The following is a 57,671-nucleotide window of genomic DNA, read 5'->3' as shown; positions in this document are numbered from 1 at the left end:
GGCGACCTCGTGCGCACCGCGCTGGAGCACGAGGGCGTCGAGGCCGTCCTGCCGCCCCGCACCGACCGGGACACCGGCTACTGCGTCGCCCTCGTCGACTCCGGTGCCGAACGCACCTTCGTCACGGCCCCGGGCGCCGAGGGCGCGCTCAGCGACGAGGACGTCCGGCGCACGGCGGCGCGGCTGCGGCCCGGCGACACCGTCCAGATGTCCGGCTACTCGCTGGCCTACCCGGAGGCCGCCGACCGGCTGACGGACCTGGTGGCGCTGCTGCCGGACGAGGTGACGCTGTGCTTCGACCCGGGTCCGCTCGTCGCCGACATCCCCGAGGACCGGCTGCGTACCGTCCTCGACCGGGTGGACTGGCTCAGCTGCAACCGCCGCGAGGCGGGCCTGCTGACGGGCCTGGACGACGGGGCGGCCGCGGCCCGCGCCCTGGCGGACCGGCTGCGCCCCGGCGCGGGCGTGCTCGTGCGGGGCGACGCGGACGGCTGCTGGCTGGTGGACGGCGACGGGCCGGCCGTACGGGTGCCCGGCCGGCCCGTGACGGCCGTCGACAGCAACGGCGCGGGCGACGCGCACGTCGGCGCCTTCCTGTCCCTGCTGGGCCACGGCGCCACCCCGGCGGAGGCGGCGCGCGGCGCCAACGTCGCGGCGTCCGTCGCGGTCACCGAGCCCGGCCCGGCGACCGGCCCGACGACGGCCGAACTCCTCGCCGTGCTGGGCCCGGACGACCCGCTGACGGCGCTGCTGGAGCGGCCCGGAACCGTCTGAGGCGCCCGGCGGCCCGCCCGGGAGGCTCCCCGGCGGGCCGTCCGGACGGACTCGGGGCGGGGCTCAGACCGCCTCGGCCACGACGACCGACGACAGGGACGGTGTCGGCACGACGTGGTCGAGGCGGAAGCCGGAGCGGGCCAGCAGGTCCCGGAACTCCCCGGCGGTCCGCTCGCGGCCCCGGACGAGCATCAGCATGATGATGTCCACCGCGAACGCGGGGTGCGCACTGCCGTCCTCCGGCAGCACCGCGTCGACGACGAGCAGCCGCGTGCCCGGCTCCACGGCCGCACGCAGCACCCCGAGGATGCGCACACAGTCCTCGTCCGGCCAGTCGTGCAGGACGTTCTTGAGCAGATAGACGTCCCCGCCCCGGGGCACGGCCGTGAAGAAGTCGCCGTCCTCGGCCCGCCAACGGCCCGTCAGCGCCTCGTCGTCCAGCAGATGCCCGGCGACCGTCCCCGGCCGGTCGAAGAGCACACCGGTCAGCCCGGGGAAGCGGACGAGCACCTCGCGCAGCAGCCCGCCCCGGCCGCCGCCGACGTCCACGACCGTGCCGCTCGCGGGAAACGGACAGCTCTCGGCGATGTCCGCGTTCGACGTGCCGGGCCGGGAGGTCATCGCCGCGTCGAACAGACCGCTCTTGACCGGAGCGTCGGCCAGGTAGTCGAAGAAGGGCACGCCGAACGCGGCGTCGAAGCCGGGTTCGCCGCTGCGCAGCGTCCCGGGCAGGGCGGCGGCCGACCGGTGGAACATCTCGTCGGTGAACATCAGCACCGGCGCCCGCTGGGAGCCGGGCACATCGGACCGCAGCGCGGCACCGCTCTCCGTCAGCCCGAAGACGCTCTCCCCGCGCTGTTCGTCGTCGCTCTCGTGGGATACGGGGGATGCGGGGGATACGCGGGATTCAGGGGATGCGGGCGGTGCGGGGAATTCACGGAAGAGGCCGCGGGCGGCCAGCAGCCGCAGGACCCGGCGCAGGGGCTCGACCCTGGTGCCGGAGCGCGCGGCGAGTTCCCCGGCGGTGAGCGGGCCGTCGGCCAGGAGGTCCGGTATGCCGTGCAGCACCACGGCACGCAGCACCGAGGCATGGATGTGGCCGTACATCAGGTCGTACAGCGGCGACGGGAAGCGGGGTGCGGCACGGTCGTCCTGCCGGGCGTCCGGGGCGGTGGCCATGGGGTCACTCCTGTCGTCACGGGGTGCGGGACGACGGCCATTCTCTGCCGCCGTCGCAGGTCGCGCGCGGTTTCCCGGGATTCGCCGGGCGGCAGGCGGGCCCCGCGGGGAAACCGGACGCGGTGTGCTGGTTCCGTCCGGCCGGATCGGGGAACCGGTGCACGGACCGGCGGGCGCGAACCGACGCGAAGGAGGCGGGCAGCATGGCGAACGGAGGCTCCCGGGGGCGGAGGTCCGGCCGGGCACGGTCCGGCGGCACCGCACTGGCCGGGCCGCTCCGGGACGTGGCGGGGGACGCGGGCCACACCGGACATCCGCCGCGCATGGGCTTCTTCACCGACACCTCGGTCTGCATCGGCTGCAAGGCGTGCGAGGTGGCCTGCAAGGAGTGGAACGCGGTCCCCGGCACCGGCCTCGGCCTGACCGGGATGAGCTACGACAACACCGGGGGCCTGGGCGCGGACACCTGGCGCCATGTGGCCTTCGTCGAGCAGCGCAAACCGCTCGGCGGCCAGGAGACCGGCGCCGGGCACGACGGCACGGACGTCTTCGAGGCGGCACGGCGGCTCGGCACCGACGCGGCGTCACCCGGCCCGGGTGCCACGGCTCCCACGGCAGCGGCAGCCCCGCCGGCCGCGCCCGCCGGGGAGCCCCCGCCCGCCCCGGACGGCCGGACGGAGCTGCGCTGGCTGATGTCGTCCGACGTGTGCAAGCACTGCACGCACGCCGCCTGTCTGGACGTGTGCCCCACGGGTTCGCTCTTCCGCACCGAGTTCGGCACCGTCGTCGTCCAGGAGGACGTGTGCAACGGCTGCGGGTACTGCGTGCCGGCCTGCCCGTACGGCGTCATCGACCAGCGCGCGGGCGACGGCCGCGCCTGGAAGTGCACCCTGTGCTACGACCGGCTGGGCGCGGGCATGGAACCGGCCTGCGCCAAGGCGTGCCCCACCGACTCCATCCAGTTCGGCCCGGTGGACGAGCTGCGCGAGCGCGCACGGCAGCGGGTGGCCCGGCTGCACGCCGCCGGGGTCACCGAGGCCCGGCTGTACGGCGCGGACGAGGACGACGGGGTCGGCGGGGACGGTGCGTTCTTCCTGCTGCTGGACGAGCCGGAGGTGTACGGGCTGCCGCCGGATCCCGTCGTCACCACCCGCGATCTGCCGAACATGTGGCGGCACGCGGCGGCCGGGGCGCTGACCCTGGTGGCCCTGGCCGCCGCCGGCTTCGCGGGGGCCCGGAGGTCCCGGCCGTGAGCGGGCCGGGAGACGCGGGCCGCGGGGGCGGGACGGACGGAACGGACGGGACGGACGGAGCAGGCGGGGCGCGCGCCGGGCGGCGCCGTGGTGCGCGGGGTGAGCAGCCCGTCGTGCCGCGGGCCGAGTTCCGGGAGTTCTCGTCCTACTACGGCAGGCCGGTGCTCAAGCGGCCGACGTGGCAGGCCACCGACATCGCGGGCTATCTGTGGCTGGGCGGCCTGGCCGGCGCCTCCTCGCTGGCCGGTGCCGGGGCGCACGCGACGGGGCGGCGGCAGACGGCCCGGGTGCTCAAGTCGGGCGCGGCGGGTGCGATCTCGCTCTCGCTGGCGGCGCTCGTGCACGACCTGGGCCGGCCCGCGCGCTTCCTCAACATGCTGCGCGTCGTCAAACCGACCTCGCCGATGAACCTCGGCTCGTGGCTGCTGGCCGGCTACGCGCCGCTCACCTTCGCCGCCGCCGCGAGCGAGCTGTCCGGCAGGCTGGCCCGGGCGGGCGCCGCCGCCACCGCCTCGGCCGCCGTGCTGGGCCCGGCCGTCACCACGTACACGGCCGTCCTCCTCGCGGACACGGCCGTGCCGTCCTGGCACGAGGGCTACCGCGAACTCCCCTTCGTCTTCGCCGGGTCGGCGGCGACGGCCGCCGCCGGCCTGGGTCTGCTGGCCGCTCCCTGCGCCGTGTCCGGTCCGATGCGGCGGCTGGCCGGGGCGGGCGCGGCGCTGGAGGCGGTGGCGCTGCGGCGGATGAAGCGGCGCATGGGGCTGGTGGCCGAGCCGTACGAGCGGGGCAGCGCCGGCAGGCTGATGCGCACGGCGCAGACGCTCGGCCTCGGCGGCGCCGCGCTGGCCCTCACCGCCGGACGGCGCAGCCGGGCGGCCGCCGCCGTCTCGGGGGTGGCGCTGCTGACCGGTTCGGCGCTGCTGCGCTTCGGCGTCTTCCACGCGGGTGTCGCCTCCGCGGAGGATCCCCGGTACACGGTGCTGCCGCAGCGGGAACGGATGGCGGCCCGCGGTGACGGGACGAGCGGGCGGAGCCCGGCGGCCGGTCCCGGCGGGGCGGGCGGCCCGGGCGGCGGAACCGGCCGCCGGGGCGCAGACTGAGACGGCGCGACGGACGAGGACGAGCAGGGCGGGAAGACCGAGCGGGACGGGCAGGACCGAGCAGGCCGAGCACACGACGGAGCCGAGCACACCGACGGAGCCGAGGAAGGAGCGTGCCATGGGCGTACGGACGTGGATCACCTCGTGGCCCGTCTACCGGCAGCTGACGGGCGAGGATCCGCTGGGCCGGGGCGCGGCGGCGAAGAGCCCGCACAGCGACCGGCTCACGGCCCGGGTGGACACGGCGGACGAGGTCGTCAAGTCCGTCTGTCCGTACTGCGCCGTCGGCTGCGGCCAGAACGTGTACGTCCAGGACGGCCGGGTGACGCAGATCGAGGGCGACCCGGACTCCCCCGTCTCCCGCGGCCGGCTGTGCCCGAAGGGCTCGGCGAGCCTCCAGTTGACGACCGGGCCGGCCCGTGAGCAGCAGGTGCTGTACCGGCGCCCGTACGGCACCGAGTGGGAGCGGCTGGACCTCGACACGGCCATGGACATGATCGCGGACCGGACCGTCGCGGCACGCCGGTCCGGCTGGCAGTGGGAGGTGGACGGGGTCCGGACGCGGCGGACCCTGGGCGTCGCGAGCCTGGGCGGTGCCACCCTCGACAACGAGGAGAACTACCTCATCAAGAAGCTGTTCACCGCGTTGGGAGCGGTGCAGGTGGAGAACCAGGCCCGCGTTTGACACTCCTCCACGGTTCCCGGTCTGGGAACCTCGTTCGGCCGCGGCGGCGCCACCACGTTCCAGCAGGATCTCCAGCACTCCGACTGCATCGTGATCCAGGGCTCGAACATGGCCGAGTGCCACCCGGTGGGCTTCCAGTGGGTGATGGAGGCCAAGGCGCGCGGCGCCACGATCGTGCACGTCGACCCGCGGTTCACCCGGACCAGCGCGCTCGCCGACGTCCACGTCCCGCTCCGCGCGGGCAGCGACATCGCGTTCCTGGGCGGCCTCATCAACCATGTCCTGCGCACCGGCGCGTACTTCAGGGACTACGTCGTCGCCTACACCAACGCGCCGGTGATCCTGTGCGAGGACTTCCGGGACACCGAGGACCTCGACGGTGTCTTCTCCGGCCTGGACGCCGCCGAGGGCACCTACGACAAGAGCAGCTGGCAGTACGCGGGCATGGACGTGCAGGCGGCGTCCGGCGAGCGCGACCAGCAGTACCACCGGCGGGTGTCCGAGGCCGCGGGCGGTGAGACGCACGGCTCGGGCGGCCCGGCGCTCGGCGGCAAGGAGCCCGAACTGGACGAGACGCTGACGCATCCGCGCTGCGTCTTCCAGGTGCTCAAACGCCACTACGCGCGCTACACACCGGAGAGGGTCGAGGAGATCTGCGGGGTGCCGAAGGAGCTGTTCCAGCAGGTGTGCGAGCTGGTGACGGCGCACTCCGGGCGGGAGCGTACGACGGCGTTCGCGTACGCCGTCGGCTGGACGCAGCACACGGTGGGCGTCCAGTACATCCGGGCGGCTTCCGTGCTCCAGAGCCTGCTGGGCAACATCGGCCGACCCGGCGGCGGCATCCTCGCGCTGCGCGGCCACGCCTCCATCCAGGGCTCCACGGACATCCCCACGCTGTTCAACCTGCTGCCCGGCTACATCCCGATGCCGCACGCACACAAACAGCAGGACCTGGACGCGTTCGTCCGCGGCGAGGCCCCCGAGCGCGGCTACTGGGGCAACATGCGCTCCTATGTGGTGAGCCTGCTCAAGGCGTACTGGGGCGAGGCCGCGACGCTCGGCAACGACTTCTGCTTCGACCATCTGCCGCGGCTGACCGGCTCGCACAGCACCTACGAGACGGTGCGCGCCCAGCTGGACGGGGTGTGCCGGGGCTACTTCCTGCTGGGCGAGAACCCGGCGGTCGGCTCGGCGAACGCGAAGATGCAGCGGCTGGGCATGGCGGCGCTGGACTGGCTCGTCGTCCGCGACTTCTCCCTCATCGAGTCCGCCACCTGGTGGCGGGACGGCCCGGAGATCGAGAGCGGGGAGCTGCGCACCGAGGACATCGGCACCGAGGTCTTCTTCCTCCCGGCCGCCGCGCACACCGAGAAGGACGGCAGCTTCACCAACACCCAGCGCATGCTCCAGTGGCACCACCAGGCGGTGGATCCGCCCGGCGACGCCCGCAGCGACCTGTGGTTCACCTACCACCTGGGGCTGCGCATCAGGGCACGGCTGGCCGGCTCGACGGACCCGATGGACCGGCCCGTCACCGACCTGACCTGGGACTACCCGACGCACGGCCGGTACGCGGAGCCGTCCGCCGAGGCGGTGCTCGCCGAGATCAACGGCACCGACGCCACGGGCGCGCCGCTCTCCTCCTACGAGCAGCTCGCCGACGACGGCTCCACCTCCTGCGGCTGCTGGATCTACTGCGGCGTCCGCGCGGACGGCGTCAACCAGGCCGCGCGGCGGCGGCCCGGCCAGGAGCAGAGCTGGGTGGCGCCGGAGTGGGGCTGGGCCTGGCCCGCCAACCGCCGGGTCCTGTACAACCGTGCCTCGGCCGATCCGGAGGGCCGCCCCTGGAGCGCACGCAAGGCCCTGGTGTGGTGGGACGCGGACAGCGGCCGCTGGACGGGCCACGACGTGCCGGACTTCGCGGCCGGCAAGGCGCCCGGTCACCGTCCGCCGCGGGACGCCACCGGCCCGGACGCGCTCTCCGGCACGGACGCCTTCATCATGCAGGCGGACGGCAGAGCCTGGCTGTACGCGCCGGCGGGGCTGACCGACGGGCCGCTGCCCACCCACTACGAGCCGCAGGAGTCCCCGTTCACCAACCCGCTGCACGGGCGTCAACGCAACCCGGTGCGCCATCTCCTGCCGCCCCACCCGGACGACCGCTACCACCCCAGCGGCACCGAACCGGGCGCGGGCGTCTTCCCGTACGTGGCCACCACCTACCGGCTGACGGAGCACCACACGGCGGGCGGCATGTCGCGCTGGCAGCCGTATCTCGCGGAGCTGCAACCGGAGTTCTTCTGCGAGGTCTCCCCCGAGCTGGCCGCCGAGCGGAACCTGCGGCACACCGGCTGGGCGACGATCGTCGCCGCCCGCGGGGTGATCGAGGCGCGGGTGCTGATCACCGACCGCATGGCGCCGCTCACCGTGCAGGGCCGGGTGCTGCACCAGGTGGGGCTGCCGTACCACTGGGGCCCGAACGGCTACAGCGTCGGCGACGCCGCCAACGAGCTGACCCATCTGGTGCTGGACCCGAACACCCATATCCAGGAGGCCAAGGCGATCACCTGCGACATCGTGCCGGGCCGGCGGCCGCGCGGCCCGGCGGCGGTGGAGCTGGTGCGCTCCTACCGGCGCCGGGCCGGTATCGACGCGGGGACGGGCCGGGAGGTGTGAGCCGTCCCCGGGCCGCTCACCGGACGAGGACGGCGGCCTCCTGACGGGGGATCAGCTCGCCGATCACCGGCGCGCCCGGCACCTCGCCGGCCACGAGCAGCCCGCCGGAGGTCTGGGCGTCCGCGAGCAGCAGCCGGGTCTCCTCGTCCGCCGTGCCGAACCGCGTGTACGGCGCGACCCACTCCAGGTTGCGCCGGGTGCCGCCGCTGACGAAGCCCTTGGCCACGGCGTCCCGTGCGCCCTCCAGGTACGGCACGGCCGCCGCGTCGACGACGGCGGTCACCCCCGAGGCCCGGGCGAGCTTGTACAGGTGTCCGAGCAGCCCGAAGCCCGTCACATCGGTGGCGCAGCGGGCCCCGGCGGCGACGGCCGCCTCGGCGGCCTCCCGGTTGAGCCGCGTCATGGCCTCGACGGCGTGCGGAAAGCGCTCACCGGTCGCCTTGTGCCGGTTGTTCAGCACACCGGTGCCCAGCGGCTTGGTCAGCGACAGCGGTGTGCCGGGGGTGCCGGCGTCGTTGCGCAGCAGCGCCGCCGGGTCGACGACGCCGGTGACCGCCATGCCGTACTTGGGTTCCGGGTCGTCGACGCTGTGCCCGCCGCCCACGTGGCAGCCGGCCTCCGCCGCGGTGTCCAGGCCGCCGCGCAGCACCTCCCGGGCGTACGCGAACGGCAGCACCTCCCGGGGCCAGGCCAGCAGATTGACGGCGACGACCGGCCGGCCGCCCATCGCGTACACGTCGGAGAGGGCGTTGGCGGCGGCGATCCGCCCCCAGTCGTAGGGGTCGTCGACGACGGGTGTGAAGAAGTCCGCCGTGGCGACCACCGCCGTACGCGCCGTCGTGCCCGGGCCTGCGCCCAGGTCGACGACGGCGGCGTCGTCCCCCGTGCCGAGGCCGACCAGCAGCCCGTCGGCGGACGGTGTCCCGTCGCCCAACCCCCGTAGCACGTCCTCCAGTTCACCGGGCGGGATCTTGCAGGCGCAGCCCCCGCCGTGTCCGTAGCGGGTGAGCCGGACTCCGGATGCGCGGCGTGCCGGATGCTCGTCCATGGTCCTCCTTGGTTTGATGAGTGGCCGCCCGGGTAACCGGTGCCGCAGCCGGGCGTCACGCCCGGAGGCGAGGAGGCGTGTGGGTGCCTGGTGGCCCTCCCGGTCTTCAAAACCGAGGTGTCCGACGCTCTCGGACAGGCGGGTTCGATTCCCGTCCGCCTCCGCCGACTTCCCCCCGCCGGGTCCGTGCCCGGGCCGTTTCCGGCCGCGCCGCCTGTCAGTAGTCGCCGGAGGCGTCGGCGCCGCCGTCGGCCAACGCCGTGTCCCGGGCCTCCTGCTTGTCGGCGCGCACCCGCTGGAGGTGCAGATGGCGGGAGAAGCGGATCAGCGGGCGGATGAGGAGCTGGACGCTGCCGAGCAGGAAGCACCAGGTGCCGGGCGTCGCCCACGCGGTGGAGAAGAACAGGACGCTGCCGACGATGAACCACACGGCGATCAGCACGTCGTTGAGGATGCTCGCGGCCTCGTACCGCCGGCGGACCACCAGTTCCTCGTGGTGGATGCGGATGACCAGCGACCTGGGTTCCCTCTGCTCGTCCATGGCGCCACCGTAGGCACGGTGCCGCTGCCGGGCGGCGCAGGCGCACAGCCGGTGCGGCCGTGCCGCGCGGGGCCGGGCTCAGTCCGCGCTCCCCGGGCAGCGGCGCAGGGCCGGGTCGAGCCGGACGGTGCGGCCGGTGCGGTCGAGGTGTTCGAGGAGCGGCACGGTGACCCGGCGGGTGGTGCCGAGCGCCTGCCGGGCCTGGCTCGCGGTGAACGGCTGGGGCAGCCGGGCGAGGAGCGCGGCGGCGGCCTCGTCGGCGCCGGGCAGCAGCACGATGCCGTCCGCCACCTTCAGCAGCGCGCCGGCCGCCTCGGCGGCGGCGAGCGCCGACCGGTCCAGGCCGAGGGCGCGCAGCCGGCCGGCGTCGGGCGCGCGGTAGGGCGCCGCGGCCAGCTCGCGGCGGACGGCGTCGACGGCGGTGCGCAGCCGGTCGGGCAGGGCGGGGCGGCCGACGGTGCCGTAGAGGCGGCCGTCCCGGTTCTCCAGGCGGGGGCCCGGCGCGCGGGCGAGCGCGTCGACGAGGGCGCGGTCGGGCAGGTCGAGGGCGTGCCGGGCGGCGCCGGTGGGCAGCCCCGGGTCCAACGGGTGTGCGGTGGCGTGCTGTTCGACGGCCTCGACGAGCCGGGCACGCAGCCGCCGCCAGTGGCCGGGGTCGGCGAGCCACTCACCGGCGACGGGCGGCGCGGGCGGCGCGGCACCCATGGCGACGAGTTCGGCGCGGTGCACCAGCAGGCGGCGGCGCAGCTCGTCCGCGCCGTCGGGGACGCCGGTGAGGCCCGTCAGCTCCCGGGCCCGGGCCGCGGCCGCGCCGCGGCGGCGCAGCGGGGGCGGCCGGACGTCGAGGACGGTGACGCCGACCGGGTCGCGGTAGCGGCCCGGGTCGCGCAGGACGGCCCGGTCGCCGATGCGCAGCGGGAGCGCGCGGGCCAGTCGGAGCCGCGCGGTGTCGCCGCCGAGGGGACGCACCCGGGCGGGCACGGCGGCCGAGCCGGTGTGCAGGACGAGTTCGCGGGGCAGCGCGCGGGACGGCTCACGGGACGGCTCCCGGGCGGACTTGTGCGCTCGGGCCTCGGGCGGGCGGCCGGGCGGCCCGTCGTCCGGCGGGGCGTCGGCGCCGCGCAGCCGGACGTCGAGCGTGTCGGTCAGCAGCCAGCGGTCCGGGGTGAGGAGCGCGTCGCCGCGCCGGGCCGTACCGGCGGCCGGGCCGTGCAGATTGACCGCGACGCGGGCGAGCCCGCCGACCTCCCGGCGCTCCTCGTTCAGCGACTGCAACTGCCTCACCCGCACCGGGGCCTCACCCCGGGTGAGCAGCAGCCGGTCGCCGGTGCGCAGCGTGCCGCCGGCGAGGGTGCCGGTGACGACGGTGCCGTGCCCGCGCACCGTGAACGACCGGTCCACCCACAGCCGGACGTCGGCCGCCGGGTCGGGCGCCGGCAGGGCGGCGACCAGCCGGGCGAGGGCGGCGCGCAGCGCCCCGGTGCCGGTGCCGGCCGTCGCGCTGACCGTCACGCTCGGCACCTCGCCCAGCGAGGAGCGGCGCAGGTGCGCCAGGGCCTCGTCCCGGGTGGCGCGCAGGGTGTGCGGCGCGGCGAGGTCGCTGCGGGTGACGGCGAGGAGGCCGTGCCGCACGCCGAGCGCGTCGAGCACGGCGAGGTGCTCCGACGACTGCGCCTGCCAGCCCTGGTCGGCGGCGACGACGAACAGCACGCCGGGCACGGGCCCGACCCCGGCGAGCATGTTGTGCACGAACCGCTCGTGGCCGGGTACGTCGACGAAGGCCACCGGCGGCTGCTCGGGGGCGAGCCGTGTCCAGCCGAAGCCCAGATCGAGGGTGAGGCCGCGGCGCCGCTCCTCGGCCCAGCGGTCCGGCTCCATCCCGGTCAACGCCCGTACCAGCGTGGACTTTCCGTGGTCGACGTGGCCCGCCGTGGCCAGGACGTGCACGCCGTCACCTCCCCGCCGCCGCGCGTACGGCACGCAGCAGCGTCTCGTCGTCGGCGTCCGGCACCGCGCGCAGGTCGAGCAGACAGCGGCCGGCCTCCAGCCGCCCCATGACGGGGGGCTCCCCGGTGCGCAGCGCTCGCGCGAGACCGGCCGGCAGGGCCAGCGCCGCGCTGGGCAGGACGACGCCGGGAGCGCCGCCCCCGCCGACGGTGGCCTCGCTGTCGACGGCCGCCGCGTCGACGCCGTCGGCGCGCAGCCGCCCGGCCAGCCGCCCGGCGCGCTCGCGCAGCGCCGCCGGGTCCCGGTGCAGGGCCGTGTGCGTGGGCGTCGACGGGCCGCGGACGGTGGCCTCCAGCGCGGCGAGCGTCAGCTTGTCGACGCGCAGGGCGCGGGCGAGCGGATGCCGGGCCAGCCGCCGCACCGTCGTCTCCTCGCCGAGGAGCAGCCCGCACTGCGGCCCGCCGAGCAGCTTGTCGCCGCTGGCTGTCACCACGGCGGCGCCCGCCCGCAGCCATCCGGCCGCGTCCGGCTCGGCGGGCAGTGCCGGGTCGGGGGCGAGCAGCCCGGAGCCGATGTCGGCGACGACGGGCACGCCGAGCGCCGCGAGCTGCGCCACGGAGGCGGAGCGGGTGAAGCCCTCGACGCGGAAGTTGGACGGATGGACCTTGAGGACGAAGCCGGTGTCCGGGCCGACGGCCGCGGCGTAGTCCTCGGCCGTGGTCCGGTTGGTGGTGCCGACCTCGCGCAGCCGCGCGCCGGTGGACTCCAGCAGGTCGGGCAGCCGGAACCCGTCGCCGATCTCCACCATCTCGCCGCGGCTGATCACGATCTCCTTGCCCGCCGCGAGGGCCGTGGCGGCCAGCACGAGGGCGGCGGCGCCGTTGTTCACCACGTGCGCCGCCTGCGCCTGCGGCACCCGCTCCAGCAGCGCCGCCAGAGCCGAGGCGCCCCGCCGGGCCCGGCCACCGGTCGCCAGGTCCAGTTCGACGTCGGTGCAGCCGCCGGCCTCCCGCACGGCGTCGCGCGCGGCGGCCGACAGGGGCGCCCGGCCGAGGTTGGTGTGCAGCAGGACGCCGGTGGCGTTCAGCACGGGACGCAGCTGTGCGGCCGTGCGCGGCAGCGCGGCCACCGCGGCGTCGGCGACGTCCGCCGCGGCGATCTCCCCTGCCCTGGCCCGCTGTTGGGCCTGCGCGACCGCCTGTTTGACCAGCCGGGGCCCCAGTCGGCGTGCCCCCTCGACCAGGCGCGGGTCGCGCAGCAGCACGTCCGTCCCGGCGATCTCCCGCCGGGGGTCCGGCGCCTGCGCGCGGTCGCCGGGGTGTGGGCGCGTCGGTGTGCCGTGGTGTTCCAAGTCCTGCCCTCCTGACGGCTGTCCCCCCGCGTGGACGCGCGACTGCGGAGCCGCGGTGGCCGAAGTCCCCGCGTACCCCGGTGCGGCCCCCGCACACGGCCGCACCGGCCATCACAGGTGGTGCATGACGAGCGCGCACACCGCGGTGACCAGCCCGCCGAGCAGGACGGCGACGGCGAGGCACATCCGGCGCCGCAACTCGGCGCAGGCGGCGTCCGCTTCGGCACGCGCCCGGGCCGCGGCCTCCGCGGCGCCGCGCTCGGCCTGCCGGGCGAGCAGCACCCGCTCGGTGACGTACAGGCGGACGACGCGCTCGCGCTGCCGCGGCGTGAGCCAGGGCATCTGCGCGGCGAAGGAGTCGGCGTCGGCGCGTGCACCGGCCGGGACGGGGCCGGACGGCCGCACCCCCGCCGGTGCGCGGTTCCCGGCCGGGTCGCGCAGCCCGGTCGTGCTGTGCGGCTCACTCGTCATCCCGGCCCCCCAGCGGCGGTGCGACGCCCTTGCCCTCCTCGACGACGTCGCGGCGGCCGACGTTCTCCGCGGCCTCCACATCGGTGATCAGGGGGTGGTGCAGATCGAACGCGGGGGACTCGGAGCGCACCCGCGGCATGGTGCAGAAGTTGTGCCGCGGCGGCGGGCACGAGGTCGCCCACTCCAGGGAACGGCCGTAGCCCCAGGGGTCGTCGGTGCCGACGGGCGCGGCGTGCTTCGCCGTCCGCCACACGTTGTACAGGAACGGCAGGGTGGACAGGCCCAGCAGGAAGGCGCCGATCGAGGAGAGGGTGTTGAGGGCGGTGAAGCCGTCGGCCGCCAGATAGTCCGCGTAGCGGCGCGGCATGCCCTCGGCGCCGAGCCAGTGCTGGACGAGGAAGGTGGTGTGGAAGCCGGTGAAGAGCGTCCAGAAGTGGATCTTGCCGAGGCGTTCGTCGAGCAATCGGCCCGTCATCTTCGGCCACCAGAAGTAGAACCCCGCGAAGGTCGCGAACACGATGGTGCCGAACAGGACGTAGTGGAAGTGCGCGACGACGAAGTAGGAGTCGTGCACATGGAAGTCGAGCGGCGGCGAGGCGAGCAGGACGCCGGTGAGGCCGCCGAAGAGGAAGGTGACGAGGAAGCCCACCGACCACAGCATCGGCGTCTCGAAGGAGAGGGAGCCGTTCCACATCGTCCCGATCCAGTTGAAGAACTTCACCCCGGTCGGCACGGCGATGAGGAAGGACATGAAGGAGAAGAACGGCAGGAGCACCGCCCCGGTGGCGAACATGTGGTGCGCCCAGACCGTCACCGACAGCCCCGTGATGGCGATGGTGGCGCCGATCAGCCCGACGTAGCCGAAGATCGGGGTGCGGGAGAAGACCGGGATGATCTCGGTGACGACGCCGAAGAACGGCAGCGCCACGATGTAGACCTCGGGGTGGCCGAAGAACCAGAACAGGTGCTGCCACAGCAGCGGACCGCCGTTGGCCGCGTCGAAGATGTGCGAGCCGAAGATCCGGTCCGAGGCCAGGGCCAGCAGCGCGCCCGCCAGCACCGGGAAGGCCATCAGCACCAGGACCGAGGTGAGCAGGATGTTCCAGGTGAAGATCGGCACCCGGAACATCGTCATGCCGGGCGCCCGCATGCACACGATCGTCGCGATGAAGTTGACCGCGCCCAGGATGGTGCCGAACCCGGACAGGGCGAGGCCCATCACCCACAGGTTGCCGCCGGTGCCGGGGGTGCGTTCGGCTCCGCTGAGCGGCGCGTAGGCGGTCCAGCCGAAGTCGGCGGAGCCGCCGGGTGTCAGCAGGCCGCCGAGGACGATCAGCCCGCCGAAGAGGAAGAGCCAGTAGGAGAGCATGTTCAGCCGGGGGAAGGCCACATCGGGCGCCCCGATCTGGAGGGGCATGACCGCGTTCGCGAAGCCGGCGAAGGTGGGGGTGGCGAACAGCAGCAGCATGATGGTGCCGTGCAGGGTGAACGCCTGGTTGTACTGCTCCGGGGAGAGGATCTGGAGGCCGGGCCTGGCCAGTTCGGCACGCAGGCCCATGGCCATGAGGCCGCCGACGAGGAAGAAGCCGAACGACGTCACCAGGTACAGGTGACCGATCTTCTTGTGGTCCGTCGTCGTCAGCCAGTTCACGACGGCACGGCCGTGGCCCCGGCTCTGCTGCGGAACGGGAGATGCGGGCTCGGTGCCCGCCTGGGTCGTCGCCATTGCGGTCCTTCGGTGTGCTCGCGGTGCCCGGCGCCGTCGGGGACGCCGGGCGAAGGTCGGCAGGCCGTCGGCCGTCCCACGGGTGCCGCACGGCGGAGGTCCCATCGTGCTGAGCGGCGCCGGAGGGGGCATCCAGGACGCGCGGTGCGCAGGAGTGAACCGGCCGCCGCCCGCGTACGCCCGCCCGGCCCGGGGCACCCGCACACGAGGCCGCCCCGGGTGGCCGGTGTGCCGGAGCGAGCGGGGGCGGACTTCCGGTGCGGGGGGCCGGGCGATGGCGCACACTGAGGGCGCAGACCTTCATGGCCGTGGAGGTGACGCGGTGGAGAGCGACCGAGGCCGAGCAGGCAGTCGCCGCAGTGTGCCGGGCGTACCCGGCGTGCTGAGGCGGCTGCGTCGCGTGGCCGGCGGCCGCTGGAGCGCGCGGGGCCGGGCCCGCCACCGGCTCGAATGGCTGAACGAGGCGGGCAATCGCATCGGGGCGACGCTGGATCTGCGGGCCACCGCCCAGGAGTACGCGGACTACGCCGTGCCCGGCCTCTCCGACCTCGCCGCCGTCGATCTGCTGGAGTCCGTCCTGCGCGGCGAGGAGGGCGAGCGGCGCAGCGGCGGGGAGCTGCCGGAGCTGCGTGCGATGGCCGCGGCCGGCAGCGCGCGGCATCCGATGGTGCAGCCGACCCCGGCCGGGCGGCTCTCGCACGTGCCCACGATGGCGATGCGCTGCCTGCGCGAGCGCGAGCCCATCGTCGTGCGCCGGATCCGGCCCGGCCAGTTCCGGGAGATCGCGCCGACGCCGGAGGCCGCCGAGAAGCTGCGCCGCGCGGGAGCACACAGCTATCTGGTCGTGCCGCTGGTGGCGCGGGGGGTGCTGCTGGGGGTCAGCGACTTCATGCGGGTCGGCAGCTCACCCGCCTTCACCCGGACGGATCTGGCGCTCGCCGTCGAGCTGGCCACGAAGGCGGCGATCTCCATCGACAACGCGCGGCTGTACGGCCGGGAGCGCGACCGTGTGGTGTCGCTCCAGCGCAGCCTGCTGCCGCGCGGTATGCCGCCGACGCCCGGGCTGGAGACGACGACCTGCTACGTCGCCGCGTACGAGGCGGCGGGCGTCGGCGGGGACTGGTTCGATGTGATCCCGCTGCCGGGCGGCCGTACGGCGGTGCTGGTCGGTGACGTCATGGCGCACGGGCTGAGCGCGGCGGCGGCGACGGGGCGGCTGCGGGCCGTCGCCCGCTCGCTGCTGGCGCTGGACATCGCACCGGAGCGGGTACTGGCCCGCCTCGACCTGGCCGCCCGCGATCTGGAGGAGGACCAGGTCGCGAGCTGTGTGTGCGCCGTGCACGACCCGGCGGAGCACAGCTGGACGCTGAGCCGGGCGGGGCTGCCGGCGCCGCTGATGCTGCACGGCGACGGGACGGCCGCCTATCTGGATGTGCCGGCGGGCGCCCCGCTGGGCTCCGGGGTGCTGCCCTACGACGCGGTGCGGGTGGCGGCCGAACCGGAGAGCCGGCTGATCCTGTTCACCGACGGCCTGGTGAAGACCCGGTCGGACTCCTGGGACGCGCAGCTGGAGCGGCTGCGCGAGGCGGTGGCGCGGCTGGCGCCGGAGGGGCCGGACGCGGACGCGGTCAACGAGGTCAGCCCGGCGCCCGTCCCCCGGCTGGACGAGACGGCGCTGCTCGTCTCGGCCGCGGCCCCGGCGGGCGAGGGGCCGGATGTGCAGGTGTGGTCGCTGCCCGCGGACGGCACGGCCCCGGGTATCGCGCGCCGACTGGTGCGCGAGCAGTTGGAGGCGTGGGAGCTGCCGGATCTGGCGGACGCGACGGAGCTGGTCACCAGCGAGCTGGTCGGCAACGCGCTGCGCCACGGCGGCGGGCCCGGGCAGCTGCGGCTGCTGCGGCACGACCGGCTGGTGACGGAGGTGACCGACAGCGGCCCCGACCTGCCGCAGGTGCAGCGCACGAGCGACGAGGACGAGGGCGGCCGGGGCCTCCAGGTCGTCAACATGCTGTGCCGCAGCTGGGGTTCGTGCAAGACACCCGACGGGAAGCTGGTGTGGGCCGAGCAGGATCTGCCCGGCGTCCACGCGGGCAGCTCGCCCGCCACCGAGTGGAGCGCCCCGCCGGACTGAGCGGCGGCCGCCGGGCGCCGGCCCGGCCCGGCGGTGCGTCCGTCGGGCCCGTGCGGCGGTGTGCCGTCGTCGGGTCCCGCCGGTGGTGTGCCGCCCGTCAGGCCCGCTGCGGCGCGGGGGCACGGACGAGCGGTGCCGACGGGTCGGCGCACAGGGCGGCGAGCCGGTCCTCGACGGCGGTGACGACGCGGCGGGCGGTCGCCGTGTCGCAGTAGGCGCGGGCGTGCACCAGCTCCCCGGTGATGCCGGCCGGGCCGCCGTCCGGTGCGCGCTCCTCGCGCAGCTGGAGCAGCAGATCGATGTCGGTGTGGGTGACCGGCAGCGTGCGGGTGCGGGCGGTGAGGCCGCCCGGCCAGGTGTCCGTCCCGGCGGCCCCGGTGCGCAGATAGGAGACCGCGGCGGTGAACAGCGAGCGCCCCTCGCGTGCGCTGTGCCGGGCCAGTTCCTCCAGCACCTCCTCGTAGGGGTGTTCCTGGTGCGCGTGCGCCTGGAGGAGCACCTCCCTGACCCGGTCGACGAGTTGGCCGCCGCTCGGGTCGCCCGCGGTGTCGGTGCGGACCACGACGGGCTGGACGACACAGCCGACGAGGCCGTCCATGTCCTCCTCGTCCCGTCCGCTCAGCGCGACGACGACGGGGATGTCAGGGCCGGCGCCGAGACCGGTGAGGGCGGCCGCGAACGCCGTGTGCAGCAGCATGTAGGGGCTGGCGGCACAGCGGCCGGCGGCCTCCTCCAGCAGCCGGTGCGCGTGCGGGCCGACGGTGAACGGCACGCTCCCGGCCGCACCCGGCGCGGCGTCGGGCTCGGGCCGGGCGCCGGGCAGCTCCAATCTGCCGGGCACACCGTCCAGTTGCGCCCGCCAGTAGCGCGCCTGCCGGGCGGCGGGACTGTCCGGAAGGCCCGGGTCGCCCAGGCGCCGCCGCTGCTCCAGCACATGGTCGGCGTACTGCGGCGCGGGGCGCTCCCAGTGGGGCGGGTGCCCGGCACGGCGGGCCGCGTAGGCGTGCCGCAGATCGGCGCGGAGCGGCGCCATGGAGGCGCCGTCGGCGGCCACATGGTGCAGGACGAGCAGCAGGACGTGGCGGTCCGGCGCCGCGGTCAGCAGCCGTGCGCGCAGCGGAAGCTGGGTCAACAGGTCGAAGGGCGCGGCGAGTTCGGCGGCCAGGGCGTCTGCGAGTCCGTCGTCCTCGACCTGTACGGCCCGGAAGTCCGGCGGCTGGGCGCCCGGCGGCAGGATGTGCTGTTCGGGGCCTTCGTCGCCGTACGGGAGGAGGGTGCGCAGCGACTCATGACGGTCGGCCAGATCGCCGACGGCCGCGCGCAGCGCCACCGGGTCGGGCTCGCCTTCGAGGTCGAGGGCGAGCGCCGTGAGGTAGGCGGGACGGTGTCCGCCCAGGTAGGTCGCGGTCCACATGGACTGCTGCGCCGGGGACAGCGGCAGCCGTGCGGGGCGCTCGGGCGCGGTCGGTGCGGTCGGTGCGGGTACGGGCCCCGGCGGGATTGCGCCGCCGGCGTTCGCTTCCGCCGCCGGCCCGTGCCCAAGTGCCGGATCCGCGGCGGGAGTTGCGGCGGGGCCGGGATGGGGGAGGCGCTGGTCGAGGGCGGTGACGGTGGGGGCCTCGAAGATGTCGCGTACCGAGACGGGGACGCGCAACGCGGTGCGCAGCCGGCCCGCCAGGCGGATGGCGGTCAGGGAGGTGCCGCCGAGCGCGAAGAAGTCGTCGTCGACGCCGACGGACGGCAGCCCCAGCGCGGCGGCGCAGGCGGCGGCCAGCACCTGCCGGCGCGGGGTGCGCGCCGTGCCGTGGCCGGACGGTCCGGGGGCGGCCGGTGCGGGCAGCGCCGCGCGGTCGACCTTGCCGTTGGCGTCGAGCGGAAGCGCGTCGACCGGGACCAGCGCGGCGGGCACCAGGTGCCGCGGAAGGCGGGCGCGCAGCCGGCCGCGCAGCCGCTCGGTGTCGACGGTGCCGTCGGCCGTGGTCACATAGCCGACCAGGGTGCGGCCGGCCGCGCCCTCGCCGTGCACGGTCACCCAGGCGCCGGTCACCCCGGGCGTGCGGCGCAGCGCGGCCTCGACCTCGCCGGGCTCGATGCGGTGCCCGGCGACCTTGATCTGACGGTCGGCGCGGCCCAGGAAGTGCAGCCGCCCGTCCGGGCCCCAGCGCCCCAGGTCACCGGTGCGGTACATGCGCTCGCCCGGGGCGCCGAACGGGTCGGCGACGAAGCGTTCGGCGGTGCGGGCCGCCGTGTCGTAGCCCTCGGCAAGCCCCTCCCCCGCCAGATGGATCTCCCCGGGCACGCCCGCGGGGACGGGCCGCAGCGCGCCGTCGAGCAGGACGACGCGGGTGCCGGCCACGGGCCCGCCGAGGGGCACCGCCCCGTCGTCGGGCGCGTCCTCGGGGATCTCGTGGCGCAGCGAGAACGTGGTGTTCTCGACGGGCCCGTACAGATTGGCGATCGGCAGCCGCGGGGCGTGCGCGCGGACCCGGGCGACGGCGGCGGGCGAGACGACGTCGCCGCCCGCGCCCAGCCTGCGCAGGCCACGGAGCGCGGCGGGCCGCTGCTCGGCGAGGACGTCGAACAGGCCCGCCGTCAGGAAGGCGGCGGTGACGCGGCCCTCGCGCAGGACCCGCGCGTAGTCGTCCACGTCGAGGCGGCCGGCCGGTGCGATCACCATCCGGCGGCCGGTCAGCAGCGGCATCCACAGTTCGTAGACGACGGCGTCCCACGCGTGCGGCGAGTGGAACAGGACCCGTTCGTGGTCCTCGTCCCGCCAGACGGGGTCGTGCGCACGCGCCAGCACGGCACGGTGCGAGAGCCGTACGCCCTTGGGTTCGCCGGTGGAGCCGGAGGTGAACACCACACAGGCGGCCAGTTCGGCGGGCAGGTCGAGGCGGAGGTCGGAGGTGTCCTCGGCGGATTCGGTGGTGCCCGGCGCCCCCGGTGCCCTCCCGACGGCGGTGTCCGGGGCTTCCGGGGCTTCCGGGGCTTCCGGGGCCGCCTGCCGGAGCGCGGCGGCGTCCAGGACGAGCCGGGCGCCGGTCAGTTCGCACAGCCGCTGCCTGCGTGCGGCGGGGAAGCCCGGGTGCAGCGGTACGCAGAGCGCGCCGAGCTTCGCCAGGGCGAGGAACGCGAGCGGGACCTCGGGCGAGCGGTCGAGCGCGACGGCGACCGGTGTCCCGGTCCGCACCCCGCGCCGGGCCAGCGCCCGGGCCAGCCGGTTGGCGCGGGCGTTGAGCGCGCCGTAGGTGACGGTGGTGCCCGCGTGGTGGAGCGCCGGGCGCGCGGGGTGTGCGGCGGCCCTGGACTCGAAGACGCGGGCCAGATCGGTGGCGGGCGGCAGGGGCGCGCCGTGGCCCCGGTGCAGCAGTTCGGCGCGGCGCGCGGCGGGCAACAGCCGTGCCTGCGCGGTGAGTTCGACGGCTCCGGGCCCGTCGGCGAGCGCGGCGCAGGCCGTGCGGAAGCCGTCCCACAGGTCGTCGGCCGTGCCGAACCAGGCCAGTGCGCCGGGGTCCACGCTCAGCCGGCAGTCGATCCGGCCGCCGCGGGGCAGCACGACCAGCGTCAGCGGATAGTGCGTGCCGTCGTGCACGCTGGTGCCCGCCACCCGGACGCCGGCGGCCGGCTCGGTCAACAGGCCCTCTTCGAGCGGGTAGTTCTCGAAGACGAGGGACGAGTCGAACAGGCCGCTCGCACCGGACGCCTCCTCGATGGCGGTGAGCCCGAGGTGCTGGTGGTCGAGAAGCTCGGCGCGGCGGGCGTGCACCCGGGCCGCCAGCGCGCGCAGCGGCTCCCCGGCGCGGGCACGCACCCGGACGGGGACGGTGTTGAGCAGCAGGCCCACGATCCGTTCGGCGTCGTCGAGCCCGGCGGGCCGCTGCGCGACGGTTGAGCCGAAGACGACGTCGTCCCGGCCGGTCAGATGTCCCAGCAGCAGCGCCCAGGCCGTCTCCACCAGGGAGTTGAGGGTGACGCCCCACTGTGCCGCGCGGCGGGTGAGCCCGGCGGTCAGCTCGTCCGGCAGCGTGAAGGTGTGCAGCGCGGCGCCGCCGTGCCCGTCCGGGCGGCCGGCCGCGCCGACCGTGGTGGGCTCGGCACCCGCCAGTTCGGCGCGCCAGGCCGCGCGGGCGGCGGCGGTGTCCCGGCCGGCCAGCCAGCGCGCGTACGGCGTGTAGGGGGCGGCCGGCTCCGGCGCACGGCCGTCGTAGAGGGCGAACAGCTCGCTCAGCACGAGCGCCACCGACCAGCCGTCCAGCAGGAGATGGTGGTGGGTGAACACCAGCCGCCAGCCGTGCTCGTCGGTGCGCAGCAGCGCGAAGCGCAGCAGCGGCGGCTGCTCCGGGTCGATACGGCGGCGCTCCGCCAGCTCCTCGTCGCGCAGCCGGGCATCCCGCGCCGCGTCCGTGAGGCCGGTCAGATCGACGGTGCGCCAGGGCAGCCGTACGCGGGCCGGGACGGCGTACAGCGGGCCGCCCGCGCCGTCGGTGGCGAACGCGCCGCCCAGGTGCGGGTGGCGGTGCAGCAGCTGCCGGGCCGCGGTGTGCAGCCGGTCGGGGTCGAGGGCGCCGGTCAGCGCGAGGGTGAGCTGGACGACGTAGGGGTCGTCCGGATGCTCACCGGAGGAGCCGTCGGGGCCGGCGTCCCGATGCGGTGCGGCGTCGAGGTGGCCGCTGTAGAGGGCGTGGAAGAGCAGCCCTTCCTGGAGGGGCGAGGCCGGGAGCAGCTCGGCGAGTTCGCCGTACCGCTCCTCCAGGGCCTCGATCCGTTCCTGGGCGGCGTCGGCGAGCGGGAAGTCCGAGGGTGTGGCGGCGCGGGTGCCGGGTGTGCCGTGGTGGGTGACGAGGGCGTCGAGCACCTCGCGCCAGGCGTCGGCGAGTTCGGTGACGGCGGCCTCGTCGAGCACTCCCTCCGGCCAGACCCACTCGGTGCGCAGACAGGGACCTTCGGGCCCCGGTTCGGCGAAGGCGTCCAGGGTGAGGACGTGGCCGAGGGGCTGCGCCGGGTCGGCCTCGCCGCGCAGGGAGCCGGGCAGCGGGCTCCACGCGGCGGGCTCGTCGGTGTCGAACCGGCCCAGATAGTTGAAGGCGAGCGGGGCGCGGGCGGCGCCGTGCCGGGCCGCGGCCGGGGCGGGCCGCGCTGCCGCGCGGAGCCGTTCCTTGGTGTGCTTCACGGCGCGGGCGAGCCCCGGGCCGGCCCCTGCCACGGCCGCGGCATCGTCGACGCGGGCGTCGAGCAGGACGGGGCGCAGTTCGGTGAACCAGCCGACGGTCCGGGAGAGGTCCAGCCGGGCGAGGCCGTCGTGTTCCGGCTGCCTGCCGTGGCCTTCGACGTCGACGAGCACCGGGCCGCGCGCGGTGTTGGCGCTCCACCGGTGCAGGGCGACGGAGAGCGCGGCGAGCAGCACGTCGGGCACACCGGCGCGGAAGGCGGACGGCACGGCGGCCAGCAGCCGCCGGGTGCGTTCCGCGTCGAGCGTCAGACGGTGGCGGCGGGCGGTGGCGACGGTGTCCAGCGCCGGGTCCAGGGCCCGTGCGCCGAGGCCGCCGCCGGGAGGTGCGGGCGGCGCCTGCGCGTGCTGTTCGGCGGCCGGGGCCTGTGCGATGTCCGGTGCCTGTGCGCCCTGTTCGCCGTCCGGGGCCTGTGCGCGCTGTTCGGCGTTCGGCGCCTGTGCGCGCTGTTCGGCGTTCGGGGCCTGTGCGATATCCGGCGCCTGTGCGCCCTGTTCGGCGGCCGGGGCCTGTCCGGCGTCCGGGTCTTGTGGGTTGCCCGGTGCCTGCGCGGTGTCCGGCGCCGGGGCGGTGGCTGCGTGCTCGGCGTGTACGGCGTGCTCGGCGTGTGCAGCATGTGCGGTGTGCTCGGCGTGTGCGGTGTGCTCGGCGTGTGCGGCATGTGCGGCATGTGCGGTGTGCTCGGCATGCGCGGTGTGCTCGGCGAGTGCGGCGTGCAGGGCGTGTGTCCACTGGCGGAGCGGTACCGGCACCGGGGCGAGTCGGGCGGGTTCGCCGCGGAGCGCCGCGGTGTACGCCTGCCGCAGGTCGGGCAGCAGGATCCGCCAGGAGACGCCGTCCACCGCGAAGTGGTGCACCACGAGCAGCAGCAGATCGCGCGCCCCGCGCAGCCACACCGCGCGGACGAGGTGGCCCGCGTCCGGGTCCAGCCGGCGGCGGGCCGCGCGGCGTTCCTCGTCGAGGAGGCGCGCGGGCACGTCGGTACCGGTGATCCCTTCGCGGGCGAGGTCGACGGTGGTGAGGCAGTCGGCGGCGCGGACGGCGCCCACCGGACGGATCTCGAAGGTCCAGCGTCCGCCGTCCGTTCCGGTCCGGCGCAGGCGCAGCGCGTCGTGGTGGTCGAGCAGTTGCTGGAGAGCGGTGTGCAGGGCGGTGCCGGACACCTCGTCCGGCAGCGGGCACACGAGCGACTGGGCGAAGCCGTCGGCCCGGCCGCCGAGCGAGGCCAGCCAGTCCATGACGGGGGTGGCCGGCAGCGGGCCCACGGCCTCGTGCGCGGGGGCGGCGTGCGGCGTCGGCTCCGCCGTCCGGCCGCCGGCGGCGCGGGCGAGGGCACGCGGGCTCTGTCGTGCGAACACGTCCTTGGGGCCGATGGGCACCCCGTTCGCCTGTGCGCGGGTGGCGAGTTGGACGGCGAGGATGCTGTCGCCGCCGAGGCTGAAGAAGTTGTCGTCCGGGGCGACGTGCGCCACGCCGAGCAGGGCGGCGAAGAGGGAGACCAGCACCTCTTCCGCGCCCGGAGCGCCGTCCGCGCCCGCCTCCGCCGCACGGGCGCGTCCGCCCGCCGCACCGGGGCGGGGGCCGCCGTCGGCGCGCGCCTCGGCGGGGCGTTCGGCTGGGCGTCCGGCGGGGTGTTCGGCACGCGGTTCGTCGGGGCCGCCGGTGCGGGTGCGCAGGGCCTGTTCCTCGACGGCCTCGTCGGCGCGCAGGGTCCGGTACGGGGTGTCCGGCGCGTCCAGCGCGGCCTCCACGAAGCGGCGGAGCGCGGCCACCAGCAGGGCCGCGGTGTCCCGGTCGAACATCCGGGTGCTGTACTCCAGACAGCCGTGCAGCCCGCGCCCGGGGTCCTCGGTGAGGTCGAACAGCAGGGGGAACTTCGCCGTGGTGCGCGGCAGTCGGAGCGCGGCGCACTCCAGGCCGGGCAGGGTGAGACGGGGTGCGCCGCCGGTGTGCAGGGTGAGCATCACCTGGAACAGCGGGTGCCGGCCCGGCGCCCGGGGCGGTGCGAGGGCTTCCACGACGCGCTCGAAGGGCGCCCGCTGGTGCGCGAACGCGGCGAGGTCGGCGGCCCGGACCCGGTCGAGCACCTCCGCGTAGCCGGGATCGCCGGACAGGTCGGTGCGCAGCGCGAGGGTCTGTGCGAAGAAGCCGACGAGTTCGTCCAGCGCGGGGTCCTCACGCCCCGCCGTCACGGTGCCGAGCACGAGGTCCGTGCCCGCGCCGAGCCGGCTGAGCAGGCAGGCGACGGCGGCGTGCAGGGCCATGAAGACGGTGGCGCCCCGCGCGGCGGCGAACCGGGCCAGCCGCTCGGCCAGTTCCGCGTCCCAGGCGAAGTCGACGGCGGCGCCCGGGTGCACCGCCTCCTCGGGGTGCGGCCGGTCGGCGGGCAGCGGGGTCTCGGCGGGCGCGCCCGCCAACGTGGCGCGCCAGTGGGCGAGTTCGGCGCCGAGCACACCGTCCGGGCCGGTGCCGTCGCCGAGGCGGGCGCGCTGCCACAGGGTGAAGTCGGCGTACTGGAGGGGCAGCGGCGGCCAGACGGGGGCGCGGCGGCCGACGGCGCGCGCGGCGTAGGCGGCGGACAGATCGCGGGTGAGCGGGCCGAGCGCGTGCTCGTCGGCGGCGATGTGGTGCAGCACGAGCAGCAGGACGTGGGTGCGCGGCCCGAGCGTGAACAGGGTGAGCCGCCAGGGCGGTTCGCTCTCCAGGTCGAAGGGCCGCCGGACGGCCTCGGCGAGCGCGTCGTCCAGCCCGGACCCGGTGGTCTCCGGCGTGTGCAGGGGGACGGCGGGCTCGTCGAGGATCCGCTGCCAGGGGGCGCCGCCGGTCGGCGGGAAGACCGTGCGCAGGCTCTCGTGCCGCTGCTGGACGTCGCGTACCGCGGCGTGGAGCGCGTCCCGGTCCAGCTCGCCGGTCAGGTGCGCCGCCAGCGGGATGTGGTAGGCGGGGCTGTGGCGCTCCAGCCGGTGCAGGAACCACAGGCTGCGCTGTGCGGAGGAGGCCGGGACGCGTTCGGGGCGGGGCACCGGCCCGGGGCGGTCGCCGTCGACGGCTGCCGCGCCGCCGAGGTGCGCGGCGAGCGCGGCGACGGTCGGATGCTCGAACACGTCGCGCACGGAGACGTCCACGGACAGCTCGGCGCGGGCCCGGGAGGCGAGCCGGGCCGCGAGCAGCGAGTCACCGCCCGACGCGAAGAAGCTCTGCTCGACGCCCACACCGGGTTCGCCGTCCGGGGCGGGGTCGGCCGGTTCCGGGGTGGCGGGGCTCCCGGCGGGGGCGGGGCTGTCGGCAGGGGCGGGGCTGTCGGCGGGGGCGGGGGTGAGGATCTCGGTGAAGAGGCGTTGCAGGGTTGTTTCCAGTGGGCCGTGCGGCGGGCGGCCGCCGGACGCGGGGTGGGCGGGGCGCAGGGCACGCAGGCTCCGCTCGTCGAGCTTGCCGTTGACCGTCAGCGGCAGCGCGTCGACGGTGAAGCACGCGGAGGGCACCAGATGGCCGGGCAGCGACCGGGCCAGCCGGGCACGCAGTCGGGGCGCGGGGGACGCCAGGCCCGTGGTGCGGTCCCCGCCGTCGGCGGTGTCGGGGACGGCGGTGTCGGGGACGGCGTAGGCCACCAGCCTGCGGTCCCCGGGGGCGTGTTCGGTCAGGACGACCGCGGCGTCGGCCACGCCGGGCAGCGCGGCGAGCGCGGCCTCCACCTCGCCGGGCTCGATGCGGTGCCCGCGGACCTTCACCTGCCGGTCGGCGCGCCCGAGGTACTCCAGGGCGCCCCGCGGGGTGCGCCGGGCCAGGTCCCCGCTGCGGTACATCCGGCTGCCGGGCGGGCCCGCCGGGTCGGCGACGAACCGGCCGGAGGTCAGCCCGGGCCGGCCGAGATAGCCCTGGGCGAGACCGGGGCCGGCCACGTACATCTCGCCCGGTACGCCCGGGGGCACGGGACGCAGCGCGGCGTCGAGCAGCCGCACCCGCAGATCCGGCAGCGGCCGGCCGATGCCGCTGCCGGCGGCGGTGGCCGCCGCGGCGTCCAGCGGCGCCCGGGTCACATGGACGGTGGTCTCGGTGATGCCGTACATGTTGACCAGGCGCGGTGCGTCGTCCGCGTGCCGCGTGTACCAGCCGGCCAGCCGCCACGGCTCCAGCGCCTCGCCGCCGAAGACGACGTACCGCAGGGCCAACCGGGCGCCCACGGACGGCCGTTCGGCGTCGGCGTCGGCGAGCTGGCCGAACGCGGAGGGCGTCTGGTTGAGGACGGTGACGCCCTCGGCGACGAGCAGATCGAGGAAGTCCCGGGGCGAGCGGGCGGTCTCCTCGGGGACGACGACGAGCCGGCCGCCGTACAGCAGCGCCCCCCACAGTTCCCATACGGAGAAGTCGAAGGCGTAGGAGTGGAAGAGCGTCCACACGTCGTCCGGGCCGAACCCGAACTGCCGCTCGGTGGCGGCGAACAGCCGGGTGATGTTCCGGTGGGGGACGAGGACGCCCTTGGGCACGCCCGTCGAGCCGGAGGTGTGGATGACGTAGGCCGGGCTGTCGGGCAGCGGGCCGCGGGGTTCCGCCTCGGCCGCCGCCCCGCCGCCGGCCGGTGCCGGTGTGCCGTCGGCCTCCAGCAGGAGCACGGGTGTGCCGTGTTCCTCGGCGACGGTGTGTGCCTCGGCGGCCTGCGGGCAGCCGAGGGTGAGCCGTGGCGCGGCGTCGGCGAGGATGCCGCGCAGCCGGCCGGCGGGGTAGCCGGGGTCGAGCGGCACATAGGCGGCGCCGGACCTGAGCACCCCGAGCAGGGCGACGACCAGGCCGGCGCCGCGCGGCAGGGCGACGGCGACCCGGTCGCCGGGGCCGATGCCGCGCCCGGCGAGCAGCCGTGCCACCCGCGCGGAACGGGCGTCCAGCGTGCGGTAGTCGAGCCGTACGGGGCCTGCCACGACGGCGACGGCGTCCGGGTGCTCGGCTGCCGTGCGGGCGAAGAGCGCGGGCACGGTCGCGGCCGGCGACGGGTGCGGCGGCGGCGGTTCCGCCGGAGCCGGCGGGGCCGCGGGCGCGCGGGAGGAGCCGAGCCGGCCGACGGGGGTGTCGGGCGGGGCCTCGGCGAGCGCGCACACGGTGTCGAGCAGCCGGTGCAGCTGCGCGTCGGCGTCCTGCGCGGTGCAGCGGGAGGCGGCCACGTCGAGGTCGACGCGCAGGCCGGGTTCGCCGTTGTGGTAGACGCCGACGGCGAGTTCCTCGCGGCGGCCCGGCGAGAGTTCGTGGACGGTGGCGGGCGCCCCGGCGAAGTCGAGCCCGGCGTCCAGCGTCATGGCGTTGAGCACCGGCCCGACGAGCTGCCGGCCGCCGTGCACGGCGGAGTGGTCGCGCAGCAGGTCCTCGTAGCGGTAGCGCTGGTGGCGCAGCGCGGTGAGGGTGCGGGCAGCGGCCGTGTGCACGAGGTCGCCGGTGCCGCCCGCCGGATCGACGTCCAGCCGCAGCGGAACGATGTTGGCCCAGGTGCCGAGGGCGTCCCGTGCGACGCGGCCGACGCGGGCCGGCACGCTCAGCCCGAGGACGGTGCGGCGGCTGCCGGTGTCGGCGTGCACGGCCACGGCGAGGGCCGCCGCGAACAGCGCGGGCCACCGCTGGCCGAGCCGCTCGGCCCCGGCCTCCAGCAACTCCCATCGCTCCGGGGCGAGTTGCGCGGTGCGGCGGATGTGGCCCGTGGCGCCGGCGGGCACCGGGCCGGTGGCGAGCTGCGGGGCCTCGTCGACACCGGCCAGCTCCCGCGCCCAGTGGTCGGCGTCCTGGCGGAACCGGTCGGAGGCGCGGTAGGAGGCGTCGAGGTCGAGCTGGGTCTCCAGCCGGTCGAAGACGGCCGGTTGCGGGGTGCGGCCCGCGCACAGCTCGGTGTAGACGTGGGCGACACGGCGGATGAAGGAGGCGACCGCGACGCCGTCGGCCACGATGTGGTGCACCTTGATGCCCCACACGTACGCGGGCGCGTCCGGCGTTCCGGTCCGCAGCAGACAGTGGTCGAAGACGGGTCCGGCGGACAGGTCGTAGGGGACGTCGAGCTCGGCTTCGAGGAAGCGGAGCGCCTCCTCGTGGGGTGCGGCGGCGCCGGAGAGGTCGTGCCGGTGCAGCGGCCAATCGTCCCCGTCCAGCAGCGTCTGCGTCACCTCCGCGGTGCCGCCGTCGGGGCCGCCGTCGGGGTCGCCGCGGCGGGCGGTACCGGCGGGGTCGAAGCGCACCCGCAGGCTCTCGCTGCCGGCGACGACCGTGCGCAGCGCCCGCTCGAACAGCTCCTCGTCCAGGGCTCCGTGCACCCGCACGTACTGGCCGCACACATAGCGCAGGCCCGTACGGTCGAGCTGGTGTCCGTACCAGATGCCGGCCTGGGCGGCCGTCAGCGGCATGGGCCGTCCGCTCACGTCAGCTCCCCTCGCCTTCCGGGTGCGCTCCGTCGGCCAGCAGCGCCGCGATCTCGGCGAGCGAGGCCGCGCTGCCCAGGTCGTTGTGCTGGTGGCGGCTGTCGTGGACGCGCAGTTCGCCCGTCACGTACGGGTCCCACAGCCGCGGTTCGAGCGCGGGGTGGTCCTCGTGCGGCCGTGCCCTGATGTGCAGCACGTCGCCGTGGAACGGCACCGGGTGGAAGTCCGGCGCGATCCGCAGGTTGTTCGCGTAGACGCCGCCCATGCCCAGCAGATGCTCCTCGGAGATGCCGGAAAGCAGGTTCTCGCCGCTCCGGACGATCCGCAGGAACCGTTCGGGGCTCAGCTCGCTCTCGTGCAGCCCGGGCGGGCGGATACCGGCGAAGTCGAGCAGCGCGCCGTACATCAGCCGCTCCTCGCTCACCCCGGTGTCCGGGAGCGCCGGCATGTCCGCCATGACGTAGGAGTCCAGCAGCACCAACTGCGCGACCTCGGCTCCCTGTTCCTGGAGCCGGGTGGCCATGGCGTGGGCGACCAGGCCGCCGAAGGACCAGCCGAGCAGATGGTAGGGGCCCTCCGGCTGGGCGCCGCGGATCTGTGCGACGTAGTCGTCGGCCATCTCCTCGACGCTGCCGGGCAGTTGCTCCCGCCCGTCCAGCCCGCGTGCCTGGAGCGCGTACAGGGCCTGCCCGGGCCGCAGCCGGTGTGCCATGGCCGAGTACATCCAGCCGACGCCGCCCGCCGGGTGCACACAGAACAGCGGCGGCGGGACGTCACCTCCGGACGCCCCGGAGGCCCCGGAGGCCCCGGACGCGCCCGGGGGACGCAGCGGCAGCAGGGTGTGGAACGCCGGGCGTTCCTGGGTGCCGCCGATCCGCTCGGCGAACGCGGCGACCGTCGGCGCCGCGAACACCGCCGCCGCGTCGATCTCGCCGCCCCAGATGTCCTCGATCCGGCGGGCCAGCCGGGTCGCCAGCAGCGAATGGCCGCCCATGTCGAAGAAGTTGTCGTCCACCCCGACGGCCGGCACCCCGAGTGTCTCGGCGAACACCGTGCACAGCTGCCGCTCCCGTACGGTGCGCGCCGCCCGCCCGGGGCCCTTTCCGGCGGCCCCCGGGTCGGGCAGCGCGGCGAGGTCGACCTTGCCGTTCGGGGTGCGCGGCAGCCGGGGCACGACGGTGACGGCCGCGGGGACGGCGTGCTGCGGCAGCACGGAGCGCAGCGACTCCTGGAGCACTCCGGGCAGCCGGGCGGCCCCGGCCGCTTCGGCGGGGTCGTGCGCCAGGGGGCCGTCGTCGCCGGGCGGCGGCTCGTACAGGTCGCGGTGGCGCCCGGTGTCGGCCGCCGAGCCGCGCGGTACGAGGACGGCGTCGAACTCGCCCACCGCGGCGCCCGGGACGAGCAGCGCCCGGTAGCCGGCGCGTGCGGCGGCGTCCTCGACGTCCTCGGGCCGTACCGCGTCCGGCCGCGGCACGGCGGCGAGCCGGCCGACGGCGCTCGCGGCCGATGCCTCCTCCACGGCCCGCCACAGGGCCAGTTCGGCTGCCGCGCGTCCCTCCGGGATCCCGCACACCCGCACCGTCCCGCCGGCCGGCGCGTACCGCAGCACGGACTCCAGACCGGCCGGTTCCCGTACCTCCCGGCCCCAGGTCAGCCGGACGGCGTCCCGGTGGGAGACGGCCGCGTCGGCGTCCTTGTGCAGCACCACGTCGTAGCGGTAGCGGGAGAGTTCGTTGTCGAACCCCGTCTTGAGCCGGATGTCGCAGCCGCCCCCGGCACCGAGGCGCTCGGCGCCGGTGCCCGCGAAGAACGCGGGCGCCAGGGCGAGTTCCTCGTCCAGCAGCGCCCGCCGGCCGGCCGCCGTCCGCACGCCGGGGACGGGCGCGGCGGGCGCGGCGGCCCCGCACTCCGCCGCCGTGTAGAGGCAGTCCAGCAGCCGGGCGTCGCGCACGTCGCCGACGAAGAGCGCCCCGCCGGGTGCGAGCAGATCGAGCGCGCCGGACAGCACCCTGCGCAGATGCGCGACAGAGGGGAGGTACTGCACGACGGAGTTGAGGACGATCGTGTCGAACTCGCCGCGCGGCAGGCCGGAGAAGTCGTGCGCGGCCTGCTGCCGGACCTCGACGCGGCCGGAGAGCCGGGGTGTCCGGGCGAGCCGGCCCAGGTGGGCGACGGCGGCCGGGGACAGATCGGTGGCCCAGTACGCCGTGCAGTGCGGGGCCAGCGCGGCGAGGATCAGCCCGCTGCCCGCGCCGATCTCCAGCACCCGGGCGGGGTTCAGCTCGCGGATCCGGGCCACGGTGGCGTCCCGCCAGGCGCGCATCTCCCGCCGTGGCAGCGGGGATCCGTCGTGGACGCTGTTCCAGCCGGTGAAGTCCTCGAAGAGCCCGGAGCCCGGCCCGTCGGCGCCCGCGTCGGCCCCCTCGGCTCCGGCCCCGCTCTCCGGTTCCCCGTCCGGTGTCTCGTCCGGTGCCTCGTCCGGTGCCCGCAGGGCCGCGTACGCGCCGTCGTAGAGGGAGCGCCAGTCGGCGAGCACGGCCTCCTCGCGCCGGAGTGCGGCCTCCTCACCGGCCTCACCGGCCTCACCGGCTTCCCTGCCGTCGTCGCCGCCCCCGCCGTTCCCGCCGCCCCCGCCGTCGCCACCGTCGCCGTCGGGCCACAGGGCGCCGGGGCGCGGGACGACATGGGCGACGAGCCGGGTGCCGCCCTCGCCCTGCCCGGCGGCACCGTCGGCGGCGTCGGCGGCTTCGGCAGCGGCGTCGGCGGCGTGGCCGGTGACGGCGGCCTCGGCCACCGCGGGGTGGCGCAGCAGCGCCGACTCGATCTCCCCGGGCTCCAGCCGGAAGCCGCGCACCTTGAGCTGCCGGTCGGCGCGGCCGGCGAACTCCAGCTGTCCCTCGGGGCTCCAGCGGGCCAGATCGCCGGTGCGGTACATCAGGGCGCCGTCGGCCGCGAACGGGTCGGCGACGAACCGGACGGCCGTCGTCGCCGGCTGCCCGTGGTAGCCGCGGGCCACGGCCGGCCCGGACACGTACAGCTCCCCCGTGCGTCCCGGTGCGACCGGCCGCAGGGCGCCGTCCAGCAGATGGACGGTGGCGTTGGCGACGGGGCGGCCGATGGGGGCCGCGGTGGTGAGCGGCTCGGAGACGGTCGCGACGACGGTCGTCTCGGTCGGCCCGTAGGCGTTGACCAGGGTGTGCCGCGCCGACCAGCGCTCCGCCAGCCGCGGCGGCAGCGCCTCGGCCGCCGCCCGCACGGCCGTTCCGGCCGGCAGATCGGCCTGCGGGTCCAGCACGGCGAGCACCGAGGGCGGCAGCGTGACCGCCGTGATCCGCTCCTCGTACGCCAGGCGCCGCAGCTCCCGGCCGGGCCGCAGCCGCTCGTCCGGCGCCACGACCAGCGCGCCGGGCGAGCACACGGCCTCCAGGATCTCCAGCACCCCGCCGTCGAAGGCCGGGGACAGGAAGTGCAGCACCCTGGCGCCCTCGTCCACCCGCTGCGCGGGCAGCGTGCTGTGCAGCACACCCGCCACGCCCCGGTGCGGTACGACCACGCCCTTGGGCCGGCCGGTGCTGCCGGAGGTGTGCACGACGTACGCCGCGTGGTCCGGCAGCAGCGGCACCGGCCGCTCCTCGTCCCGCACGGGACCGTCGGCGTGCGCGGCGATCCGCCGCGCGGTGTCCGGATCGTCCAGCACCAGCGGCTCGCCGCCGCCCGGCGGGAGGTGGCCGCGGTGCCGGGTGTCGGTCAGCACCAGGGCGGGAGCGGCGTCGTCGAGGGTCTGCCGCAGGCGCCCGGCCGGGTGGCGCACGTCCAGGGGGACGGCGGCGGCGCCGGCCTTCCACACGGCGAGCAGCGCGACGACCGACTCGGCCGAGCGGGGCAGCAGCACCGCGACGCGCTGCTCGGGACCGGCACCCCGGGCGAGCAGCTCGCGCGCCAACCGCCCTGCGCGCGCGTCGAGTTCGGCCTTGCTGACGACGGTGCCGCTGCCGTCGGCCAGATGCAGGGCGGGCGCCTCGGGTGCGCGCGCCGCCTGTTCCTCGGCGAGGGCCGGGACGGTGCGGGCCGCCACCCGCTCCCCCGCCGACCGGTGGGCGGCGAGGAACGCGTGCTCCTCGTCGTCCAGCAGATCCAGCAGGGACAGCCGGGTGCCGGGCTCGTCGAGGACGGCGCCGATCAGCCGCAGCAGCCGGCCCATGAGACGTTCGGCGCACTCCGCGTCGAAGACGTCCCGGCGGTGCAGGAGGTTGAGGTCGAGCCCGTCCTCGCGGGGCAGCGCCATCAGGCTCAGCGGGTAGTGCCCCGCCGACTCGCTGTACGCCGTGGTGACCCGTACGCCGGGCAGTGCGCTGCGCACCTGCTCGCCCGCCTGCGGGAAGTTCTCGAACACCATGGCCGTGTCGAAGAGTTCGCCCACACCGGCCGCGGCGTGGATGTCGGCGAGGCCGAGATGGTGGTGCGGCATGGTGCGGGCCTGTTCGCCCTGCACTCGGCGGATCAGCCCGTCGAGGGTCTCCGCCGGGGAGAACCGGACCCGCATCGGCACGGTGTTGATGAGGAAGCCGATGATCGACTCGACGCCGTCCAGCTCCGGGGACCGGCCGGAGACGGTGATGCCGAACACCACGTCCGTGCGGCCCGTCCACTCCGCCAGCAGCAGCGCCCAGCAGCACTGGAGCACGGTGTTGACGGTGACGCCGAGCCGTGCGGCGGCGGCCGTCAGCGCCGCGGTCTGCTCCGCCGGGAGCCGGTGGGTGCGCCGCGCGGGCCACTCGGCCGACAGATGGCTGCCGGGCGGCGCGAGCAGCGTCGGCTCCAGCGGGCCGGCCAGCACCTCGCTCCAGGCGCGGCGGGCCGCCTCCCGGTCGCGGCCGGCGAGCCACCGCAGATGGTCGGCGAACGGGACCGGCGGGGGCAGCTCCTCGCCCCGGTAGAGCGCGAACAGCTCGGGCAGCAGGAGCTGGTTGGACCAGCCGTCGACGAGGATGTGGTGAATGGCGGCCTGGAGCCGGAACCGCCGCTCGCCCAGCCGCAGCAGCGTGAAGCGCAGCAGGGGCGGCCGGGCCGGGTCGAAGCGGGTGGAGCGGGCCGCCTCGGCGCGCCGCGCGCACTCCGCCTCCTGCTCGGCCGGCGCGAGGTGGGACAGATCCGCCTCGGCGAACTCCGGTCCGCCGCCGGGCAGCACCTGGACGGTGCGGCCGGTGGACAGCCGCACGAAGCCGGCGCACAGATTGGGGTGGCGGCCGCACAGCTTCCGCAGGGCCTCGTGCAGGGCGGCCGGGTCGAGGTCGCCGGTCATGCCGAGGTCGAGCAGCATCACATAGGCGTCCTCGCCGTGCCGGTCGTACTGCCGGTGGAAGAGGAGGCCCTCCTGGAGCGGGGTGAGCGGCAGCACGTCCAGATGGCCGGGGTAGGCGGCGGCCAACTGCGCCTGCTCCCCCGCGTCGAGCGGGCTCGCCGGCAGAAGACCGCGCTCCGGCCGTCCGCCGTCGTCCTCCGGTACGGCGTCGGCGTGCTCCTGCCGTCCGCCGTCGTCCTGCCGTACCGCCTCGGCGTGCTGCTGTGCCTGCGGGGCGGGGTCGGTGTGCTGCTGCTCCCGCGGGGCGGGCCCGGTGTCCTTCCGGGCGGCGGCCTCGGTGCCGTCGTGCGGGCCGGGCGCGGGCGCGGTGTTCCGCGCGTCGTCGACCGTCCCTGCGGCGTCGTCACGCCCCGGACCGCCGGTGTCGGGCAGGACGGCGGGCGCGGGAGCCGGGTCCGGGGACGGAGACGGGGCCGGGGACGGAGAAGGACCTGGGGAAGGGGACTCGGACGGGTTCCCGGGCGGTTGCGCGGTGGTGGCCAGGCCGGCCGGTGTGGGGGTGACGAAGACGTCCTCCGGGGAGAGCAGCAGGCCCGAACGGCGCGCCCTGCGCACGAGTTTGACCGTCATGATGCTGTCCCCGCCCAGCGCGAAGAAGCTGTCGTCGGGCGCGACACCGGGCACACCGAGCACGTCGCTGAAGACCTCGCACAGGGTGCGGACCCGGTCCTCCGCGTCGTCGCGCGCGCCCGCCCCCTCGGCCGGGGAAGCGGCGGCGGGCCCGTGCGCGGCGCGCTCGCGCAGGGCACGCCGGTCGGTCTTGCCGCTCGGGGTGACCGGCAGCGCGTCCAGCACCTCCACCCGCTCGGGCACGAGCGGCGCGGGCAACTGCCGGCTCAGCGTGTCGCGCAGGGCCTGCGGGGCCGGGGCCGGGGCCGCCGCGCCGGGCGTGGGCTCGACGTAGGCGGTCAACCGGTGGTCGCCGTCCGCCGCTTCGGTGGCGACGACGGCCGCGGCGGCGATCCCGGGCAGCGCCGTCAGCCGTGCCTCGATCTCGCCGGGCTCGACGCGGTTCCCGTGCACCTTGACCTGGTCGTCGACGCGTCCGGCGAACTCCAGGACGCCGTCCGCGTTCCACCGGGCGAGGTCGCCGGTGCGGTACAGCCGGGCGCCGGGTTCGGCGGCGAACGGGTCGGCCACGAAGCGCCCGGCCGTCAGCGCCGGGCGGTGCGCGTAGCCGCGGGCGAGGCGGTCGCCCGCGAGGTACAGCTCGCCCGTGGTGCCGGGCGGTACGGGCCGCAGCCGCTCGTCCAGCACCCGGCAGTCCGTGCCGGTGACGGGTGTGCCGATCGGCGGGTCGCCCTCGGCGCCGGGTACGCACTCCCACGCGGTGGCGTAGACGGTGGCCTCCGTGGGCCCGTAGGCGTTCCACACCCGCGCGCCGGGCAGGCGTGCGTGGATGCCGCGCACGAGGTCGCCGGGAAGCGGCTCGCCGCAGAAGACGTAGGTGCCGGCCCGCTCGTCCACCCAGTCGGCCTGGCCGGCCCGCCGGTAGACCGAGGGGACGGTGTTGACCAGGCTGCCGCTCCAGTCGCCCCGGTCCAGCAGCGAGAACAGGTTGCGCACCAGCTCGACGGTGCCGCCGGCGAGGAGCGTGGCGAGCAGCTCCAGCAGGGAGATGTCGAAGCCGAGCGAGGTGGCGCCCAGCACCCGGGAGAAGGTGGCGTCGCCGAACATCTCGCGGGCCCAGTCGCTGAAGCCGACGACGTTGCGGTGCGGGACGACCACGCCCTTGGGCTGCCCGGTGGAACCGGAGGTGTAGATCACATAGGCGGCGTTCCCGGGCGCCGGCGGGCGCGGTACGGCCGGCCCGGATCCGGGTTCCGCCGCTCGCGTCCACGCGGGGCCGTCGGGCCCGTCCAGCGTCAGCGCGGCGGGGGCCGCCGCGGGCAGCCGGCCGGCGGCGCCGGAGGTCGTCACCACGGCGCGCGGCCGGGCGTCGGTGAGCAGGAACTCCACGCGGGCGGGCGGGTATTCGAGGTCGACGGGCAGATAGGCGGCGCCGGAGCGGAGCACACCGAGCACGGCGACGGCCGTCTCCACGCCGCGCTCCACCGCGACGGCGACGACGTCCTCCGGGCCCACCCCGCGCGCGGCCAGCGCACGGGCCACCTGCCCGGCGCGTGCGTCCAGTTCGCGGTAGGTCAGCCGGGTACGCCGGTCCAGCACGGCGACGGCGTCCGGGGCCTGCGCGACCCGGGCGGCGAACCGCGCGGTCACCGTCTCGCCGGGCCCGGCGGTGTCTCCGGGGCGCGCACCGGCCCCGGGCACGGGGGCGTCCGGTGCGGTGCCGTCGCCGTGCGCCGGTGCGGGCAGCGGCGCGGTGAGGAGGCGGGAGAGCGGCAGCCCGCCGCTGTCCTCGGCGGCGACGGCCTCCAGGAGCGCGAGGTAGTCGGCGGTGAACCGGGCCGCGGTCCGCTCGGTGAACAGGTCGGTGGCGAACTCCAGGCAGGCGGTCATGGACTCCTGCCCGGTGCGGTCCTCGGTCAGCAGCGTCAGATCGAACTTGGCCGTGCCCGCGGGCATGCCGCCGAAGAGGTTCTCCCGGGAGTGGTGGGCGTCGAAGAAGCCGACGGCCGCGCCGTCCATCTGCTGGACGGGCGGCAGCTCCTGGTGGACGTAGAAGACGTCGAAGAGGGGTGACCTGCTCGCGTCGCGCTCGGTCGTCAGCGCGCCGACGACCCGGTCGAAGGGCACCTCCTGGTGCTCCAGGCCCTCCAGCACCACGGTGCGGACCTGCTGGAGGAACGTGCTGAGCGCGGGGTCGCCGGACAGGTCGGCCCGCAGTGCGACGGTGCTGTTGAAGAAGCCGATGAGGCCCTGGAGTTCGGGCCGGGTACGGCCGGTCGTGGGCGTGCCGACGACGACGTCGTCCTGTCCGCTGTGCCGCGCCAGCAGCAGATGCAGGGCGCCCAGCAGCACCACGAACAGGGTGGCCGACTCGCGCACCGCGACCCGCCGCAGCCGCCGTACCAGGTGCGCCGGGACGGTGAACGGGTACAGCGCCCCGGCATAGCTCTTGCGGGCGGGCCGGGGGTGGTCGGTCGGCAGCCGCAGCGGCTGGACGCCCGCCAACTTCCGCTTCCAGTAGTCCAGTTCACCGTCGAGCGCGGACGAGGCGACCAGGGCGCGCTGCCAGGTGGCGTAGTCGCGGTACTGGACGGGCAGCGGCTCCAGCCGGGGCGCCCGGCCGGAGCGGCGGGCGGCGTACAGCTCGGGCAGCTCCCGTTGGAAGATCTTCGGGGATCCGCCGTCGTTGACGGCGTGGTGCATGGTCACCTGGAGGACGTGCTCCTCGGGCGCGATCCGCACGACCAGGACGCGCACGAGGGGGTCGCGCTCCAGGTCGAAGCGGAACCGGGCGGCGGAGCGCACGAGTTCGCGTGCCGCCTCCCGCGGGTCGGGCCGGCCGGAGACGTCCTCGTACCGGAAGAAGTCGCGCAACCGCGGCCGGATCCGCAGCACGGGGGCGCCGTCCTCCTCGACGAAGTTCGAGCGCAGCACCTCGTGCCGCTGGGCGAGGTCCTCCCACATGCCGCGCACGGCGTCCACGTCGAGGGTGCCGCGGACGTGGCTGACCATCGGCAGGTTGTACAGCGTGGTGTCGGGGTCCAACTGGTGGTGGAACCACATGCGTTCCTGGCCGAAGGAGAGCACCAGCTCCTGCTGGGGCAGCACGGGCGGCACGGCCGGGGCGGGCGGCTGCGACCGGGTGGCGATGAGCGTGGCGAGGTCGCGGACCCGGGGGTGTTCATAGGCGTCGACGAGCTTGGGCCGGAAGCCGAAGCGGGCCTCGACCCGGTCGACGAGCTGGAGCGCGATGATCGAGTTGCCGCCCAGCTCGAAGTAGTCGGCCTCGGGGCCGACCGGCTCGCGCGTCTGCAACAGCTCTTCCAGCACGGTGCACAGCCACGCGGTGGCGTCCTCGGCGGGCGAACCGGCCGCGCCCGACGGCCCGTTGCCACCGGCCACGCCGTGCGACGGACCGCCCTCGGTCGGCCTGCCGTACGGACCCGCGCCGGACGGCTCGGCGGCGGACGGGCCGCCGGGGAACGGCTCGGCGGCGGACGGGCCGTCGTAGGGCGCCGGGTGGCCGGCCGGTTCGGTGTCCGGCTCCGGTGCGCCCGGGGCCGGGCCGTGCACGGGTGATGCCGCCCGGTGCCCGCCCTCGGCCGGTGCGGGCTCCGCCGTGGGCGACGCCTCCGGCGCGGAACGGGGCTCCGGCGCGGCGGGACCGGACCCCGTCCCCGCGGTCGCGGCCCCTCCCGTCCCCTCTGCCCCTTCTGCCCCGGCGGTGGTCTCCGGGACCGTGTGCGTGTGCTCCCGCGCCCGGGCCGTGGGTTCCGGCTCCGCGTGCCCGGACTGCTGGGCGCCGCTCCTCGATTGCGGCCCCGTCGCCCCGAACTCCGGTGAGCCGGGCCGGAGTTGCGCCTCCCGGGGCGCGGAGGTCCGCTCCTGGGGTCCGGCCCAGCAGGGCACGGCGCGTACCGGGTGGCCCGGCAGGCGCAGCCGGCGCGGCGGCCGGGTGGGCGGCACCGGCAGATACGGCGCACCGGACCCGGGTTCGCCCGCGTCGGCGGCGGGGGCGGCCGGGGAGACCGCGTCCCAGTCGAGGGCGACCCCGCGGGACCAGAGCGCGCCCAGCACACCGAGGAGCCCTCCGGTGCGCGCCGTCAGCGGAACGATGTCGGCGCCGACACCCCTGGCCGCGGCGGCACGGTCGAGCGCCGGCCGCCACCCGTCGTCCCCGCTCGCGTCGACGAACACCACGGGCCCGGCGGCCAGCAGGGCGGCTGCCGCGCTCTCCGGCTCGGCTCGCGTGCCCCGGCCGGTCCCGCCGAGCGTGCCGGTGACACGGACCCCGCACCGCGCCAACTCCTCCGGCAGCGACGGGTGGTGGTCGTCGGGCCGGGCGTCGTCCGGCAGCAGTACCGCCACGCGCGGGGCACGCGGGGCGGCGCCGTGCGGGCCGTCGGCCGGGTCCCGGCGGAGCCAGGTGGCCTGCGCGGCGAGGCGGACGGCCAGCTCCTCGGTGTCGCGGGCGCGGACCGCGACGCGGTGGCCGTGGTGCTCGCGCCCGTGGTTGAGGGTGAAGGCGACATCGGCGAGGTCCTCGTCGCTGTCGCGCAGTACGGTGCCCAGCTCCTCGCACAGCACGGTCAGCGCCTCGCGGCTGCGCGCCGAGACGGTGACCAGGCGCGGCCTCCCCTCCCCCGGCTCGTCCGCCGGGACCGCCGGGACCTCGGCGGCGGTCCGCGCCGGCTGCCCGGCCGAGGGCTCGACGGCCGGGGGCTCGACGGGCGGCGGCTGCTGGACGACGCAGTGCGCGTTGATGCCGCCGAGGCTGAACGAGCTGACCCCGGCGAACCGCTCCCCGGCCGGCCAGGGCCGTAGCGCGGTGACGATGTCCAGGCCCAGTTCGGCGGGTTCGACACCGCCGGTGGCGCGGCGGAAGTGGAGATTCGGGTACAGCTCGGCGTGGTGCACACCGAGCAGGGCCTTGACCAGCCCGGCGATACCGGCCGCGTGGTCGAGGTGGCCGATGTTGGTCTTCACCGAGCCGAGGGGCAGCGGCTCGGGCCGTCCACCGAACGCCTCGGCCAGTCCCTCCAGTTCGACCGCGTCGCCCAGCGGGGTGCCGGAGCCGTGCCCCTCCAGATAGCCGGCGTGCGCCGGTTCCAGTCCGGCGGACCGCCAGGCCCGCGCGATCACCCGGGCCTGGGCGACCGCGCTGGGTGTGCTCATCGTCGAGGTGGCGCGGCCGTTGTGCTGGACGGCGCTGCCCCGGATCACGGCGAGGACGCGGGCGCCGTCCGCCCGGGCCCGGCCGACGGTGGTGAGCAGCAGCGCGGCGCCGCCCTCGCCGGGGGCCGTGCCGTCGGCGTCCGCGTCGAAGGCGCGGCAGCGTCCGCTGTCGGACACCAGCTCCGACATGCCGGCGGCCTCCCGCGCGGGCAGCCCGCCCGGGCGCAGGCTGACCCCGCCGGCGACGGCGTACTGCGCCTCGCCGAGGGCGAGTTCGCGGCAGGCGTGGTGCACGGCGATGAGGGAGCCGTTGCAGCCGGTGTCGACGGCGTAGCAGGGGCCGTGCAGGCCGAGGACGTGGGCGATGCGTGCGGGCACCCCGAACGGCATGTTGCCCAGGGCGCTGAGTGCGCCCGGCTCCTCGGCGGCGGCGTGGTAGGCGGAGGCGGCGGAGCTGAAGACGACGGCGGTGTCGCTCCGGCCGAGTTCCCGGGCCGCGTAACCGCCGTCCTCCAGCGCCTGGTGCGCGAGGAGCAGTGCGAGGCGCTGCTGGGGGTCCATCAGACAGGCTTCGCGGCGGGAGATCCGGAAGAGGTCGTGGTCGAAGGTGTGGATGTCCGCCAGGTGTCCCATGGGCAGACGGCTGCCGTCGGGGTCGAGCCCGGTGGCGGCCACCCGTTCGGCGGGCATGGGGCCGACGCTGTCGACGCCGTCGCGCAGGTTGCGCCGGAAGGCGTCCAGGCTGTCGGCGCCGGGGAAGCGCACCGCGATCCCGACGACGGCGACCGCGTCGTCGGGAACGGGCACACCCGGCGCGGGCCCGGCGGACGCGGACGTGTCGGGCGGTGCGGGGTGCGTACCGGTCACGGCTGCTCCTCGGCTGCTCGGCCTGCTCGTCGGTCGTGGTCCGGCTGTCCGGGCCCGTCGTCCCCCGCGGGGTCCGGGCCGGTGGCGGCGGCTGCCGGGGCGGGGTCCGCCGGGGCTGCGGGTGCGGCTTCGGCTTCGGCTTCGGTCAAGGCGGCGGCCGGGGCCGGGGCTTCGGGCGCGGTCGTGGCCGCGGTGGAGAGGGCCTCGGCCTGGGCCGGCACCGTGTCGAGGTCGAACAGCCGGCCGACGCGCACCGCGCCGGGCCATTCCCGCTGCATCGACAGATGGAGTTCGACGACGCGCCGCGAGTTGCCGCCGACGGAGAAGAAGCTGTCCTCCGGCCCGAAGTCGTCGTGCTGGAGGACCTTCTCCCACAGGCGTGCGACGGCCTGCTCCAGCGGGGTCCAGCCGTGCCCGGACGGCCCGGCGGTGCCGTCCGGGCCGTCCGCGGGCGCCGCACCGGTGTCCGGCAGCAGCGCCAGCAGGGCACGCTCGTCGGCCTTGCCGCTGGCGGCGAGCGGCATGTGTCCGACGGGGACGAGGAGTTCGGGCACGGCGTGCCCGCCGAGCCGCTCGGCGCACAGGTCCATCAGCTCGCGGGTGCCCGGCAGGGCGAGCGCGGCCTCGGCGGCCGTCCAGAACGCGACGAGCCGGGTGCCGCCGTGCCCGTCGGGCGCGCCCAGCACGGCCGCCTGGCGTACCGCGGGATGGGACTCCAACGCGCTCTCGACGGCGTGCCGTTCGACGCGGATGCCGCGCACCTTCAGCTGTCCGTCGACCCGGCCGCGGAAGCGGATGTCGCCGTTCTCGTCGACGAGGGCGAGATCCCCGGTGCGGTACATCCGGGCGCCGGGTTCGGGGGCGAACGGGTCGGCGACGAAGCACCGGGCGGTGCCGGCGGGGCGGGCCGCGTACCCCTGGGCGACCTGCGGGCCGCCGATGTACAGCTCGCCGACGGTCCCGGGCGGCGTGGGCACGAGCCGCTCGTCGAGCACATGGACGTGGGTGGTGCCGGTGGGCCGGCCGAGGGGCACGTCGCCGGCAGGGTCGACGGGGCCGCCGGTGTCCGCGGCGGCGCCGGAGCCGTCGGGATCCCCGGGGCGGCCGGGGCGCCGTCCGGTCACCGGGTGGCCCAGGACGGTGACGGTCGTCTCGGTGGGGCCGTACTCGTTGCGCAGCCGGGTGTCCGGCAGGACCGCGCGGTGCTGTGCCACGAGGGAGGGAGGGAACGCCTCGCCGGCCAGGATCACCTCGGACAGATGGCCGCGGGCCGGCGCGAGGTGTTCCAGCATCAGCCGGTAGTACGAGGGCGGGGCGGCGATCCGGGCGGCGCGGCGGTGCACGACGAGCGCGGCGGCGGCCTCGGGGTCGGGCAGCCCGCGGTGGTCGGGCAGGACGGCGGTGCCGCCGGAGCACAGCGCCAGGAACAGCAGCATGAGCGAGCCGTCCCAGGTGAACCGGCAGGGCGAGAAGGTGGTGAGGCCGGGCTCGTCGACCCGGTTGGCCACCATGTGGGCGAGGTTGTCGCGGCTGACGACGATGGCCTTGGGCTCGCCCGTCGAGCCGGAGGTGGTGATGGTGTAGGCGGGCAGGGCACCGTGCACCGGTTCCGGGGGCGGCGGCGGGGCGGACGCCGCGGGGTCCGGTGCGGGTCCGTCGGCCTCCAGCACGGCGAGGGGGCGGGGCGCGCCGGCCGCCAGTTCGCGGGCCGTGCGCGGCGCGGCGGGCACATCGGCGCCGTCGAGGACGAGTGCGGCGCAGTCGACGTCGCGCAGCAGCGCCGCGATGCGCTCGGGCGGGTGGCCGGGCTCCAGCACGCACCAGGCGACGCCGAGCCGCAGTGCGGCGGCCATGCCGACGAGCGTGCGCACGCTCTGCCGCAGATACAGCAGCACGGTCTGCCCGGGGCGCACACCGGCGGCGGCGAGCCGTGCCGCGAGCGCGGCCGCTGCCGTCTCGAACTCGCGGTAGGTGAGGGCCTCGTCACCGACGACGACGGCTGTCGTGCCGGGCTTCTCGCGGGTGCTGCGGAGGATCCCGGTGAGGACATCGGGGACGGCACACACGGTGCTCACCGCCTTCCGTGGAGAGGGAGGCCGGGGACACCGGCCGCGGGGCCGGCGCGCGCGGATGCGCGCCGCCGGGCGTGACCGTCAGCGGTCTTCGATCAGTTCACCCGGCTCCGGCAGGCCCTTCTTGCGCCGGACGAAGCGGGTGACGCGCTCGGCGGTGCGGAAGCTGTCCAGGTCCAGGTCCTCCACCTCGACCGTGAGCCCGAAGCGCTCCTCGACGAAGGTGACCAGTTCCAGGGCGAACAGCGAGTCGGCGAGTCCCTGCGCGAAGTAGTCGTCCCGCGGCCCGACGGGCTGTCCGAGCGCGTCGGCCAGGAAGCGGGTGATCTCCTCGGTGTCGACGTTCACGCCGCCGCCTCCCGGGGTGCGGGGCGGGCGCCGGACGCACCGGCGCCGGCCGGGTGTTCGGTGAGGGGGACGGTGCTTCTCGGTGCGGCTGTGTGCGACACATGACCTCCCGCGGGGGACCGGACAGCTTTCCCGATTCCAGTCGCCCCGGCCGGGCGGATCAATGTCTTTCGGCTGGGGCTGAAACGCCTTGCGCCGCCCGCGGGTTCACTCCCGCGGCAGGACGACGGCCTTGACGGCTGTCTCGTCCCGGGCGGCCACCGTCAGTGCGGCGGCGACGTCCGCGAGGCCGAACCGGTGGCTGACGAGCGGGTCGAGGGCGACGGCCCCGCCGGAGGCCAGGCCGATCGCGGCGGGCCAGGTGTCGGCGTAGCGGAAGGTGCCGGTGACCTCGATCTCGTACTGCTGCACGTGTGCGAGCGGCAGCGGGATCTCGTCGCCTCCCATGCCGACGAGGACGGCCCGCCCGGCCCGGCCGACGGTCCTGAGCGCCTCGCCCGTCACGGCGGCGACGCCGGAGCACTCCAGCAGCACGTCGGGGGTGAACCCGGCGTCCGCGCAGGTGGTGCGGCGGGCGTCGAGCGTGCCGGTCGCACCGAGCGCGGCGGCCAGTTCCAGGCGGTGCGGCCGGACGTCGGTGACGACGACCTCCGGGGCGCCGAACGCCCGGGCGCACTGGACGGCCAGCAGACCGACCGGTCCGGCGCCGGTGACCAACACCCGGGTGCCGGGCTCCACCCGGGCCTTGCGGCAGGCCCACACGGCGACGGACAGCGGTTCGATCAGGGCGGCCCGCTCCAGCGGCATGTCGTCGGGCACGGGGTGTGCGAAGCCCTCGTGCAGGGCGACGTACTCGCAGAAGGCGCCGTCGACGGGCGGGGTGGCGAAGAACCGCATTCCGGGGCAGAGGTTGTACCGCCCACGGCGGCACTGTGTGCAGGTGAAGCAGGGCACGCCCGGTTCGAGGGAGACCCGTTCGCCGACGCGGCGCGGGTCGGCCCCGGGCCCGTGTGCCACCACGGTGCCGGCCGCCTCGTGCCCGAGCACGAGGGGCTCACGGACGACGAAGTCGCCGATGCGCCCGTGCTCGTAGTAGTGGGTGTCGGAGCCGCAGGTGCCCACCGCCTCGACCCGGACGAGGAGTTCACGCGGCCCCGGCTCCGGCACGGGACGCCGCTCGACGGCGAGGTCCCGCACCCCGCGCAGCACGCTCGCACGCATGTCGGTGGGCAGTTCGGTCATGGTGCTGCTCCCTCTCCGTCTCCCCTTGTGCCTCTCAGTGCGCCCCGTGCGGCCGTCCGGGCCGGGCTCAGGTGATCAGCGGCAGGTAGACGGTGTCGACGATTTCCCGGATGTCCTGTGACGGCATCGGCTTCAGGTCCATGAGTACCTGGTGCCGGAGCAGGTCGTAGGGGAGACGGATGATGCGCGGGGTGAGTTTCGTGCCGTCGATCTCCCCGCGTGCCGCGGCGCGGTGCGCGACGGACTCGATCAGCGCCCAGCGGGTGTCGATCAGTGCGGCACGCAGCTCGGCCGGTGTGGTGCCCGTCTCCTCGAAGTAGGCGGCCAGCTGTGCGGTCATGGCAGCGGCGAACGCGGCGAACGCTCCGTTGAGCTGTTCGAGCAGGGAGATCGTGTCCTCGCGCACGGACCCGGTGTCGGGGTCGGTGAGCGGGAAGGCCTCGCTGGCGCGGACGATGGCGTCGCGGACGAGGACGTCCTTGGTCGCCCAGTGGCGGTTGACGACGGGCCGGCTGGTACCGGCGCGTTCGGCGACCGCGGCGAAGGTGAGCCCCGCGTATCCGCGTTCCCTCAGCTCGGCCCATGCGGCGTCGAGGAGCGCGGCCTGTAGCTCCGCGCCACGTCGGCGGCGGGGTGTGGAATCCGACCTTGCAAGATGCATGGAGGCATCTTATTGTCGCTGACGGGCCCGCGGCAAGCGGACCGGCGCCTTCCGGGTGCCGGGCAGGGCTGCCGCCGCCCGGCGCGGTGAGCGCCTACACGAAAGGGAACCTCATGAGCACCAACGCTGATGTACAGCAGTCCGCCCAGGTCACGGTCGATGTGCACACCATGGGCCGCAGTTACGACGAGTCCGCGGTCGACCGGTGGGAGCTGGAGGCCGCACGGCGGGCCCTGCGGAATCTGAAGGACGTGATCGACAGCCACACGCTGATGGATCTCCTCGGCGAACAGATCGACGCCGGCGACCGCTACCACAGGGAACTCGTCGCGGCCTCGGCCGGCACCTACCGCGCCTCACAGACCGCGTTCACCGTCCGCGGGCTCGGCGGCACCGAACTGGCCGACTGGTTCCGGGCGCAGGCCGGCACCGGCCGCTTCCAGGACAAGTCGCTGCTCCTCAACGCCCACCCCGAGCACTACGTGGAACCGCCCGCCTACACCGGCGGCATGGTGGAGACGATCGGCGGCCACCTCACCCGGTTCCGGGTCTCGGTGGCCCGGGAACTGCCCGCGGCGGTCGGCGCCCACCTCGACGCGTCCTACCCGGTGACGCTGATGAACGCGCTGCTCAGCCTGGACGACGGCACGCCCTTCGCGTACTGCCTGCACCAGGCGCGGGACACCGGGGCCGGCGCCGACGTGGTCGTACGCGTCGTCTATCCGTCCGCGGCGCCGGACGCGATGATCGAGGGGCACTGCCGGCATCTGGCCGTCGAGTTCCGCAGCTGGATCCGGAATGCGGCGGCAGCGGTCCACGGCACGGCGGCCGGCCCGTCGGGCACCCCGGCCGCCGCGCCCGCTCCCGGACGCTGATCCGAGCACGAGCGGGGCGTACCGCGGGCCCGCCGGACACGGGTGTGCCCGGCGGGCCCGCGGTACGGCCGGGGGTCAGGCGGGTGCGGCGATCCGGGCGAGCGTGTCGAGCGCTCCGGCCGCGTCCTCGCCGCTGGCGCGCAGCACGATCTCGTCACCGCGGCGGATGTTGAGCGTCAGCAGCGACAGCACGCTGCGGGCCGGTACGTGCCGCGCCTCCTGCCCCGCGTCGGCGCGGGCGACGGTCACCTCCGCCGCGGCCAGCGCCGCCGCCTGCGCGAAGGCGGCGGCCGGGCGGGCGTGCAGCCCGGCCTCCTCGGTCACCGTCAGCCGGCGTTCCACGATCCCCACGTGCTTCCTCTCCTCGTCGTCACGGTTTCCTGGTGCGTCCCGGTCCGCGCGGCTCACCCGGCGTCGGCGGCGGCGTGCCCCGCGGGGCCGGAGAGCAGTTCCGTCAGCCGGCGGGCCACCGTCTCCTCCTCGTCCGGGGTGAGCGGGCGGGGGTCGACGGCGAGCCGTCCGGTGGCGGCGTGGTGGTCGCGCAGGAACACCGGCGGGCTGCCGGCGGCCAGTTCGGCCGCGAGCGCGCCCGCGTCCCGCCCGGCGCCCGCCGGGTCGATCGTCAGCTCGGCCCGGTGGATGTCGCGGCCGGCCTCGTCCCGGACGACGCGGGCGGTGACGCCGGGCAGGCCGTCGAGCCGGGCGGCGAGCCGCGCCATCCGCTCGCGCTCCCGCGCCGGGCCCGACCCGTCGCCCGCGCCGCGGCGCTCCTCGTGCTCGCGGACGGCGCGCACCAGGCCGAGCACGGTCTCCTTGCCGACCTTCATCGGCCGGCCGATGCCCGCGTACTGCGCACGGCAGGCCGCCACCAGCCCGGCCGGCCCGCACACCAGCCCCGAGGTGGGGCCGCCGAGCGCCTTGCCGCCGCTGAAGACGACGAGGTCGGCGCCGCTGCCCGTCCAGGTGCGCAGCTCGGACTCGGCGGCGGCGTCGACGAGCACGGGGACGCCGTGTGCGCGGCCGACGGCGACCGTCTCGGCGAGCGACAGGCTGCCCTTCTGCACCGCGTGGTGCGACTGCACATACAGCAGCGCCGCGGTGCGCGGCCCGATCGCGCCCTCCAGATGTGCGCGCCGCACCCGGTTGACCGCGCCCGCCTCGACGGGGGTGCCGCCGCCGAGGGCGATCATCTGCCGTACGGGGGCGCCGAAGTGGACGGCGTGGCCCTTCTGGAGCACCACCTCGTGCGGCCGGTCGCCCGGGTCGGGCAGCGCCTCGATCCGGGCGGGGTCGGTGCCGGCGATCACCGCGGCGACGGCGAGGGCGATACCGGCGGCGGCGCCCGTGGTGGGACAGGCGTCCTCGGTGCCGGCGGCGCGCGCCAGTTCGCGTCCGGCGGCCGTCAGCAGCTCGTCCATCACGACGTGGCTGCGCGCGGCCTCGGCCATCGCGTCGACCACGCCGTCGCTGAGCCTGCTGCCGCCGAGTGCGGTCATCCTGCCGTTGGCGTTGAGCGCGGGCGCGAGGCCCAGTTCGGTGTAGAGCGTGCTCATGGTGCCTTCCTGGTGCGGGGGACGGCGGTGCGGTGCGGTCACTTTCCCGTCAGGGGGAAGAAGAGCCCGAAGAGCATGGCGCCGAGGATCGCGCCACCCGTCAGCGGTTTCTTCCACCAGTAGAAGAGGGCGGCGCCGAGCGTGGACCCCAGGCCGACGGGGATCGAGGCGGTGGCGGCGGCGATGATGACGAGCGGGCCGAGGTAGCGCCCCGCCGAGTTGCCGGCGCCCATCATGACGTCGGCGCCGAACGTGGAGGTGTTTCGCGAGGAGTTGACGGTGGCCCGGCGGATGACGAGGATCAGCGCGCCGATGGCGAAGCCGATGGCCGCCCCGGTGGGCAGCGCCAGCCAGAAGTGTTCGAGCGGCGCCGTCACCCCGGCGGCCAGCAGCATGGCGGGGACCCCGATGCCCACCCCGGTCTGGAGGGAGCCGCCGATGTCGAGGATGCCGACCATGGGCCCCTCGATGACCCGGGCGAACAGGAAGCCCGCGCCGAACGCGGCGGCGGCCCCGTAACTCCCGCTCTCCATACCGGCCTTGAGCATGGCCGTCACGGCGACGTCGCTGAACGTCCCGGTGCGGTAGACGTAGTACAGATGGGTGCCGGCGAAGATGCCGGCGGCCAGGGTGGCGACGAAAACGGGGAAGGCCCACTCCGACAGCCAGAAGCTGCCCTCGCCGGGGACCTTGGCCCCGCGCCCGGACGCGGCGGGCGCGGCGGCCTCCCCGGGGCCCTCGGGCACCGCCGCGGCGCCGTCGGCGGCGCCCGGTTCCGCGTGTGCCATGGTGTGCCTGCCTCTCAGTCCGTGGGTTCGGTGCCGGTGGCCCGGTGGAACTCCTCCAGCCAGCCGGGGGCGTCCACCTTCATCTGGTGCAGCAGCTGGAGGTCGACGCCGCGCAGCACGGCGCTGACGGCGAACAGCGCGACGACCGCGCCCACCAGGACCCGCGTCACCCGCGTCCGCCCCAGGTCGTCGAGCGCCTTGCCGACGACGATGCCGAGCACGATGCCCGGCACGGCGTTGCCCATGACGACGTGCGCGAGGCCGCCCAGCACGGTGCCCCAGCCGCCGGTGCGGCGGCCGGCGTCGACGGCGGCCATCCAGAAGACGATCGGCATGACGGGGTTGATCAGCCACTCGGAGGCCGGGCCGAGCACATCGGCGGCGACCTTCTGGAGCGAGTGCGGGATCGAGGCGGCCGTGGTGTTGAGCACCGAGACCAGCACCACCCCGACGCCCGCGCCGAAGAAGGCCATCCGGCGCGGATTGTGCAGCGTCTCGGCGAGGTCGCGGTTCCTGGCCATCGCCAGCGAGGCCGCCCAGTGCGGCACGATGCGGTGGTCCACGTCGGAGGTGAGGGCGCCGGTGCCGACGGCGCTGGCCCAGGCGTTGAAGAAGAACCCGAAGCCGAACGAGAAGTGCGCGACGGGGTCGTTCTCGCAGGCGTTCAGCTCTCCGAGCGTGCGGAACGCGCCCATGCCCTGCACCTTCGGCGCGTGGAACATCCGGGCCACACCGGCGGAGGCGCCGAAGCCGATGAGCGCGCCGATGACGGCGGACTCCAGCAGGATGGTGAGGGTCTGGTTCATGGCCGCCTCACCTCATGTGGAGCGCGTGCTGAAGCGGGGTGAGCCGTTCCTCGCGGAGGGTGAAGTCGAGCCCGTCCAGGTCGAGCGCCGCCACCCGCACCTCGATGCGCAGCGTCAGCTCGAAGCGGGAGCGGGTGCGGGCGAACAGCAGGCCCAGGAAGCGTTCCGTCCAGCGGTGCTCGACCGCGGAGACGACCTGGAGGTCGACCGGTTCGACCCGGTAGCAGACCCCGGTCGCCCGCTCCCCCGCGGCGCGCTGCACCTGGGCCATGGCGTCGGCGAACGCCTTGTGCCGGCTGGGCCCGGAGCCGGTCAGCCGCAGCACCTGGCGGGTGTGGTTCATGCCGACTCCCCCGTCCGCGCGGAACCCGCCCCGTCACCGGAACCGCCGGTGCCGAGTTTGGCCAGCAGCGCCGTGGCCACCGCGTAGCCCAGCTCCTCGCTGTCGAGGAAGCCGAACCCCAGGACGGTGCGGCCCTGTTGGACGGCGGTGACACCGGCCTGCGCCGAGCGCATCCCGAACTCGATGTCGTGCCCGTACTTGGCCTTCGCCGTGACGGCTCCGGCGCCGCCGCTGCCGCAGAAGGAGATGCCGAGCGCGGCGCCCTCCGCCTGCATCACATCGCCGACCTTCATATCGGCGCCCGGGCCCGGTATCAGCACCGGCTCGGCTCCGGCGGCCCGTACCCCGTCGGCGACGGACTGGCCCTTGCCCAGCCGGTGGCCGATCACGATCTTCACCGCGGTGGCTTCGCTCATGCTTGCGCTCCCCTTGTCGTCTCGGTGTCTCCTGGCCGCGCGCCGGACCCGGTGTGCCGGGCCACCGCGAAGTGCAGGGCGAGCAGCAGGACTTCGCTGTCGGGCGCGGTGTGTCCGCGCGGTGTGCAGTACGCGTCGACGAGCTGCCGGGCCGCGGTCAGCAGGGCGCCGGGCACCTCGGCGTACAGCTCGTCGGCGAGCGGGTCGAGCCGTTCGCCGTGCCGGACGCGGCGCACGAAGGCGAGCGCGTGCACGGCCACGGCCAGCTGCCGCTCCTCGTCGAGGACGAGGCCCTGCTGTGCGGCGTGCCGCCGGATGAGCGGCAGCAGTTCGGCGAGGTCGGCGCGGTCGGTGTCGGTCACCGGCTCCGAGCTGTCCGCCACGGCCTCGGCCACCCGCTCGGTCAGCGGCCCCTCCCCTCCACCGGCCGGTCCCCCGGTCCCGTCTCCGGCTGTGGTGCGGGCCGTCCGGCGGGTCATACGGCGGGCTCCGGGAGTCCGGGGCCGCCGGGGCGGCCGGCCAGGAGTGCGCCGCGGACCGTGAGGGAGCGGCCGCCCCGGCGGCGCTCGCCGGTCGCGTCGGTGAACGTGACGGGCTCCTCGGACAGGTGGAGCAGGGTGAGGTCGGCGACGGCCCCGGGCCGCAGGCTGCCCAGCCGTCCGTCCTCCTGGAGCACCCGGGCCGGGCGGCTGGTGGCGCAGGCGAGCACCTCCAGCAGCGGCATGCCGAGCGCGAGCAGCTTGCCGAGGGTGTCGGTGAGGGAGTGGACGGGCCCGTCGGCGTTGCGGCGGTGCAGATCGGTGCCAGCGGTGTGCGGGCGGACACCGGCGGCCAGCGCGCGTTCGGCGGTGCGGAAGGCGAAGCTGGAGCTGCCGTGTCCGACGTCGAGCAGGACGCCGCGCTCCAGGGCGTCCCAGACGGCCGGCAGGGGTTCGAAGCCGTCGCCGAAGAGCCCGCCGGGCTTGCCGTGGAAGGCGTGGGTGACCACGTCGCCGGCGCCGAGCAGGCCGAGGACGTCGGCGAGGGCCGGCGGTTCGTTGCCGACGTGCACCATGACGGGCAGCCCGTGCCGGGCGGCCAGCCGGGTGGCGGTGCGCAGCGGTGCGAGGCCGCTGTCGCCGAGCACGGAGCGGCTCATCCGCACCTTGAGTCCCCGTACGACGGCGCCCTCGCGCCGCAGCAGGGCGTCGGCCGTGTCGAGGTCGATGTCCCGTGGTCCGCCGGCGAGTTCGCTGTGGCCCTGTACGAGGCCGTGCCGGGAGATGTTGAGCCAGCTGCGCACCCGGGTGCGGGCGGCGCCGACGACGGTGCGGCGGAAGTCCGCCCAGTCGTCGCTGCCGCAGCTGCCCGCGTCGGCGACGGTGGTGACGCCCTGTTCGACGCCGACGGAGTCGGCGGGGACGCCGAGCCCGGTGCGGCCGGGGTAGACGTGGGTGTGGAGGTCGATGAGTCCGGGGGTGACCAACAGGCCGGTGGCGTCGAGGGTTTCGCGGCCCCGCAGCGTGCCGGGCGGTCCGGTGCGCGCGATCCTCCCGTCGCGCACCGCGAGGTCACCGGGCTCGATGGTGCCGCGTTCCGGGTCGGCCAACCGGCCGCCTGTCAACACGAGTTCGTCCATGGACTGCCGCCTTTCGCGGGCGCCCGCAACAGTGCACGATGCGTCCTCGGAACCTGGCTCCTCGGAACCCGGCGGAACCCGGCGCCCGGACGTGCCGGACAGGAACCGTTCCGTAGAATGGATTCGCGTTCCGAAGTACGGATCGATGGAAAGCTAACCGCACCAGTCCGGAGGGTCAATGGATCGCGAGAAGTCGGTGAACTCGGTCGCCAAGGCGCTGCGCGTCCTCCAGGCGGTCGCCCGTCCCGAACTCCCGCACCGCCTCGGGGAGATCGCCGCACACGCGGGGGTGCCCAAGGCCAGCACGCACCGGATCCTGGCCACCCTCGTCGAGGAGGGCTACGTCGTCGCCGACGGCGAGGGCCGCTACTCGGTCGGCTTCCAGCTGCACGCCCTGGCCGCCCAGGTGCTCTCCGACGACGCCGTCGGCATCGACGCCGTGCTCCGCGCCCTCCAGCAGCGGCTCGGCCAGGCCGTCCATCTCGCCGTGCTCAGCGGCGAGAGCGCCACCTACACGCACAAGGTCGACCCCGGACACGCCTACCGCATCGCCACGGAGATCGGGATGCCGCTGCCGCTGCACGCCAGCGCGGCCGGCAAGGCCCTGCTGGCCCATCTGCCCGAGGCCGAGGCGGAGGCGCTGCTCGACCGCGCGGGCCTGCCGGCGCGCACCCCGCACACGCTCACCGACCGCGCCGCGCTCCAGCGCGAACTCGACCGGGTACGCGAGGAAGGCCACGCGGCGGAGTACGAGGAGGCCGACGAGGCCATCTGCTCACTGGCCGCCCCCGTGCTCGACGCCGACGGCTACCCGCGTGGCGCCGTCTCCGTCTCCTCCCTCGTCTTCCTCGTCACCCGCGACCAGCTCCAGGAGTTCGCCCCGGCCGTACGCCAGGCCGCCCAGGAGGTCGCCCGGCGCCTGTGAACCCGCCGCGCCGGCTCCCCTCCCCCGCCCGGCCGTCGGCGTCGTCCGGCACGGCGTACCGCCCCTACCGCTGCGCCGCGAGCCACTCCTCGAACGTGGTCGGCGCGATCCGGGCGCCCTCGCCAGGCAGCAGCACCTCGCCCGCCATGTCCGGCCCGAACACACCCGACCAGGTCGGCACGAGCCGCACCTCCCGCCCGCGCGCCGCATGGGTCCGCCGGGCCATGTCCACCAGGTCCTGCGGCTCGGGGCCGGCGAGATCGAGGTGGGTGCCGCGGGGTTCGGCCACCGCGGTCTCGGCGAGCACCTCGGCCACATCCGCCGGAGCGACCGGCTGCACCAGCAGCGGCGCCAGCGAGGCGACCCCGTCCCGCTCGCCCCAGCCGGCCACCATCTCCGCGAAGTCGTGGAACTGCGTGGCCCGTACGACCGTCCAGGGCACCGGGCCCGCCGCCACGAGGCGCTCCTGTTCCCGCTTGCCCGCGTAGTGCGCGTTGCCCCCGACCCGGTCGACGCCGACGATCGACAGCAGCACGTGGTGCCGCACCCCGGCCCGCTCCTCGGCCGCCAGCAGACGGCGTGTGGCGCCTCCCAGGTAGGCCACCGTCTCGTCCGCACCGGCCGCCGGCATGCTGATGACGTCGACGACGGCCGCCACACCCGCCAGCGCGGCGTCCAGCCCCTCGCCCGTGCTGAGGTCCACACCGCCCGAGCGGCTCATCCGGACGACCTCGTGCCCGTCCCGTTCGAGCGCGGCGACCGTGAGCGCCCCGATGTTGCCCGTCGCACCGGCGACTGCGAGCCGCATGGCGTTCCCCTCTCCGTGGCTTTCCGCGACCGTATCCCGAACCGGCTCAGGACCCCCGTCCGAGCCGCACCGCAGCCTCGGTTCCACCGCCCGTCCGGCACCGTGGCACAGGGGCGGCCCGGGAGCGGCGCGCGGAGCAGCACGCGGCGCCGCACGGGGGACGGCGCCGGAAGCCGCACGTGGGGTGACGGGCGAGGCACAGGCGTGCTAGAGATACCAGCCCGATCCCTCTGCGTCCGGCGGGAGTTACGCATGTCATCCGCTGCCGAAGTCCACTTCGACCCCCTGGCGGACCCGCTGACCCAGCTCGACCGGCTGCTGGAGCACGAGTCCGGTGTGGTGCGCGCGGGCGCACCGGTGGACGCGCTGCTGGTGCTGCGGCGCGACCTCGTCCGCGAGGTGCTGCGGGACACGGACACCTACTCCTCGCGGGACGCGCTGGGCGGCCCCATGCCGGCGAGCGTGCCGCCGCGCGTCGCGGCCGAACTGCCGGAGTTCCTCCAGGAGCCGGTGACCGCCGTGGTGGACGCGGACGGGCCCGGACACCACCGGCTGCACGCCACCGTCCAGGCCGCGTACTCGCGGGCCCGCACCGGGACGCTGCGCCCGCTCCTGGTGCGGCGCGCCGGCGAACTGGCCGGGGAGATCGCCGAGCGGCGCGGCGGCGACCTGGTCGCGGATTTCGCCCAGCCGCTGACCGCCGCCGGCATGGCCGCCGCCATGGGCGTACCGCAGCAGGACGCGCCGCAGCTCGCCGCCTGGGCGATGTCACTGGCCCAGGTGCTGACCCCGACCGTCCCCGAGGAGGAGCGCGCCGCGGCGGCCGGCCGTCTGCACGGCTTCGCCGAGTGGGGCGGCGACCTCCTCGACCGGGCACCGGAGGGCTCCGCCGCGGCGATCTACGCGCGCGGCGCGGACGGACGCCAGGCGCTGCGCCGCGAGGACGCCCTGTACTGCCTGCTCACCCACTGGGTCGCCGGGACCGTCACCACGACGCACGGCATCACCACGGCAGCGCACCGGCTGCTGTGCGAACGCGCCCTGTGGCAGGAGGCGGCAGCCGACCCGGACACCTTCGCACCGCGGGCCTTCGACGAGGGCCTGCGCTGGGCGGCCCCGCACCGCGGCCTGGTGCGCACCGTCACCCGCCCGGCCACGCTGGGCGAAGTCCGCCTCGCCCCGGGCGACCAGGTACTGCCCATGCTCGCGGCGGCCAACCGCGACCCCGGCCACTGGGCCGAGCCCCGCCGCTTCGACCCCCACCGGGAGGCAGCGCACCACGACGCGTTCAGCTACGGCCCGCACGCCTGCGTCGGCGCCCATCTGGCCCGGCTCGAAGGGGAGATCGCGCTGCACACCCTGCTCACCGCCCTGCCGTCCCTCCGGCGGGACGGCGACGAGCCGCCCCTGCGCCCCGACTTCTTCTTCCACGGCCTGGCCCGGCTCCCCGTCACACTCACCGGGCCGGACCCCGCCGAAGCCTGACCCGGCCCCGTCCGAGCCCGGCGCGGCCCCTGGCCGGACACCGCACCGGCCCCGATGGACCGTCACGCCGACGCCAGCAGCAACCCGGCCGGATCTCAAGCCCTTTCCGTCCTGGCTGAAACCCGCGTCCCGAAAGCCCTGTTCACCCCGTCGCCACTCGTGAGCGCCCGTCACGCACGGCTACGCTGCTGAACAGGGAGGGGCCCCTCCGAGCGGCCCGTCCGACGGGTCCGCGTGTCCGCCGCGGCGCTCCCGCCCCGGGTGGCGGGCCGCCCCGGAGGCGTACCGCGGGCGCGGTGACCGACGTACTACGGAACAGGTGAATGACGTGCTCGTCAGCTCGCTAGTCAACGCCGGCCTGCTCCTGCTCCTGGGCGCCGCACTCTATGCGGCCCCGAGCCCGCTGCTGAACCCGAGGACCGTGCCGTTCGGTGTCCGCGTCCCACCGGAGCGGGCGGAGGACCCGCGGGTCGACGCGGAACGCCGGCGGTACCGGGCGCCGGTGCTGTGGGCCACCGTGGTCGGCACGGTGGCGGCGACGGGTCTGGGCGCACTGCTCGACAGCGTCGCGGCGGGAGTGGTGACGGGTCTTGTGCTGTGTGCCGTGGCCGCCGTGCTGTGGCTGCGCGCCCACCGCGCACTGTCCGAGGCGAAGGAGCGCGGCGACTGGTACGCGGGGCTGCGCCAGGGCGCGGTGGCCGACACCTCGCTGCGCACCGACCCGGTGCGGCTCCCCTGGGCGTGGTCCGTCCCGTCGTTCGTCGTCATCGCGGTGACGGCCGTGATCGGCGCGTTCGCCTACCCCGGGCTGCCGGACACGCTGGCGATGCCGGAGCGGTCCGGCGACGGCACCCGGTACCACGAGGTCGCCACGACGTTCTGGACGGCCTTCAGCATGGTCTTCGGGCAGATCCTCGGCACGGCCGCGCTGCTGGCCCTGGTGGCCGCCATGCTGCGCTCCCGCGCCGACCTGGACGCCTCCCGCCCGGCGGCGAGCTCCGCGCGGCACCGCCGGTTCCTCGCCCTGACCTCCCGCGCCCTGCTGGCGATCTCCGCCGTCGTCGACCTCATGCTCCTCGGCCTGTCGGGGATGCTGTGGACCGACAACCGTTCCACGCCCGTGCTGTTCACGGTGGTCGGGGTGCCGGCGCTGGTGACGCTCGGCATCGTGGTGCTGCTGGCCGTCCGGGTCGGCCCGGGCGGCGAACGCCTCCCCGAGGGCGCGGACTCCGAGAACACCGGCATGGTCCAGCGTGACGACGACCGCCACTGGCGCGCGGGCGGCACCGTCTACACCAACGGCGACGACCCCGCCGTTCTCGTGCCCCGCCGGGTCGGCATGGGCTGGACGTTGAACCTCGGCAATCCGCGGGCGCTCATCGGCTCGGTCGCCGTCCTGGTGCTGGTCCTCGGCGCCGCCGCGCTGGCGACCCTCGGCCTGCTCGGCTGACCCTTGCCGGATCACCGCCGGGCCCCGCAACACCCCCTGCTCGCACCAAGGCCCCCGCCGGAGAGGTTTCTCCCTCCCCGGCGGGGGCCTTCGCCTTGTCCGGCACCCGGGCCTCACGCCCGTGGCCCGGCACCCGGCGTCAGTCCGCGCCGCGCCCCTGCCCGGCCAGCGCGGTCAACTCCCGGGCCAGCGCGGCCACCAGCCGCTCCATCGTCGCCCGCTCGTACATCCCCGACGAGTACGACCACGTCAGGGTCAGCAGCTCGCCCTGCACCACCGCGCCGACGTCGATCAGATGAGGCCGCACCTCCGCCTCGCTGAAGTCCCGCCCCACGATGTCGAGTTCGCCCCGCAGCAGTCGGCCGCCGGCCTCCGCGACCCGACCACCCGACGGCTCGTCCACCGCACCGGCCACCGGAGCGCCGCCGCTGTCACCGCTGCCGTCACCCGCGACGTCGAAGCGGCCCAGATAGTTGAAGCTGATCAGCGGCTCCGGCGCGTCCGCGAGCGCCCGCCCCGGGGTCCCCGGCGCCGACAGAAGGCGCAGGGCACCGTAGCCGACCCCCTGGTCCGGTACCGCGCGCAGCGCCCGCTTCACGTCCTTCACGCACTGCCCGGGACCGGCGCCCCGCCGCGCCTCCAGGACCACGGGGTGGATCGAGGTGAACCAGCCCACCGTGCCGGACAGGTCGACGCCCTCGAACAGATCGGCGCGGCCGTGCCCCTCCACATGCACCAGCGTGCGTTCCCGGCCGGTCCAGTCCGCCAGGACGCGGGCCAGCGAGGCCAGCAGGACATCGTTGATCCGGCTGCGGAACCGCCCGGGCACCCGGTACAGCAGGGCCCGTGTCTGCTCCGCCGTCAGCGTGGCCACCACCATGTCCAGCTCGGCACCGGTGTTGGCCCCGTCCGGATGGTCGACGGGCAGTTCGGCCGCTGCCCCGTCGGTGACGGAACGCCAGTAGGCGATCTGGTCGTCGAAGCCGCCCCGCGCCACATGCTCGTTCAGCAGTTCCGCCCATCGGCGCACCGAGGTCGTCCCCGCCTCGGCACGCACCGGCGCGCCGGAGAGCGCCGCGGCGTAGGCGGCCTCCAGATCCTCCAAAAGGATCCGCCAGGACACACCGTCGACGACCAGGTGGTGCGCGACGATGCTCAGCCACGGCGGCTCACCGGCCGCGCGCCGCCCGTGCAGCACCCGCACCAGCGGCCCGCTCTCCAGCCGGAACCCGCTCTGCGTCCGGCGGAGCAACTCCTCCCAGTACGCCCGGGGTTCGGCGACGTCCCGCAGATCGTGACTGCTGAGGACGGCCTCCGGATCGCACTCCGCCCCGACCCGGCCGGCCCAGCGGGCACCGCCCCGCGCCTCGCCCTGTTCCTCGCCGCGTTCCTCGCCGTGTTCCTCGGCGTGTTCCTCGCCGGACGACGCGGGCACGGGCCCGGGCCCCGAACCGATGGCGGCCGACGGCGCAGCCGGTACGAAGGTCGCCCGCAGGACATCGTGCCGCCGCAGGACGGCGCCGACGGCCGCACGCAGCGCACCGGTGTCCGCCGCCGGGTCCAGCTCGAACGACATCGTCATGGAGAAGTGCTCGGGCGCCCGCGGGTGCGTGGCGAAGAACCACTCCCCCACCGGCGTCGGACGCAGCGGACCCGTCGCGTCCCCGGTGCCGCCCACCGGGCCGGTGTCCTCGGCCGCCGCCCGCTCCCCCTCCAGCTCGGCGGCCAGCCCGGCCACCGTCTGGCCCACGAAGACGTCCCGCGACGACAGGGCCAGCCCGGCCCTGCGAGCCCGTGAGACCACCTGG

The 57,671-nt window shown here is 75.9% G+C and carries 32 protein-coding genes and 1 tRNA gene (1 of these 33 running past the window's edge); 10 read left to right on the top strand and 23 right to left on the bottom strand.

Annotated elements, in window-relative coordinates:
• On the top strand, positions 1 to 774 hold the 3' portion of the coding sequence (locus SCA03_RS27655; protein ID WP_030890990.1) for a PfkB family carbohydrate kinase. The gene continues 225 nt to the left of window position 1, outside the view; the window shows 774 of its 999 coding nt (coding positions 226-999); its start codon lies off the left edge, out of view; its stop codon occupies positions 772 to 774.
• Between the two features lie 63 nt (positions 775 to 837).
• On the opposite strand, the gene SCA03_RS27650 is transcribed toward SCA03_RS27655, so the two are convergent.
• Positions 838 to 1,953, bottom strand: coding sequence for a methyltransferase (locus tag SCA03_RS27650; RefSeq protein WP_086814984.1), 1,116 nt, complete (start codon positions 1,951 to 1,953; stop codon positions 838 to 840).
• Positions 1,954 to 2,156: 203 nt separating this feature from the next.
• On the opposite strand from SCA03_RS27650, the gene SCA03_RS27645 reads away from it, so the two are divergent.
• From SCA03_RS27645 to fdh, 3 genes are all read left to right on the top strand, one after another.
• Positions 2,157 to 3,206 (top strand): 4Fe-4S dicluster domain-containing protein, encoded by a 1,050-nt coding sequence (locus SCA03_RS27645; protein WP_086814989.1) that lies wholly within the window; start codon positions 2,157 to 2,159, stop codon positions 3,204 to 3,206.
• A gap of 113 nt (positions 3,207 to 3,319) precedes the next feature.
• Positions 3,320 to 4,306, top strand: a complete 987-nt coding sequence (nrfD, locus tag SCA03_RS27640; protein WP_230988948.1) for an NrfD/PsrC family molybdoenzyme membrane anchor subunit — start codon at positions 3,320 to 3,322, stop codon at positions 4,304 to 4,306.
• A gap of 118 nt (positions 4,307 to 4,424) precedes the next feature.
• Positions 4,425 to 7,667, top strand: coding sequence for a formate dehydrogenase (fdh, locus tag SCA03_RS27630; RefSeq protein ID WP_170298081.1), 3,243 nt, complete (start codon positions 4,425 to 4,427; stop codon positions 7,665 to 7,667).
• A gap of 16 nt (positions 7,668 to 7,683) precedes the next feature.
• Here fdh and selD read toward each other — a convergent pair whose 3' ends face one another.
• Complete coding sequence (selD, locus tag SCA03_RS27625) at positions 7,684 to 8,715, bottom strand: selenide, water dikinase SelD (RefSeq protein WP_030886431.1); 1,032 nt, start codon at positions 8,713 to 8,715, stop codon at positions 7,684 to 7,686.
• Positions 8,716 to 8,786: 71 nt separating this feature from the next.
• Between selD and SCA03_RS35310 the strand changes: the two genes are divergently transcribed.
• Positions 8,787 to 8,879: transfer RNA gene (locus SCA03_RS35310), tRNA-Sec, on the top strand.
• Positions 8,880 to 8,932: 53 nt separating this feature from the next.
• Here SCA03_RS35310 and SCA03_RS27620 read toward each other — a convergent pair.
• From SCA03_RS27620 to ctaD, 5 genes are all read right to left on the bottom strand, one after another.
• Positions 8,933 to 9,256: a YrhK family protein gene (locus tag SCA03_RS27620; RefSeq protein ID WP_030886434.1), complete on the bottom strand. Its 324-nt coding sequence runs from the start codon at positions 9,254 to 9,256 to the stop codon at positions 8,933 to 8,935.
• A gap of 78 nt (positions 9,257 to 9,334) precedes the next feature.
• A complete protein-coding gene (locus tag SCA03_RS27615; RefSeq protein ID WP_030891004.1) occupies positions 9,335 to 11,203 on the bottom strand; it encodes a SelB domain-containing protein in 1,869 nt (622 codons plus the stop codon).
• Between the two features lie 4 nt (positions 11,204 to 11,207).
• Positions 11,208 to 12,554 carry an L-seryl-tRNA(Sec) selenium transferase gene (gene selA, locus SCA03_RS27610; protein ID WP_086814987.1) on the bottom strand — a complete coding sequence of 449 codons (1,347 nt, stop codon included), beginning with the start codon at positions 12,552 to 12,554 and terminating at the stop codon, positions 11,208 to 11,210.
• A 111-nt stretch (positions 12,555 to 12,665) separates the two neighbouring features.
• On the bottom strand, positions 12,666 to 13,025 hold the full coding sequence (locus tag SCA03_RS27605; protein ID WP_051846417.1) for a hypothetical protein: 360 nt from the start codon (positions 13,023 to 13,025) through the stop codon (positions 12,666 to 12,668).
• Positions 13,015 to 14,751: an aa3-type cytochrome oxidase subunit I gene (ctaD, locus tag SCA03_RS27600; protein ID WP_030886444.1), complete on the bottom strand. Its 1,737-nt coding sequence runs from the start codon at positions 14,749 to 14,751 to the stop codon at positions 13,015 to 13,017. Before ctaD ends, SCA03_RS27605 begins: the two co-directional genes overlap by 11 nt.
• A 274-nt stretch (positions 14,752 to 15,025) precedes the next feature.
• Between ctaD and SCA03_RS27595 the strand changes: the two genes are divergently transcribed.
• The gene (locus SCA03_RS27595; protein WP_078873768.1) at positions 15,026 to 16,882 is read left to right on the top strand and encodes an ATP-binding SpoIIE family protein phosphatase; all 1,857 of its coding nucleotides are present in this window, start codon (positions 15,026 to 15,028) and stop codon (positions 16,880 to 16,882) included.
• 97 nt (positions 16,883 to 16,979) lie between these two features.
• Here the strand turns inward: SCA03_RS27595 and SCA03_RS35305 are convergent, their stop codons facing one another.
• The 6 genes from SCA03_RS35305 to SCA03_RS27545 form a co-directional block, all read right to left on the bottom strand.
• A complete protein-coding gene (locus SCA03_RS35305) occupies positions 16,980 to 28,499 on the bottom strand; it encodes a non-ribosomal peptide synthetase (RefSeq protein WP_170223858.1) in 11,520 nt (3,839 codons plus the stop codon).
• 1 nt (position 28,500) lies between these two features.
• Positions 28,501 to 40,473 (bottom strand): non-ribosomal peptide synthetase, encoded by an 11,973-nt coding sequence (locus SCA03_RS36520; RefSeq protein ID WP_230988947.1) that lies wholly within the window; start codon positions 40,471 to 40,473, stop codon positions 28,501 to 28,503.
• Positions 40,470 to 42,548 carry a non-ribosomal peptide synthetase gene (locus SCA03_RS27560; RefSeq protein WP_230988946.1) on the bottom strand — a complete coding sequence of 693 codons (2,079 nt, stop codon included), beginning with the start codon at positions 42,546 to 42,548 and terminating at the stop codon, positions 40,470 to 40,472. Before SCA03_RS27560 ends, SCA03_RS36520 begins: the two co-directional genes overlap by 4 nt.
• Positions 42,549 to 42,626: 78 nt before the next feature.
• Positions 42,627 to 42,893, bottom strand: coding sequence for an acyl carrier protein (locus tag SCA03_RS27555; RefSeq protein WP_030890664.1), 267 nt, complete (start codon positions 42,891 to 42,893; stop codon positions 42,627 to 42,629).
• Between the two features lie 207 nt (positions 42,894 to 43,100).
• On the bottom strand, positions 43,101 to 44,135 hold the full coding sequence (locus SCA03_RS27550; protein WP_170298165.1) for an NAD(P)-dependent alcohol dehydrogenase: 1,035 nt from the start codon (positions 44,133 to 44,135) through the stop codon (positions 43,101 to 43,103).
• 67 nt (positions 44,136 to 44,202) lie between these two features.
• The gene (locus tag SCA03_RS27545) at positions 44,203 to 44,796 is read right to left on the bottom strand and encodes a TetR/AcrR family transcriptional regulator (RefSeq protein WP_086818337.1); all 594 of its coding nucleotides are present in this window, start codon (positions 44,794 to 44,796) and stop codon (positions 44,203 to 44,205) included.
• Between the two features lie 113 nt (positions 44,797 to 44,909).
• Here SCA03_RS27545 and SCA03_RS27540 point away from each other — a divergent pair, with 113 nt between their 5' ends.
• Positions 44,910 to 45,671, top strand: a complete 762-nt coding sequence (locus SCA03_RS27540) for a hypothetical protein (RefSeq protein ID WP_230988945.1) — start codon at positions 44,910 to 44,912, stop codon at positions 45,669 to 45,671.
• A gap of 75 nt (positions 45,672 to 45,746) precedes the next feature.
• On the opposite strand, the gene SCA03_RS27535 is transcribed toward SCA03_RS27540, so the two are convergent.
• The 8 genes from SCA03_RS27535 to SCA03_RS27500 are packed head-to-tail and all read right to left on the bottom strand — an operon-like array spanning position 45,747 to position 51,195.
• A complete protein-coding gene (locus SCA03_RS27535) occupies positions 45,747 to 46,022 on the bottom strand; it encodes an HPr family phosphocarrier protein (protein ID WP_230988944.1) in 276 nt (91 codons plus the stop codon).
• Between the two features lie 53 nt (positions 46,023 to 46,075).
• Positions 46,076 to 47,224, bottom strand: coding sequence for a DgaE family pyridoxal phosphate-dependent ammonia lyase (locus tag SCA03_RS27530; protein WP_037867127.1), 1,149 nt, complete (start codon positions 47,222 to 47,224; stop codon positions 46,076 to 46,078).
• 38 nt (positions 47,225 to 47,262) lie between these two features.
• The gene (locus SCA03_RS27525; protein ID WP_086815528.1) at positions 47,263 to 48,012 is read right to left on the bottom strand and encodes a DUF4310 family protein; all 750 of its coding nucleotides are present in this window, start codon (positions 48,010 to 48,012) and stop codon (positions 47,263 to 47,265) included.
• Between the two features lie 14 nt (positions 48,013 to 48,026).
• Positions 48,027 to 48,818: a DUF4311 domain-containing protein gene (locus SCA03_RS27520; protein WP_086815527.1), complete on the bottom strand. Its 792-nt coding sequence runs from the start codon at positions 48,816 to 48,818 to the stop codon at positions 48,027 to 48,029.
• A 7-nt stretch (positions 48,819 to 48,825) separates the two neighbouring features.
• On the bottom strand, positions 48,826 to 49,161 hold the full coding sequence (locus SCA03_RS27515) for a DUF4312 family protein (RefSeq protein ID WP_030890643.1): 336 nt from the start codon (positions 49,159 to 49,161) through the stop codon (positions 48,826 to 48,828).
• Positions 49,158 to 49,577, bottom strand: coding sequence for an SFCGS family glycine-rich protein (locus SCA03_RS27510; RefSeq protein WP_051857119.1), 420 nt, complete (start codon positions 49,575 to 49,577; stop codon positions 49,158 to 49,160). The genes SCA03_RS27515 and SCA03_RS27510 overlap by 4 nt, the downstream gene beginning before the upstream one ends.
• The gene (locus SCA03_RS27505) at positions 49,574 to 50,056 is read right to left on the bottom strand and encodes a hypothetical protein (RefSeq protein WP_086815526.1); all 483 of its coding nucleotides are present in this window, start codon (positions 50,054 to 50,056) and stop codon (positions 49,574 to 49,576) included. Before SCA03_RS27505 ends, SCA03_RS27510 begins: the two co-directional genes overlap by 4 nt.
• The gene (locus SCA03_RS27500) at positions 50,053 to 51,195 is read right to left on the bottom strand and encodes an amidohydrolase/deacetylase family metallohydrolase (RefSeq protein WP_051857118.1); all 1,143 of its coding nucleotides are present in this window, start codon (positions 51,193 to 51,195) and stop codon (positions 50,053 to 50,055) included. Before SCA03_RS27500 ends, SCA03_RS27505 begins: the two co-directional genes overlap by 4 nt.
• 178 nt (positions 51,196 to 51,373) lie before the next feature.
• Between SCA03_RS27500 and SCA03_RS27495 the strand changes: the two genes are divergently transcribed.
• Entirely contained in the window at positions 51,374 to 52,120 is a 747-nt protein-coding gene (locus SCA03_RS27495; protein ID WP_051846420.1) for an IclR family transcriptional regulator, read from the top strand.
• Between the two features lie 64 nt (positions 52,121 to 52,184).
• Here the strand turns inward: SCA03_RS27495 and SCA03_RS27490 are convergent, their stop codons facing one another.
• The gene (locus tag SCA03_RS27490; RefSeq protein ID WP_030891031.1) at positions 52,185 to 52,928 is read right to left on the bottom strand and encodes an SDR family oxidoreductase; all 744 of its coding nucleotides are present in this window, start codon (positions 52,926 to 52,928) and stop codon (positions 52,185 to 52,187) included.
• Positions 52,929 to 53,180: 252 nt separating this feature from the next.
• Between SCA03_RS27490 and SCA03_RS27485 the strand changes: the two genes are divergently transcribed.
• Together SCA03_RS27485 and SCA03_RS27480 are read left to right on the top strand one after the other, a co-directional pair.
• Complete coding sequence (locus SCA03_RS27485) at positions 53,181 to 54,413, top strand: cytochrome P450 (protein ID WP_086815525.1); 1,233 nt, start codon at positions 53,181 to 53,183, stop codon at positions 54,411 to 54,413.
• A gap of 319 nt (positions 54,414 to 54,732) precedes the next feature.
• Positions 54,733 to 55,863 carry a DUF1648 domain-containing protein gene (locus SCA03_RS27480; RefSeq protein ID WP_086815524.1) on the top strand — a complete coding sequence of 377 codons (1,131 nt, stop codon included), beginning with the start codon at positions 54,733 to 54,735 and terminating at the stop codon, positions 55,861 to 55,863.
• A gap of 139 nt (positions 55,864 to 56,002) precedes the next feature.
• Here SCA03_RS27480 and SCA03_RS27475 read toward each other — a convergent pair.
• A partial coding sequence (locus tag SCA03_RS27475) for a condensation domain-containing protein (RefSeq protein ID WP_230988943.1) occupies positions 56,003 to 57,671 on the bottom strand: 1,669 nt, incomplete at its 5' end.

The organism is Streptomyces cacaoi, from assembly GCF_006539165.1.
Lineage (GTDB): Bacteria > Actinomycetota > Actinomycetes > Streptomycetales > Streptomycetaceae > Streptomyces > Streptomyces cacaoi.
The sequence above is the reverse complement of the archived record's forward strand: the minus strand, read 5'-3'. Positions and strand labels throughout refer to the sequence as shown.

What these genes read in the sequence shown, in the direction of transcription:
- SCA03_RS27650 (WP_086814984.1), bottom strand. Translation starts at nt 1,953, where the DNA reads ATGGCCACCGCCCCGGACGCCCGGCAGGACGACCGTGCCGCACCCCGC.
- SCA03_RS27645 (WP_086814989.1), top strand. Translation starts at nt 2,157, where the DNA reads ATGGCGAACGGAGGCTCCCGGGGGCGGAGGTCCGGCCGGGCACGGTCC.
- selD (WP_030886431.1), bottom strand. Translation starts at nt 8,715, where the DNA reads ATGGACGAGCATCCGGCACGCCGCGCATCCGGAGTCCGGCTCACCCGC.
- SCA03_RS27620 (WP_030886434.1), bottom strand. Translation starts at nt 9,256, where the DNA reads ATGGACGAGCAGAGGGAACCCAGGTCGCTGGTCATCCGCATCCACCAC.
- SCA03_RS27605 (WP_051846417.1), bottom strand. Translation starts at nt 13,025, where the DNA reads ATGACGAGTGAGCCGCACAGCACGACCGGGCTGCGCGACCCGGCCGGG.
- ctaD (WP_030886444.1), bottom strand. Translation starts at nt 14,751, where the DNA reads ATGGCGACGACCCAGGCGGGCACCGAGCCCGCATCTCCCGTTCCGCAG.
- SCA03_RS27595 (WP_078873768.1), top strand. Translation starts at nt 15,026, where the DNA reads ATGGCGCACACTGAGGGCGCAGACCTTCATGGCCGTGGAGGTGACGCG.
- SCA03_RS27550 (WP_170298165.1), bottom strand. Translation starts at nt 44,135, where the DNA reads ATGACCGAACTGCCCACCGACATGCGTGCGAGCGTGCTGCGCGGGGTG.
- SCA03_RS27545 (WP_086818337.1), bottom strand. Translation starts at nt 44,796, where the DNA reads ATGCATCTTGCAAGGTCGGATTCCACACCCCGCCGCCGACGTGGCGCG.
- SCA03_RS27540 (WP_230988945.1), top strand. Translation starts at nt 44,910, where the DNA reads ATGAGCACCAACGCTGATGTACAGCAGTCCGCCCAGGTCACGGTCGAT.
- SCA03_RS27530 (WP_037867127.1), bottom strand. Translation starts at nt 47,224, where the DNA reads ATGAGCACGCTCTACACCGAACTGGGCCTCGCGCCCGCGCTCAACGCC.
- SCA03_RS27525 (WP_086815528.1), bottom strand. Translation starts at nt 48,012, where the DNA reads ATGGCACACGCGGAACCGGGCGCCGCCGACGGCGCCGCGGCGGTGCCC.
- SCA03_RS27520 (WP_086815527.1), bottom strand. Translation starts at nt 48,818, where the DNA reads ATGAACCAGACCCTCACCATCCTGCTGGAGTCCGCCGTCATCGGCGCG.
- SCA03_RS27515 (WP_030890643.1), bottom strand. Translation starts at nt 49,161, where the DNA reads ATGAACCACACCCGCCAGGTGCTGCGGCTGACCGGCTCCGGGCCCAGC.
- SCA03_RS27510 (WP_051857119.1), bottom strand. Translation starts at nt 49,577, where the DNA reads ATGAGCGAAGCCACCGCGGTGAAGATCGTGATCGGCCACCGGCTGGGC.
- SCA03_RS27505 (WP_086815526.1), bottom strand. Translation starts at nt 50,056, where the DNA reads ATGACCCGCCGGACGGCCCGCACCACAGCCGGAGACGGGACCGGGGGA.
- SCA03_RS27500 (WP_051857118.1), bottom strand. Translation starts at nt 51,195, where the DNA reads ATGGACGAACTCGTGTTGACAGGCGGCCGGTTGGCCGACCCGGAACGC.
- SCA03_RS27495 (WP_051846420.1), top strand. Translation starts at nt 51,374, where the DNA reads ATGGATCGCGAGAAGTCGGTGAACTCGGTCGCCAAGGCGCTGCGCGTC.
- SCA03_RS27490 (WP_030891031.1), bottom strand. Translation starts at nt 52,928, where the DNA reads ATGCGGCTCGCAGTCGCCGGTGCGACGGGCAACATCGGGGCGCTCACG.
- SCA03_RS27485 (WP_086815525.1), top strand. Translation starts at nt 53,181, where the DNA reads ATGTCATCCGCTGCCGAAGTCCACTTCGACCCCCTGGCGGACCCGCTG.